Source organism: Galbibacter kalidii, from assembly GCF_026241135.1.
Lineage (GTDB): Bacteria > Bacteroidota > Bacteroidia > Flavobacteriales > Flavobacteriaceae > Galbibacter.
Map to the genome: position 1 here is coordinate 57,672 of NZ_JAPFGA010000017.1, position 55,847 is coordinate 113,518.

The following is a 55,847-nucleotide window of genomic DNA, read 5'->3' on the forward strand; positions in this document are numbered from 1 at the left end:
GGGTTTCTGAAGTGATGCTAATAGGAGAGCCCGCCATATCATTTTCTTCCAGATAAAGGATGAGTTTCCGGATATCCATACAGTAATTATTGATGGAATTATAAGAAAGCCCTCTTTCTATTTTTAAATAGTTTTTATAATCTTCTACAGCGGTTTTCCACTTCATGGGTTAAAGATATTTAATATTTGTGGATCAAATAAATGTAAGATTTTAAGACTTTCATCTAGTTGATTATCATAAACTTGAAAATGAAATATTCATTTTATTGAGGATAATATTTGTTTTTTAAATTATTTTGTGTGTACATTTATCACAATTACTGATTTAAAAAAGACCCAAAAAATGAAAAAACTATTACTTGTAGCTGTGGCTACTATTGGATTTGTGTTTGTCTCTCAAGCACAGGAAGTAAAGTTTGGAGTTAAAGCAGGTATAAACATTGCTAATTTAACCGGTGCTGATGAAGATATTGATGCAAGAACTTCACTTCACATAGGAGGTGTTGTAGAATTCCCATTTTCAGAAAAGTTTGCGCTTCAACCTGAATTGTTATTCTCTTCCCAAGGAGCTAAAGTTAGTGAAAGTGAAGAAGGCAATAGTTATGAAAGAAAACTCAAACTCAACTATCTAAATATTCCTGTCATGGCAAAACTGTATTTGACAAAAGGATTCAGTTTGGAAGCGGGACCACAGGCAGGTTTTTTATTGTCTGCCAAGGATAAATGGGAAGCAACATTCGGAACATCAGAATCTTATGAAGATGATATTAAAGATCAGTTGAAAGAAATAGATTTAAGTTTTAACTTTGGATTAGGATATAAATTAGAAAATGGATTGTTCTTTAGTGGTAGATATAATTTAGGATTTTCTGATATATCGGATTTTGAAGAAGAAGGAGATGATGATAAAGTTAAGAACGGTGTTTTCCAATTATCTGTTGGATTTATGTTCTAAAAAAAATTAAGCAGTTATAATTTTAACGGAAGCTTCGGCTTCCGTTTTTTTATGCCTTAAATTATTATCTTTACCCTTATGAAGCGAATAATTATCATCAACGGACCCAACCTCAATCTACTAGGAAAGCGCGAACCGGAAATATACGGTTCGGAAACCTTTGAGGATTACCTTTCCATACTCAAAAAAAAATATAGCGACCATCAAATAGATTACTATCAAAGTAATGTAGAAGGGGAGATTATCAATAAACTGCACGAAGTTGGTTTTAGTTATGATGGTATCATCCTCAACGCCGGGGCTTATACGCATACTTCAGTAGCTATTGGTGACGCCCTAAAAGGAATTGAGACACCCGTTGTAGAATTACACATCTCCAACACCTTTTCGAGGGAAGATTTCAGGCATGTGTCCTATATCTCGCCCAATGCCAAAGGGGTTATCCTCGGTTTCGGCATGCAAGGGTATGAGTTGGCCATTTCCAGTTTTTAATAGTAATGCTAAAGTAATTTTATTCTTTATCAATTATTTTTTTCTGTATTTTAGGGGAATAATTAAAACTCAAATTAATCATGAAAAAATTATTGCTTGTAGTTATAGCTACGCTCGGAATCGCGTTTACGACGAATGCCCAAAGTTTCAGCTTAGGGGCACATTTAGGAATACCTGTTGGTGATGCTTCAGATTTTTCTAATTTTAATGCAGGGGTAGATGCAACCTATTTTGTAATGGATTTTCCTGCAGTCGATCTGGGGATTAGCTCCGGATATACTCATTTTTTCACTGAAGATTATGAAGAAGGCGGTATTGAAGTATCTGTAGATGATATTTCTTTTATTCCTATCGCGGCAAGTGCACGTGCATCACTAGGTAGTTTACTTATAGGCGCCGATTTGGGATATGGAATTGGTGTTAATGACGGTAATGATGGCGGATTGTACTATCAGGGGAGGTTTGGTTTTGGTTTGCCATTGGTAGATATTTATGCATACTATAAGGGATTTAGTATTGATGATGCTGATGTAGATATTAATTCTTTAGGAGTAGGGGCGGCGATTAAGCTGTAATCCATCCATATATAATATAAAGAGGCTGTCTAAAAAGCTGTGATCCAGATGTCATGCTGAGCCTGTCGAAGCATAATATATTGAAGTTCAATATGTCTTCGACCCCCGAAGCGTCGGGGCAGACTGACAGATCAAATTCACTAAGAGCTTTTTAGACAACCTCTTGTTTTTTTAATTAAACAAATCCATAAGCTCCTGTGTGAGTCGGATGGGGCGTTTACTTTCTTTACTTAGCAGACACCATTCGGTTGTGGAACTTAAGATCAGCTTTTGGTTTTTTAGATTGTACACTTCAACTTTCCGGATCGATTTTACGCCTTCCGACTTGTCAATATAGGTTTTCAATAACAATTCGTCGTCCAAAAACGCCTGTCCTTTGTATTCAATATAATGGGTGAGGATCATCCAGATATAATTGTCCAGCATTTCAGTGGAAGCCCTTGTTTGCCAATGCTCTTTCGCAATATCCTGGATCCATTGCACATAACGCACATTGTTGACATGCTGTAAATCATCCAGATCGTCTTCTACTACTTTTATCGTTTTTTCAAATACGTTCAACAGCCTATTTTTCTATGATTTTGACTTCGAAGAGCTTGCTCCAGTTCTTTCCGGTTACAAAAAAGGTTTTCCGTCCCGGGTGATAGGCAATTCCGTTAAGGACATCAAGATCGTCGTGTTGTTTTACCTTTTCCTTTAATCCGCCGAAATTAATGGCCCCTATAATCGCCCCGGTTTTGGCATCGATGATCATAGCACTGTCTTTGAGATATACGTTGGCATAAATCAATCCGTCTACATATTCCAGTTCATTGGCTTTATTATATACTGAAGTATTGGTCACCGTTTCTATAAAATCTTCTTCCATCAGGGTTTCTGGGTTTAGGATCCAGATTTTATCACTTCCATCACTTTTATAGATTTTTTCGTTATCATGGGTGAGTCCCCAACCCTCTTTGCTTTTGTTGTATTTAAACGATCCCGTTTTTTCAAAAGTGTTCAGGTCGTACACAAAACCGATGCCTTTTTGCCATGTAAGCATGTAAATTTTATCATCTATGATGGTAATACCTTCCCCAAAATACATATTGTCCAGATCAATTTTCTTTAAAACTTCTCCGGTTTTATAATCTACTTTACGTAATGATGACAATCCTTTCCTTCCGGGATTCCCAGTACTTTCATAAAGCGTATCATTATAAAACTCCAATCCCTGTGTATAGGCTTTTATATCGTGTGGAAACTCATTAATGATTTCGTAGGTATATACTTTAGGTGCTTTGTTAGCCAAAACGGTAATGTCTTCACTGATATTAATGGTTTCCCCTTCAGAATAAACCGTAGCTTCCAGCTTTTGAATGCCTAATTTTTCTACATTAAGGGCATAAGAACCATTGTTAAGATCGATCTTTCTTCCGTTTAGGGTATATAAAACGGAGTCGATCGTTTTGTCTTTTTTGTTTTTGAGTTCGATTTGGATGGTGTTTCCCTGGTGAATTTTATTAGAATCCCCCTTTATTTTAAGGGAAAACAAATTTTTTGAAGATGAATTTGTAGCATTACATCCCCCTAGGGAAATCGCTAAAAAACTGATGATAAAAAACTTATAGAAATACATGCTTCTTTTTGAATTTTATGGCAAGGTATTTAATTAAATTAAGATTGTAAAATTATTGCTCATACTTTAAAAAGTTTGTAAATTTGCACCCGGCAAGTCCTACACGACCAGCTCCTACAGAATCCCCCAGGGCGGGAACGCAGCAAGGGTATGTGGTTGTAGCGGTGCGATGTAGGTAGCTTGCCTTTTTTTATGCCTTTATTTTTGGATTCTACATACCTTCTTATTTCGTACTTCTAACTTCGTACTTCTTTATTTACCTTTGCAAGATGCTCAACGCTTTTAAAGAACATATCGAACAGCAATTTCCTTTCCTGAAGCCATCAAAATTGATGATTGCCGTGAGTGGAGGGATCGACAGTATGGTGCTTACACATCTGTGCCATCAACTGGGGATGGATGTGGTTGTTCTGCATTGTGATTTTCAGCTTCGGGGTCAAGCGAGCGATGAAGACGAACAGTTTATCAAGCAAAAGGCAGGGGAGATGAAGATTCCTTTTTACAGTACGGTTTTTGATACGGAAAATTATGCTGAGACCCATAAACTGTCCACGCAACTGGCCGCACGGGAATTGCGCTATCGCTGGTTCAGGGAGCAGAAAGAAGCTTTGAACTATGATTATTTATTAACGGCCCATCATGCAGACGACAATCTGGAAACTTTTTTGATCAACCTTAGCCGTGGTACCGGACTTGACGGACTTACGGGAATTCCAGAGATCAATGATTATGTGGTGCGTCCGTTATTGCCTTTTTCGCGAGAGGGGATTCTTCAGTATGCATTAAACAATAAAATTGAGTGGCGGGAAGACAGCAGCAATGCCGAAACCAAATACCTGCGGAATAAACTGCGTCATGAAGTCATTCCGAAGTTGAAAGAGATCAATCCCACCTTACTTCAAAATTTTGAAAGCACCATCAATCATCTTAAAGGTTCATCACAACTCATTGAAAGGCGTGTTGAGAAATTGCGGAACAAACTATTTGAAAAGGAAGGGGAGACCTTTAAAATTTCAGTAAAAAAAATACAAAAATTGAAGCCGAAACAGGCTTATCTCTACGAACTTTTTAAGCCCTATGGCTTTAGAAAGGATATAGAGGATATTGAAAACCTGTTGGAGGCTCAAAGCGGAAAACAATTATTTTCAGATACCCATCGCTTGCTTAAAGACCGGGAATTTATTCTGGTAGAACCTCTTGATGGCAAGCCTTTTAATGTAAGTTATTTTATTGAAGAAGGACAAAACCTTGTAAAAGAGCCATTCAAATTGTCGATAGGCTTTGTAGGGAAAATATCAGAGGCGGATAATAGTACAATTTACCTTGATAAAGAAACGTTAAAGTTTCCCTTAAAACTGAGGAAATGGGAAAATGGTGATTATTTTTATCCCTTTGGAATGAAGGGGAGAAAGAAAGTCAGTAAGTACTTTAAGGATCAAAAATTCTCTCTCATAGCCAAAGAAAAACAATGGTTGCTTTGTAATGGTGATGATAAAATTATCTGGATCGTGGGCCATCGGACAGACGACCGCTTTAAAGTGACCGAAACGACGAAACAAATCTTAAAAATAGAATACTTTGATACGTAATGTACTCGTAGCTTGCTTACTCTTTTTAACCGCTTTTGTCCATGCACAAGATCAGGTTACCTGGAGCACTTCCGTAGAAAAATTATCGGAAACGGAATACAACCTTGTTATCAATGCGGAAATTATCGAACATTGGCATTTGTATGCACAGGAGCAATCGATCGAAGAAGGGGTCATGGCTCCTAATCCTACTGAATTTACTTTTAAAAACCCTGGAGTAGATTATGAACTGATTGGTAGTGTGGAGGAAAGTGAGCCGATAACAGAATTTGATGAGGTTTTTGAAACTGATTTATCTTATTTCAACAATGAAGCTGTTTTTACGCAAAAGATCAAAGTTTTAAATCCGGACATCAAATCGGTTATTGCTTCGGTGGAATATCAGGCGTGTGATGACGAGCGTTGTATATTTAATGCAGTAGAATTGGGCTTTTCCATAGATGGTGGTCCTGTTGTTTTTGAAGATAAAGAGGTGGGCGAAAAGAGTTTGGATTTAGCAGCAAGTTTGGAATTACCACTTCAAAGCGTAGATTATATCTCATCTTCCGGTTCAAAATCGGAAGAGGGAAGTGGACTTACGGGACTGTTTGTCCTTGGTTTTCTGGGCGGACTCATAGCCTTGTTAACGCCTTGTGTTTTCCCAATGATTCCGTTGACGGTTTCATTTTTCACCAAACAATCGGGTGATAAAAAGAAGGGAATTACCAACGCCATACTGTACGGGGCGTTTATTGTCGGGATTTACCTTGTGTTGAGTATTCCGTTCCATTTTCTGGATTCCATCGCACCAGAGATATTCAATAACATCTCTACCAATGTGTGGTTGAACATTCTTTTCTTTGTCATATTTGTCTTTTTTGCCTTTTCTTTTTTCGGATATTACGAATTGACCTTGCCATCCTCATGGGGAAATAAAATGGACAAAGCTTCCAGTACCGGAGGGTTTATCGGGATCTTTTTTATGGCATTGACACTGGCTATCGTTTCTTTTTCCTGTACCGGACCTATTTTGGGATCGCTTTTGGCAGGTTCCTTGACCAGTGATGGAGGTGCAACCCAGCTGACCGTAGGAATGGGCGGCTTTGGTTTGGCTTTGGCCTTACCATTTGCCTTGTTTGCCTTGTTCCCGAATTGGCTGAATTCCTTACCGAAATCAGGGGGCTGGATGAACACCACCAAAGTCATTTTAGGATTTTTGGAATTGGCACTGGCGTTTAAATTCCTTTCCAATGCCGATCTGGTAGAGCATTGGGGGCTGCTGAAAAGGGAAATATTTATAGGAATCTGGATTGTGATCTTTGTGCTTTTAGCACTGTATGTCTTCGGAATTATCCGTTTTCCACACGATGGACCGAAAAAGAAATTAGGTTTCACCCGAATCGCTTTTGGGGTTTTGGTGGCAGCCTTTGTGATCTATCTCATTCCCGGACTTAAAAAAACATCAGAATCAAATTTAAAACTCCTTAGTGGTTTTCCGCCACCGGTATTTTACAGCATCTATCCGCAGGAAAGTGATTGTCCGCTTGGGCTCAATTGCTTTAAGGATTTTGAAGAAGGGCTTTCATACGCCAAAGCGAATAACAAACCCATTTTATTGGATTTCACCGGTTGGGCTTGTGTCAACTGCCGAAAAATGGAAGAAAACGTATGGAGCGAGCCCAGAATCTACAATCTGCTGAACGATGAATATGTGTTGATCTCTTTGTATGTGGACGATAGGAAACAGCTGCCGGAGGATCAGCAATTCAACTATAAAAATGGTAACGGTAAGGTAAAAGAAATAAGGACGATAGGGGATAAATGGGCGACTTTCCAGGCGATCAATTTTAAAACAGCGTCGCAGCCCTACTATATTTTGATGTCCCCCGATTTTAACATCTTGAATACGCCTCAGCAATACACAGATGATGCTACTTATTACGACTGGCTGAAAAAAGGTCTGGAGAACTTCAAAAAAGAAGATGAGGTGTTTAGTGTTGACAGCGAGTTTTCAGATGACAATGCGATTAATTAGATGTTAAAAACATCAGTAAGTAATTGTTTTATCCCAGATAATAATAAATTTGGGAAACTAAATAGCTAACTTAACTTAAGAGATATGAAAAAATTTCTTTTACTCTTCCTGTTGATTTCCTTCAGTTGTATCACAGCACAATCTGAATATGATGTCAAGGAACATTACAACAAACAGGAAGTGATGATCACCATGCGTGATGGCGTAAAACTTCATACCACGATTTTTAGTCCGAAGGATACCTCTAAAGAGTACCCGATTTTGATGAAACGAACTCCCTACAGTTGCAGACCTTACGGAGAAGACCAATTCAGTTCAAAGATCGGATCCAATGAAACCCTAATGAAGGAAGGGAATATTATTGTTTATCAGGATGTCCGTGGGCGTTGGAATAGTGAAGGGGTATACGATAATATGCGTGCCTATATTCCCAATAAAAAGAGAAAAGAGATCGATGAAGCTTCTGATACCTATGATACCATAGATTGGTTGGTGAAAAATGTGGATAACAATAACGGAAACGTGGGGGTTTGGGGGATTTCCTATCCCGGATTTTATTCTACCTATGCTTTGCTAAGTGATCACCCGGCACTAAAAGCAGTGTCTCCCCAAGCCTGTATTGGCGATTTCTTTTTTGATGATTTTCATCATAACGGGGCTTATCTGCTGAGCTATTGGAGGGCTACTTCGGCCTTTGGCTATATGAAAGACCAACCGACTAAAGAAAGCTGGTATTCTTTTCCTGAACTGGGAACACAAGACCAATATCAGTTCTTTTTGGATGCAGGGCCTTTGAGCAATCTCGATAAATATTACAAAAAAGACAATATCTTTTGGCAACAACTAAAGGATCATCCTAATTATGATGAATTTTGGAAGTCACGAGGAATCATTCAGCATTTAGAAGATATCAAACCTGCTACCATGATCGTGGGCGGTTGGTTTGATGCGGAAGACCTTTATGGCCCTTTGGAAACCTATAAAAACATCGAAAAAAGAAGTGATAATTACAATACTATTGTGATGGGACCATGGAGTCATGGTGATTGGGCGCGTACCAAAGAACGCCAGGCAATAGGAAATGTATATTTTGGGGATAATATTTCTAAATTCTTTCAAGGGGAGATAGAAACCAAATTCTTTAATCACTTTTTAAAAGAAGGCGGTAAAGCAGAGGAATCAGGTCTGCCGGAAGCTTATGTATACGATACCGGAAAAAACGAATGGAATCAATACGAAACCTGGCCACCGGAGAATACTGAAGAAAAAAGCTACGGCTTGGGACAACACCAAAGTATGGGCGAAGTGATGACCATGCAGTTTTCGTATGAAGAATTCGTGAGCGACCCTAAAAAACCGGTGCCGTACAGCGAAGACATCAAAATGGTGTTTACCCCAAGAAAATATATGACAGACGACCAGCGTTTTGCCGCCAGAAGACCGGACGTATTGGTGTTTGAAACCGATGTTTTGGAAGAGGATATGACCGTTGTAGGCGATATACTAGCAAAACTACAGGTTTCTACCACGGGAACGGCAGCTGATTGGGTAGTTAAAGTCATTGATGTTTTCCCACCCGATGCCAAAGATTTTGAAGAAACACAAGATTACCTAAAAATGAGCAATTACCACATGATGGTACGCAGCGAGGTGATGCGCGGACGTTATAGGAACAGCTTTGAAAAACCGGAGCCTTTTGTTCCCGATGAAGTGACTCCTGTAAATATTAAATTACAGGATGTGTATCACACCTTCAAAAAAGGACATAAAATGCAGGTTCAGATACAAAGTACGTGGTTCCCGTTGATTGATATCAATCCGCAGACCTATGTGGATAACATTTTTAAAGCAGAAGAAAAAGACTTTCAAAAGCAAACACACCGGATTTATAATTCATCCAGAATTGAGTTTAAGGTGTTGGAGTAATAAAGATTAAAGGTAAATCATTCCCAGAAAGGAGAATGTTCCAAAAGTATTTATGTAATGAGCCTGTCTGCCGTCAGGCAGGCTTGTCGAAGTGTATGTCGATATATTGAATAAGTCTTCGACAGGCTCAGTGTAACAATCTATTCTGAAATGATTTTTTATAATGATAAATAATTGCAACTCAAATTACATTTATCAACATAATACACTCAATTTGTTATTAAAATATCAAGCCTGTTTTACAGAATATGTTATATTCGCAATTCTGAATCAACTAAAACTATAGTATTAATATGGCAATTCTTTCCTTTGTAGGATTTACACTCCTCGTTGCGATAATCTCATATATAGCAACACGAAAAACAAACGAACATACTTCAGACGGATATTTTTTAGGTGGAAGAAGTCTTACTGCGGGGGTCATAGCAGGTTCCCTTTTGTTGACCAACCTTTCTACTGAACAGATAGTCGGACTTAACGGTTCGTCGTTTGCTAATGGTTTATCGGTAATGGCTTGGGAAACCCTGGCGGCCATCACCATGGTGGTAACGGCTGCTTTTTTGTTGCCTCGATACCTGAAAGGAGGGATTACCACAGTGCCACAATTCCTCGATGAGCGTTTTGATAAAACCACCAAAACAATTACTTCTGCCTTGTTTTTAACAGGATATGCAGTCGTACTTTTGCCTATCGTACTGTATTCCGGTTCGTTGGCGATCACTACCATGTTTGATATCCCGCAACTTTTAGGAGTTTCACACACCACTTCACTGTGGATATGTGTTTGGGGTATCGGTATCATTGGTTCTATCTACGCCATTTTTGGTGGATTGAAAGCCGTAGCGGTATCAGATACCGTAAATGCGGTAGGACTCCTTATCGGAGGCTTATTGATTCCTATATTCGGATTGATGTATGTGGGTGATGGTAGCGTGACAGAGGGTTTGTCAACATTGATGGAATCCAATCCGGAGAAGTTTAATTCTCTTGGAGATAAGACTTCAGAAGTGCCTTTTTCCACCCTTTTTACGGGTATGATGCTTGTAAACCTGTTTTATTGGGGAACCAACCAAGCGATTATCCAAAGGGCTTTGGGGGCCAAAAACCTAAAGGAAGGACAAAAAGGATTGCTCTTGGCTGCCTTTTTTAAAATTTTAGGGCCTGTTATTGTGGTACTTCCGGGGATTATAGCTTTTCATATTTTTGGAAATACCATAGAAAAAGATCAGGCTTATCCTAAATTGGTGGATTTAGTACTTCCAAGTGTGTGGATGGGCTTTTTTGCTGCAGTTTTGTTTGGAGCTATCCTGAGTTCGTTCAATAGTGCACTGAACAGCTCCGTGACCCTTTTCGGTCTGGATATTTACAAACAATATATCAACAAGGACGCTTCTGAACTCACTGTAGTTAAGTATGGAAAACGTTTTGGAATTGTTCTGGCCGTTTGTGCGATGCTTATCGCACCTTTGATTGCCAATGCAGGGGGGTTGTTTGCATACTTGCAGGAGGTTAACGGTATTTACAATATCCCGATCCTAACCATCATTGTGGTGGGTTACCTCACCAAGCGTGTACCCGCTATTGCAGCTAAAATCGGAATTATATCCGGAAGTTTACTGTATATTATCAGTCAGTTTATCGTTAAACCGATAATGGCCGATAGAGCTGTAGAAGCAGCAAAAGCTTCGGGAATTACCGATGCTGATAAACTCGCCGAAATTGCAACACTTTCCTATCCGCATTTTTTACATGTCATGGGGATACTGTTTGTAGTCAATGTATTGATTATGTTGATTATAGGGAGGTTATTTCCAAGAGAATCAGACTTCGAACTTAAATACACAAAACAAGTTAACATTGAACCTTATAAATTCCTGGCTCCGGTAGGTCTGGCTATTTGTGCTATCGTTGTCTTTATTTATGTGTATTTTGCTTAAATACACAATAACAAACAAGATAAAAATCGATTTACTAGGGGTGTCTAAAAGCCCTTGGTGAATTTGATTTGTCAGTCTGAGCCTGTCGAAGACGTATGGGTTTCAATAAATTTTACTTCGACTGTGCTTCGATAGGCTCAGTATAACATATAGTTATATTTCTTTTAGACCTTTTTTATATCGCAATACGTAGTTTAATTTCTTCATATCCATACTATTTTTGCTATATTTAGCCTGTAAATAAGAGAATACATGTTAAAAAAAGTTTTCGGGAGTGCTATTTTCGGGATAGAAGCCACTACCATTACCGTTGAAGTCAATATAGATAAAGGAGTAGGATATCACTTGGTCGGATTGCCCGACAATGCCATTAAGGAAAGTAATTTTCGGATTGCTTCGGCCTTACAGAACAACGGGTACAAGATTCCCGGAAAAAAGATCACGATCAACATGGCACCCGCCGATATGCGAAAAGAAGGTTCTGCCTACGACCTGACCTTGGCAATAGGGATTTTGACTGCTTCGGGGCAGATAAAAGATGAAGGTTTGGAGGATTACCTGATCATGGGGGAACTCTCGTTGGACGGAACACTACAACCTATCAAAGGAACTTTACCGATAGCGATCAACGCCAAAGAAGAAGGGTTTAAAGGTTTTATCTTGCCTTATGAAAATGCCAAGGAAGCTGCCATTGTTGAAGGCATCGAAGTGTATGGGGTGAAGAATATTAAGGAAGTGATTGATTTTTTTGACGGAAAAGCGCCCTTGGAACGCATGGAGGTCGATATCCAAAAGGAATTCTATAAAACCCTCAATTTCCCCGAATTTGATTTCGCCGATGTAAAAGGACAGGAAAGCATAAAACGGAGTATGGAGATCGCTGCCGCTGGCGGACATAACATTATCCTTATCGGACCTCCCGGAGCGGGAAAAACCATGTTGGCGAAGCGTTTACCCTCCATTTTGCCACCCATGACGATGAACGAAGCCTTGGAAACGACAAAGATTCATTCCGTTGCAGGAAGGGTTACGAGCAACGGAATCATGAACTAACGACCGTTCCGAAGTCCGCATCATACCATTTCTGATGTCGCTCTTGTGGGTGGCGGAGCCTATCCGCAACCGGGAGAAATATCCATGTCACACAATGGCGTATTGTTTTTGGACGAATTACCGGAATTTAAACGCAGTGTTTTAGAAGTAATGAGACAGCCCCTGGAAGACAGGGAAGTGACTATTTCCAGAGCAAGGTTTACAGTAACCTATCCATCCAGTTTTATGCTGGTAGCTAGTATGAATCCGAGTCCGGGTGGTTATTTCAATGACCCTGACGCTCCGGTGACTTCCTCTCCGGCAGAGATGCAACGCTATCTGAGTAAAGTTTCAGGGCCTTTATTGGACAGGATCGATATTCATATTGAAGTGACCCCTGTTCCTTTTGAAAAGCTATCGGATGAAAGGAAAGGGGAGAGTAGCGTGGTCATCCGTGAGCGGGTGAGCAAAGCCCGTGAAATCCAAACACAGCGTTTTGAAGGCTTGCCGAATATCCATTACAACGCACAGATGAACACCAAACAAATACGGGAATATTGTAAACTCGACGAGGCTTCTAAATCATTGCTCAAAAATGCGATGGAGCGTTTACAGCTTTCCGCTAGGGCTTATGACCGTATCCTGAAAGTAGCCCGCACCATAGCCGATCTGGAAAACGAAACCGATATCACAGGCACACATATCAGTGAAGCGATCCAATACCGAAGTCTGGATAGGGATGGCTGGTTGGGGTAAATTTTTTAATTATTATTTAGTTGATCGCTAAACTTATGGTATCTTTATTCTGCGAATTTTCATACTAATGGAGATTAAATATGCATATTTTGTTAGGGGCAAAGAAAACACAACAGATTGATATCAATTGCGATTTAGGGGAAGGCACCTCCAATGAAAGTGAGCTGATGCCGTATATTCAATCGTGTAACATTGCTTGTGGAGGTCATGCCGGTGATGAAAGCACGATGAAGGAAGTAGTCAAACTGGCTGTAAAACATCAGGTGAAAATAGGAGCGCATCCTTCATATCCCGATCGGGAAAACTTCGGAAGGAAATCCATATCCATTTCAGCAGAAAAATTAATAAGCAGTATTCAAGAGCAAATACAACTTATGGATGGGGTGTTAGGCGGATTTTCAGCTAAGCTTCATCACATTAAACCCCACGGTGCTTTGTACAACGACATAGCAAAAGACGAAAAAAGGGCTGCTGTTTTCCTTCAAGCGATCAGAAATTATAAAGAAAAAGTGGCGCTTTATGTACCGTACAATTCCGTTATTGCCAAAAAGGCAAAAGGAGAAGGCTTTTCCATTATTTATGAAGCTTTTGCTGATCGAAGCTACAATCCTGACCTTTCTTTGGTTGCCCGAAGTAAACCTAATGCTGTTTTAACCGATGTGGATGCCATCCTGAAACAGGTTTTGAGTGTGGCAAAAGAAGGTCGCGTTACTGCGGTTGATGGAAGCACTGTTCCTATAAAAGCGGATACATTTTGTGTGCATTCCGATACAGAAAATGCAACGGATATCGTTAAATACCTTTACAATCAACTTCATATCACGACTCTTGGATAAATTTAAACTGGAATATCGTCCCTATGGAGATAAGGCTTTGTTGATCGAATGGCCAAGAACGGTGAACGAGGAAGTGCTGAACGACATCCTTAAATTCAAAAATCTAATTGGGAAGCACCTAAAAGGTTTTGAACTGATTCCATCCTACAATTCACTGGCGTTGATTGCCCGAAAACCCATTGACCATAAAAAATTAAAGGCTGAACTGAAAACCCTGTACAAGGACAATCGTGTGGTGAACCTTGTGCAACGGAAGTTGTGGCATATCCCAGTCTGTTATGACAATTCGTTTGGGATTGATATGGAGGCTTTTTCATTGGCAAAGAAAATGAGTGTCGAACGGATTATCGAGTTGCATACAGAACCACTTTACACCATTTATTGCATTGGTTTTTTACCCGGATTTATGTATTTGGGCGGACTGAACGAAGCCTTGTACCAACCACGACGTACTGAACCACGCCTGAAGATTCCACAGGGATCAGTGGGTATCGGAGGAAAGCAAACAGGGGTTTATCCGCAAGAATCCCCCGGAGGATGGAATATTATCGGAAATTCTCCTGTAAAAGTGTTCAATCCCGAGAACGAAGACCCTTGCGGGGTGAGTGTAGGCGATAAAATAAAGTTTTATCCCATAGACAAGGCAACACACGAACTCATCACCATTCAGGTGGATGCTAAGATATTTCATCTTGAAACATACGAATTGGATGATACAAGTAAATAAACCCGGTTTATATTCTACCATACAAGATGCCGGCAGATTTGGATACAGGGACAAAGGTGTTCCCATTAGCGGTGCTATGGATCAATTTTCAGCGGCCTATGCCAATGCACTGTTGAGGAATGAAAAAAGTGCAGCAGTCATGGAAATTACCATGATGGGACCGGAGCTTGTTTTTGATGGGCCTGTACGGATTGCTATCAGTGGTGCTGACATGTCACCACAGATCAATGGGAAAGCGATTCAGAATAACGAAGTGTATGAACTTAAAAAAGAGGATGTACTGAGTTTTGGTAAGCTGAAAGGTAGAATTCGTGCTTATTTGGCGGTGGAAGGCGGATTCAACACAGAGCAGGTCATGGGCAGCAGGTCTTGGTATGTGCCTATAACGGAACACTCACATCTCACTACCGGATATTCCTTGGAGATTGGTAAAAAACCTAGAGCTAATCGTAAAACTAAAACAAAAAATTTGCCTTCGGAATTTAATTTTGATCAAAAAGAACTGGAAGTTTATAAGGCTCCGGAATTCAATCTACTTACAGGAAAACAAAAACAGCAAGTGCTCAATGGAATTTTTAATGTAGCCAAGGAGAATAACCGCATGGCCTATCAGTTAAAACAACAAATTTTGCCACATAAATATTCCATATTGACCTCTGCAACCCTACCGGGAACAGTACAATTCACACCCTCGGGTAAGCTCATTATTTTGATGAAAGATGCCCAAACCACAGGAGGTTACCCACGGATCTTACAACTGACAGATAAAGCGATTGCGTTACTGGCACAAAAACGAACCGGGGAGGAGGTAAGGTTTTCTTTAATAACGTAAGGTTGGATATAGTAAAGGAATCGACCTATGATAAATCTCTTGAAAATCAAGGCAGCAGTAGGGATTGGGATGAAAAATTGTTTGAGCTTGCGAGTTTTTTTTCATCCGTGGCTGGGGATGCCGTAGCATTTTCTTAGGGATTTACCACCAGTCTTGATTTTTTGGTTCGTTTTTGTTTCAAGACAAAAATGAACAGAGCATAAATCAGGGGTTTAATTTATGAAATAATAAAAATGTTTAAATCAAATCACCCTCTAATAACAAATGCGAAGAAATGTATTTTATACCCCGCTAGGAGCGCAATATTTATAAAAAGGTGATGTTTAATAAAGCCCGGCTGGCTAAATATTAATCGAATTTATTTCATCGATATATTTTCCTGATGCACCTCTTCAGAAAGAATCAATAAAATATCATCGGTGCTGATGTATTTGGAAACCAATTTGGCTTGCTTTTTAAAATTGTCATGATTTAAAAGCAATCGCCATAATGCATGAATAAAATCAGAAAAATTGGTGCCTTTATGATATTGAATCATGTTGCTGTCATAGGCTTGTGAAACCAATTCTTTTATGATGTTCCTCGATTTATTGATCTTACACTCAATGGGTTTCATGGCGTTGTTAACGGTTTGTGTTATGGTTGGAATAAGAGCCAAGGCGGTCTCCAATTGATATTTTTTTTGCGGGATACGTTGATCCAATGCTGTGCGGGAAGCCAACAATTTCACGCGATAACCGGCAATGTCGGTAAATTCGGAAATCTGGTTTCTCCTAAAAATATCTTCTATGTCTTTTAAAAAATTATACAATTCATCGGATGCACTAATGTCTTCGTTTTCGATAAGTAGTTTTATCTTTCCTACTGAATCACTGGTCTTGGAGTTTATCCGATTGTAAACATCTAAATAGGAAATCATATCTATGTTTTTCATCAAGCTTTTTGTTTATAGCTAAAATGAAGTAAATAAATTGAATATAAAAGGGGAAAAATCCCCAGAATTATGTTGAAGTCCGAAGTCTGAAGTCAGGAGTTTCTATCTTCCGACTTCCGTCTTCGGACTCCCGACTTCCTTTCCTATTCAAAAACCAAATTTTCCGAGAAGAAAGGCAACACCTTAGTCCTGATACGTTCGGCTATACGGTTGAGGTGGTCTCCTTCATAACTTTCGTATTGGTGGGGTATTTGGTAAGCCTCCAGCAATTCGTGAAGCTTTTTGGTAGATTGACTGATGCCTTCATCCTGCAATCCGGCATCCATGCCAATCCCTTTGAGTTTTTTTAGGTTGAGGATGTACTGGTCAACAATATTCAGTATGCGGTTGGCCGCTATTTTATTGGCAATATCATCTCGTATTTCACCATCTGCAAAAGGCAAGTCCAAGTAAAGCGGTGGATTCTTAGGATTGGGGGCAAATGCAGCCGAAGTAGCCAGGGCGGCTATTTCAAAAAAAGAAGCTTCATCCAACTTGTCCAGGGTATTGAAGGATGCTATCTTATCCATCAATTCTTCGTTAGCAATCACCCCGCCATCCATACAGCACGGACTCAACATATAAATAGACGAAAACACATCCGGATATTTCATGCCAAGGCGAATGGTTCCGTAGCCACCCATAGAATGTCCCGACAATCCGCGGCTTTCTATATTGGGCAGTGTACGGTAATTATTATCTATATAAGCTACTAATTCTTTGGTGACAAAGGTTTCCCAATCGCCTATGGTAGCTGAGCTGGCATACATACTTCCCCTAAATTTGTTATAGGCATTAGGCATTACCACTATGATCTCTTTGGAAAGCCCTTCGGAAATGGCTTGTTCTATTACCTGCTGCAAGTTGATCCAATGGTCTTCCCACCCAAACCATTGGGAATCGGTATCAGTAAAACCGTGGAGCATATAAAGCACCGGATAATGGCGGTTTGGGTTGGATTGATATGAAGGTGGCATATAGACCGTTACATCCCTGTCAGCTTCATCACCAATAAGGTTGCCTTCCAGGGCTGTACTATGTACTTTAATGCGTTCTTTGGTTCCTTTTTGGGCTTGGGTAAATCCTGTTCCCAACAAAATTATGGTAATAAGAAGTAAAACTTTTTGCATTGTAATGATGTTTTTGGTTAGCTTACTGAAGTGATTTAACACTAAAGATACAATTACTTTTGTAATGGTTCATATTTGGAAATAAACAAATCCCAAGCACCAAATTCCAAAAGCTACATTCTACCTGCTCTGCAAATGTCTCCTGACTTTGCGGCAAGCTTCCGTCACCCGTCATCGGTCACCCGTGATACTTCAAATACGCTTTTTCCAAACGCTCATCATAGTGGTTCTTTTTATACGACGAACCGTTGTAGGCGCGGGCAAAGCGTTTCCAATCTTTTTTCTGTAAGGAATCGATAAGCTTGTTGACTTTCAGGTATCTTCCAAAGGCAATGAGGTGTTCGCGTTCGTGCTCTTGCATGCGGTTTACAAAATCATCGATAGATTCATACCCCAGCGATTCGTAATGATACCCCATGATCTGAAAAACGCCCCAAGAAGCAGAAGCATGTGCGGCTTCGTGAAAAGCAGCGGTGTTTTTAATGCTTGTTGCATCATTTAGACGTGTGTATTCACCTTCTCCTCCCACATAGTGTTTTCTGGTCCATTTTTTATAGAGTACATGAGCGGTTTCTTTAGATTGGTATTTCTTCGGATCGACATTTCTTTTTTTCAACTGCCGCCAAAAGATATGGCCTTCAAAAAGTATTTTAGCCTTTCCGGAAATCAAAAAACCACTTCCGTGGCTTTCCACTTCATTAACGGCTTTGACCACCGCCAGTTCGAGATCGAAGGTTTTGGCAAAATCGAGAAGGTCTTTTTCGGCAAGGAGTTTATCAGTATGGTCGAGCAATTCTTTTTTAAGGGCGAGCAATTTACTCCACGTCTTTATCCCTACAATACCGTCTATAACTAGGTTGTTTGTCCTTTGGAAATCACGCACGGCGGCATCGGTATCTTTTCCGAAGTACTTTGAGATTATAACATTGTACCCTAGTTTATTTAAGATCTGTTCCAATAAATAAACGGTCTGTCCATAGGATCTGTATTTTAAGGTTTTCATGGTTGATGGTTAAGGATTTGATTAAAATGATAGAACTTCTAAACTAAATATAGCAGTTTCTTGTGCATTTTATTGCTGTAATGGATTGTTTTTCATCGAATTAACATGTGATTACTTCGAAAACTTGAGGGGAAAATCCCCTTTTATTCTGCAAGGGTTGATTTCTAATCATCTAATAATAAATGCATTACATCGAATAAGCAGTTAAATGTCTGATTCTGAGTGTTAAAATAGTAAAATTTTGTCTTATCTTGGAATCTCTTAATCAAATCAACTAAAAAAATGAAAAGACTTTATTCCAACCTATTAAAAATTAGCGGGTTATTATTATTTGTATTATTGTTAAACTCTTGTAATAATGAGCCTAATACAATCAGGTTTGACCCGGTGGACATCTCTAAAAAGAAGCTGAATCCTGAAAAAGCTTCTAAGTTGAGCAAACATTTTGTAAAAGATATTGAAGAGCTTTTTGCCAAGGCTGATTCTCTTGAGTATTACAAACAGATGATCGCGAAAATGCGTGAAGGAAACAACATGACAAAGCAAGAACCCCAAAAATTCACCAGAAAATCGCCTAAGTTTAACCTTTCGATTTCCAGTTGGTATTCTACTGATGAATTGTTGAGTTATATTAAAAGATCAAAAGATTCTGTAAAAGCAATGGGCGGGGAAGTAGATGGTTTCCGTATCTATATCGGGGTGTTCCCGGAAAATGATGAGAGAAAACCTAATACTTTGGCAACTTTTATCACGCCAACCGGTTTTATACCGGATTCCACACAGAAAGCAGAAGGAAGTATCCTGCCTAATTTTGTAAAACCATATTATGCTGTATCCCCGGATATTACTGAGGTTGATGCAATGGAGTATGGTACAACTGGGGAACCTCCAAAAGCAACATATCCTCAACAGTAATGATAAGGTAAAAGATGGCCGATTTTGATTTTTATTTTAAACGATCGATATTTTTGTTTGAATTAACGGCATTTATTATCGGCCTTATTTGTTACGGTACATATAAAACTACCCCAAATAAGATTATTATTTATTTTTTGGTAATAACGCTGTTAAATGAAATTATTGGGTTAATTCCTATTATAGTATGGAAATTTCCTGAAAGTTCAATTGCCGGTTTTTTAGAAGCACATCTGCCAGACATTTTGGTTAGAAATAATATCTGGATTGCTAGTATACATTCGATTCTGTCTTTTTATATATTTCTAATTTATTTCAGGGAATTGTCTAAAAGAGAAAATTCAAGACTTAGAATGTTCAATTGGCTGTTGGTTATCTATACGGTTTCTGTAGTTTATGACCTTATTCATTATAAAACATTATACATAAAATTAGGAGATACTCATAGGATTGTAGGAGCCTTATGTTCTTTGATAGCAGCATTGTTATATATGAAGATAATGTTGAAAAGCGACCGAATTATTATGTTTTATAAACAATTATCGTTTTGGATCATGGTTGGTATTATCTTTTTTAATTTGGTGACCATGCCTATTTTTATTTTTGCAGATCAACTCGGTTTTAGCGGTCCGGTTTATAATTATGTACTCGTATTTTCATGCTATATTATGTATGGCTGTTTTATCGTAGGGTTTATTGTTCATGCAAGGCAGTGGCATCCCCCTCCGGTTCAGTGAAACGTTACAATTTCCTTCCCTTAAGGGAGACTGGGAGGGGATAAGCTCTAAATTCCAATACACAAACCAAAAACCTATACATTCCTGATTAGAGTTGACCGGTTTTCAAAACTGTACTTTTAATCTCGTATTTTCACCATCAATTCCCAATAAAAAATTTATGCTCATTACGTAGAAAATGTTATATTCGCGAGGAAAGAAGAATTCAGGGGCTCAGGATTCAAGAAATAACTAATAACCGACAACTAGATATAAAAATGCCAAAACCTGCAAAATGCATTTCGCCAAAGAAGGCGAAGAAACTACAAGAAAAGTATATTAAAACCATTGAAAAAGCGCTAAAAAAGGAATTTGGCAAAGAACAATGCCGTGATTTTTGGTGGCCTTTGGAAGAGATTGAAGAGTATATCGCTTATGTAAAAAGCGAGACTAAAGACAAAGACTATAAAAACTTGGGACTTCGTTTTTTCCTCGGGAAATATGAAGACGATGAAAATGATGGTAGCGCCACTATGTTTATAGCTCCTACCGGAACTAAGGAAACAGCGATTTCGGCTATGAAGGTAGGTACTGAAACCATTGAGGAAGTTGACCCTTTAAACATGAATCAAGGAGGATGGCCTCCTAAAGACTATTGATTTGTTTGTAGATTTTTACAGAGATTTAATCTTTTATCTGCAAATATTAGCAGCTATTGTTGCTTCAATAACATATGGAAAATACCGGCATACACCCTGCCGGTATTTTTTGTTCTTATTGTGGCTTACCGTATTTGTTGAAACCCTTGGTTTACTACGGTTTTATAACTATTATCATCCGGAACATCCCATAATGGTGTTTTTTAAGAATATATTGGGCGAGAGTAGGGTGGATTCCAATTTTTGGCTCTACAATATATTTAATCCGATTTCCTACTTGATTTATTTTATATTTTTTTATAATTTCCTAAGACAGTTGTATAAAAAGTGGGTTGTAACTATAATCCTGTTATTTGTATTAATCGTATTCTTTTTTGTCTTGGATGATTCCACTTCCTTTAATAAAAGAATGTTTTCAGAAATATATATAGCTGGAGCATTATTTTATTTGACATGTTACTGTTTATATTTTTATGAACTCCTACAGAGCAATGTGGTGTTAAAGCTTCATAAATCATTGCCTTTTTGGATTGCTACCGGAGCTTTGGTCTTTAATCTAATGACCATTCCCATATTTGTATTTTCTGAACAACTTAATTATTCGCATCAATATTACAGAGGGATATTAAATATTTCCAATATTGTACTCTACGGTTGTTTTATCATCGGGTTTATCATCAATGCGAGAAATCAGAAAATAACCCAACCTTGAATTTTCTTTGTAAGTTTAACCTCAGAGTTAGTTCCCCTAAATACTATTGAACGTAATGGAATATTTAAGGTTTAGTATTCACTTTTTAATAATCTTAACCGTTGTAATTGCGATTATAACGTATAAAAAATACCGATTAACACCGAATCGGTATTTTTTATATTATTTGTTGATTACATTGCTTACAGAAATATTAGGATTCATACCTTATATTTATCTCTATCACCCGGAATCTATATATGCAGGCTTTTTAAAGGCCATATTCCCTAAAAAGCTTTTAAATGTTAACTACTGGATATACAATTTGTTCAGGATATATACATTTGGCTTTTATATTTTTTATTATTTTAAACTGGTCAAAGAGAAGTTCAGTAAGCATTCTTTATATGGCTTAGGGATTTTATATGGACTTTTTGTGTTCATTGATTTTTATTTTAACCATGAAAATTTTGTCACACAAAATTTTATGATAGTAAGAATTTCAGGTTCAATTATATTGTTATTGTCCATCATCATTTATTGTAGGGAGATTTTTAGAACTAATCAGATATTATATTTACATAAGAGACTGTCTTATTGGATTTCCGGCGGTTCTTTGTTTTATTTTTTGGTAACGATTCCTATTTTTCTGTTTGCTAAGCAATTAGATATATCTAGAGGAATTTATTTATTTATATTGTTGGTTTCAAACTTTGTACACTACGGTTGTTTTATCACCGGGTTTATCATCAATGCGAGAAATCAGAAAATAACCCAACCTTGAATTTTCTTTGTAAGTTTAACCATAGAGTTAGTTCCCCTAAATACTATATGATTTGTTTGTAGACTTTTACAGAGATTTAATTTTTTATCTGGAAATATTGGCAGCCATTGTGGCCACCATAACCTTTAAAAAATATAAACATACGCCCTGTCGTTATTTTTTATTTTTATTGTGGTTGACCGTGTTTGTGGAAACCTTGGGTTTGTTGCGGTTTTATAACTATTACTATCCGGAACACCCTGTAATGATGTTTTTCAGGAATATATTGGGAGAGAGCAGGGTAGCATCCAATTTTTGGATCTATAATATATTTATTCCGGTATCCTATTTGACTTATTTTGTCTTTTTTTATGCTTTCCTAAAACAGATATATAAAAAATGGGTTTTAGCTATATTGATATTATATGTGTTAGTGGTTGCTTTTTCAGTTTTATACCGTATAAATTCTTTTAATGAGGGGTATTTGTCAGAAATCGATATTGCAGGGGCATTATTTTATTTGGTATGTTACTGTTTGTATTTTTATGAACTTTTGCATAGTAATGAGGTGTTAAAACTCTACAAGTCATTACCTTTTTGGATTCTTACAGGAGCTTTGATCTTTAATTTGACAACCATACCTATATTTGTGTTTTCAGAGCAGCTTAATTATTCAAATCATTACAGGGTAGTATTAAATATTTCCAATATCGTTCTCTATGGTTGTTTTATAACCGGGTTTATCATCAATGCGAGAAACCTGAAAAACCTTAAAATCACTAACCTTTAATATAAAACAATCATCCCCATTTAGTCTTGGAGCATCCTCATTCAGTTTTGGAGTTCCAACTCCCAACTCCTGACTTCCGACTTAAAAAAAGCAATCGATGTAAAAAAAATTAATGTATTTGTTAGGAATTTAATAACGAAAACGATTGAATCTTTCATTATTGTATTTTTAGGGCAAAGAATATAAGAAAATTGAAAATTCTTTGGTAGTTTTACCGTCCAAATAAAAAAATTAATGTCTGCTAAGATTAAAAAGATAGGAGTTATGACGTCCGGTGGTGATGCACCGGGAATGAATGCCGCTATTAGATCGGTGGTGAGAACATGTGCATATCACAATATAGAATGTGTAGGTATCTATAGAGGATACCAAGGGCTTATTGAAGGGGAAATGAAGGAGTTGAATGCCCGTAGTGTGAGAAACATCATCAATAGGGGAGGGACTATCCTTAAATCAGCACGATCAAAAGAATTCAGAACGAAAGAAGGTAGACAAAAAGCCCATGAGAATTTAGTAAAGAACGATATCGAGGCTTTGGTCCTCATTGGTGGTGACGGAACATTTACCGGGGGGATGATCTTTAACGAAGAGTTTGGTTATCCCGTTATCGGAATTCCTGGAACCATCGACAACGATATCTACGGAACCATGTCTACCCTGGGGTATGATACGGCCTTAAACACGGTTGTAGAGGCTATTGACAGGATCCGCGATACGGCCAGTTCCCATGATCGCTTGTTCTTTGTTGAGGTAATGGGACGGGATGCCGGACATATTGCCTTGAACGTAGGGGTAGGTGCCGGAGCCGAAGAAATATTGATTCCTGAAGAAAATTTAGGTCTCGAAAGACTTTTAGAATCTCTGGAACACAGTAGGACAACAGGAAAAACTTCCAGTATCGTTGTGGTTGCTGAAGGGGATAAATCAGGAAAGAACGTGTTTGAACTGGCTGAATATGTAGAGGAAAACCTTCCGAATTACGATATTCGTGTTTCCGTTCTCGGTCACATGCAGCGCGGGGGATCACCTTCTTGCTACGACAGGGTACTCGCCAGTAGAATGGGAGTGAAAGCCGTTGAAACCCTACTCGAAGGGAAGTCCAATTATATGGTGGGAGTCATCAAAGATGAAATCATCCTTACACCATTGGATCTTGCAGTAAAAGGAAAATCAGAGATCGATAAGGAACTTATTCGGGTTTCAGAGATCATGTCAACATAAAAATTAAAAACAGATAATTAATAAATTAAAACTTAGAATAACATGTCAACAGTAAAGATTGGAATAAACGGTTTTGGACGTATTGGACGATTGGTGTTTAGAGCTACGGTAAAAAGGCCAAATGTAGAAGTAGTTGCGATCAACGACTTATTGGATGTAGAACATTTAGCTTATTTATTGGAGTACGATTCTGTACACGGTAAATTTGACGGAACGGTTGAGGTAAAGGACGGAAATTTGGTAGTAGACGGAAAAACCGTAAGAATTACTGCTGAAAGAGACCCTAAAAATTTGAAATGGGACGCAGTAGGAGCTGATGTCGTTGCAGAATGTACTGGGATCTTCACCACTTTGGATACAGCACAGTTTCATATTGATGCAGGTGCTAAAAAAGTAGTGATCTCTGCACCTTCTAAAGACGCTCCGATGTTCGTAATGGGAGTAAACCACAATGAAGTAAAAGCTTCAGATAAGATCGTATCAAACGCTTCTTGTACAACTAACTGTTTGGCACCACTTGCAAAAGTATTGGATGACAACTTCGGAATCGAAGAAGGTTTAATGACAACGGTACACGCTACTACAGCAACACAATTGACTGTTGATGGTCCTTCAAAAAAGGATTACAGAGGTGGACGTAGTGCTATGCTGAACATTATCCCGGCTTCAACAGGGGCTGCAAAAGCAGTAACCAAAGTAATTCCTGCATTGGTAGGAAAACTAACAGGAATGGCTTTTAGAGTACCAACAGCTGATGTTTCTGTGGTAGATCTTACTGTGAGATTGGAAAAAGAAACTTCTTACGAAGAAATCAAAAAAGTAATGCAATCTGCATCTGAGAACGAACTAAAAGGAATATTGGGTTATACCGATGAAGCAGTGGTTTCTCAAGATTTTGTAGGAGAAACTTGTACCAGTGTTTTTGATGCCGGAGCAGGAATCGAATTGAACTCTAAGTTCTTCAAAGTGGTTTCATGGTATGACAATGAAACCGGATACTCAAACAAATTGGTAGACTTGGCACAGCACATTGCCGCATTGTAATTTTTTTGAATACGGAACCGGATTCCTGTGTTTGAGCAGGAACTCTTAACTTAAATTAAAACTAAATGATTTTAATTGTAGATAGCGGTGCAACAAAATCAGATTGGATCGCATTGGATGAAGATGGGGATAAGCTGTTTATTACCAAAACCTTAGGACTTAGTCCGGAAGTGTTGAGTAGGGAGATTATAGATGAACGCCTTACAAACAACTTTGAGTTGTATAAACACCGTAAGGAGGTTACTCAGCTATATTTCTATGGTGCAGGTGCGGGAACAGAACGGATGAGGAAATTCTTGAAGGATATTTTCACCGATTATTTCACCAATGCAAAAATAACGGTCAAAGAAGATACATATGCAGCTATCTATGCAACTGTAAGCCCCGATGAACAGGCAATTGTCTGTATCTTGGGAACAGGTTCCAATTGTAGTTATTGGGATGGAAAGGAACTTTTTCAGAAGGTAACTTCCTTAGGGTATATTTTAATGGACGATTGTAGTGGAAATTATTTCGGAAGACAATTGATAAGAGATTATTATTACCATAAGATCCCGGAAAAACTGGCTGTGAAATTCGCTAGCGAGTATGACCTGGAAGAAGACAGTGTAAAAAATCATTTGTACAAACAACCAAACCCGAACACTTATCTGGCGACCTTTGCCCGTTTTGTTATTCAGAACAAGGACGAGGAATACAGTCAGAAACTGATAAGAAAAGGGATGCAGTTGTTTATCGATAACTCCATAACCCAATACGAACAAGCCAAAGAGGTGCCGATTCATTTTATAGGTAGTATTGCTTACTATTTACAGGATGAATTGAAGGAGATATTGGCAGAAAACGGACTTAGTTTGGGGAAAGTGTTAAGAAGACCTATTGATGGTCTGGTCGATTATCACAAATCGATTTTGTTTGAGTAGAGAGCGTTTTGAAATAGAATAAATAAAAAAGGAGCTTTGATTTAAAGCTCCTTTTTTGTGTTTTATGCTTTTAGGTCGAGTGCCTTCTAAAAAGTAATGTAAATTGGATATTGTCAGGTTGAGCGCAGTCGAAACCTATTAATTTCTGTTGGTTATATAGTTCTCGACTGCGCTCGAACTGACATAAAACAATCTTTTAGCTCCTCCCTTTTTTTGTATTCTATCTACCCAACCGCGATCATCGATATTTCCACATTTACATTTTTGGGCAGGCAGGCAACTTCCACAGTTTCCCTGGCCGGAGCGGTAACTTCATCAAAATAAGAACCGTAAATACTGTTTATCTTGGCAAAATCGTTCATATCGTTTAAGAAAATCGAACTCTTTACCACATTTTCAAAGCTCATACCTGCGGCTTCCAGCACAGCACTTAGATTTTTCATCACCTGTTTGGCTTCTTCTTCAACACCACCGGTCAACAATGTTCCTGTTTCTGGGTCGATAGCTATTTGTCCGGAGATGTACAAACTACCATTGGCCAAAACAGCTTGATTATAGGGCCCTAACGGAGCCGGAGCCTTATCGGTGTTTATAATTTTCTTCATCAATTAAAAGTTTTAGAATTTAAAAAAGGAAAGTTAATCAATTACCAATAATTTTGATACTCTTCACTGGAATTTTGTTTAGGGGTTTAAAAAAGTTTTGCTTTCAACCAACAACCAACAACCAACAACCAACAACCAACAACCAACAACCAACAACCAACAACCACCTAAAGCTGTCTATCCGGTTCGCTTCGTTTCTCCCATTTCAGGTCGCTCAACATAGACGATTTGATTCCGATAAAGAAAAACCAGGAAGCCCGATTACTGAAAGGCACCCAGTTAAAATTGAGTCGGAAACTCTTTAAATCCCTCGAAAAGCGCAACTGGGTATAAGTAAACCCTTTTTGTTTGAAATCATATCCTGAAGATACACCTACCTTCCATTGTGGGGTGAGGTCTACATTTCCCGAGAACATCAGGGAGTTGTTGCTGATCTCGCTTTCCCTGTTTCTGTTGGAATAGGTCAGGGAATAGGCCAGCCGGAGATCCCAAGGGAGTTTTGCAGCATAGGCAGTGGTGGGTTCGTCGGTTTCTTCTTCATCTTCATCGGCAAAGGTGCGTTCGTCACTAAAATCCTGTGCCCGTCCGAAGAGGTCATCATCCCGTCCACCACTTCGGGTATTGTCTGTCTTTTCTTTGTCCTTCTTATCACTACTAAAGAACTTACTATTGATGGAATAGCTGACATTCATATTGGCACTGGTCATCCGGAACAAACTACCGCCGTTTTCATAGTTGAAAAGATCGATACGGGTACCGGTATTGTCGATGGCATAAGGATCTAAAGTTGCCCCAAAGTTAACACTCATCTTGTTTTGAAAGAGCTGTGTTCCACCGCTCATTCGCACCGGACTCCACGGAAGTGAGTCAGCAACAATGTTATAGGCCGTACTGAAATTCAGGTTGTTCAACAACATAACCTTTTTGGGTTCGGTGGCTGTGGTGTCTTTATCACGCACTTTGGCTTCTACCACATTGCTTAATGAAAGCCCGATATTGTTGGAGTTGTTCAGGCTTGGTGTGCCATAAATACCACCTTCAAAAGGGGTGTACATCTGTTGAACACCATTTTCGTCCACATACTCGTCATAATACTGATCAAAAGCAGGAGTATAACCATAACTCACGGACGGTCTTACGGTGTGCCGTATGGCTTGTATTTTTTTGTCTTCACCAAAGTTGAAAGTACCGTATAGGGTAGTTCCCACACTGGCATTTAGGTTGTAAGTGCCATAACGTTGAAATCCGCTTAAGGTGTCAATGGTGGCCTCATCCAAAACAGGGTCATAATCGTTGCGTTTAATTGTTTTCAGTTGCCATACTTCATTGTAATTGGTCCCTACCGAGGTACTAAAAAACTTAAAGAGTTTGAAGTTGGTCGTTAGCGGGATCGTATGCTGAAAACCTATTTTGGCATCTTCAAACATCTCTTTTTTGAACAAAAGAGTATCTCTGGTACGAATTCTGTTTTCTGCCCTGAAATTATACTGAAAATTGATGTTCTGGAAAATTCCTTTTTTACTTCCATCGCGTTTGGCGAATGGATAAATACGTTCCATACTTCCCTGAAAAGTAGGTAAGGTAAGGTTTACCGATTGATCCCTGGTGTTTTGTTGGATAGAAACGGTAGAGTTTAAGTTTACCATCGGATACCCCGGAAAGGTTTTATTGTAAGAAATAGACGATTGTAATGTGTTGTTAAGAAAATTGGGGGTGTTTAGCTGGTTTAATGAACTTTGATAGAATTTACTACTACCAAAGTTAACCGAAGCCGAGAGTCTTGAATTCGGACTCGCCTTGGCGTCTTGACTGTGGTTCCATTGAATGTTGTATATCGTACTCTGACTGTAATCCGGGAATCCACGCTGACTGGTAACATTGTTCTCATAACGGAATCTTAATGCCCCCCTAAACTTATATCTTTTAGCATAATTGGTCTCCGTCCTAAAGCCATAACTACCGTTGGTATAATAGTCTCCGAGCAATGCGAGATCAAAATAGTCGCTGATGGCAAAATAGTATCCTCCGTTTTGTAACGAATATCCACGTCGGTTGGTTTGCCCGGGTGTGGGCATGATGATACCCGAATTCCTTCGATCCCTCGACATGGGGAAATAAGCAAACGGAACTGCAATAGGTGTAGGGACATCGGCAATGTACATATTACTGAAACCGGCGATGATTTTTTTGTTGGGGACGAACTTCCCTTTTCGAATTCTGATGAAATAATCCGGATTGTCCACATCTTCAGAAGTGGTCAACTTCCCTTCTTTAAGGAAATAAACCGAGTCGTTTTCCTTTTTAACGGTTTCAGCAAAAACATTCATGGTCTCACCTATGGATTGTTCAGATCTGGAATTGAAGATCAGTGCTTTTTTGGTATCAAAATTAAATCGGATTGAATCTGGTTCTATAATATTGTTGCCTTGCTTGAAATATGGAGTTTGGGTATATTCTCCGGTAGAATCTTTGATACGTCCGGCATAGACCTCGTTGGTCGTGTAGTCAATGACAATAATCCCAGCTTTTAATTCGTATTGCTGATAATAAATCTCGGCTTCGTTATAGAGGTAAATCTTGTTTTCCTTGCGGCTCATCCGCATATAATCCTTAGCCTTATAATCTATGATTCCTTGAAGATAACTTGGTTTTTTTACGGTATCTTTGGTGATGGTGTCGGTGACTGTGGTATCGGTAACCGTAGTCAGAACATCCTTAGCGTATATTTGGAGCGTGTCTTGACCTTCAGCCTTGATATTTAAAGGTTGAACCTTAGGCCGCTCCTGTGCATACAAAATACTGCTGATAAACAGAGAAGACAGTGCTAAAAGTATGTGACGTTTCTTTGCTCGCAAAGCTTTAAATCCTATTTTTGTATAAAGAATGGCTCGGTTTTTGACGTGCCAAACATACGTATATTTTTTGGTCTGTTTGGCATAGATTAAAAAATTTTAACCAAATAAATAACTGCCATAAACCGTTATTATTTTATGAATAGATTTTTTGGAACATTATTTCTGGTATTCCCCCTAATACTTACTCAACCTATATTTTCTCATAGCAAAAAGCAAGCCAATGATGACAAATTTACTGTTGTTTTGGATGCAGGGCATGGTGGACATGACCCAGGAAACCGGGGGAGTGGGTATATGGAAAAGGATATTGCCCTCAAGATCGTGCTTGAGGTTGGAGAAATATTGGAGAAAAATCCGAATATTAAGGTAGTCTACACCCGTAAGGACGATCGTTTTGTAGATTTGTATGTAAGGGGGGAAATTGCTAACGAGGCCAAAGCTGATCTTTTTGTTTCCGTGCATTGCAATTCCCATAATTCCAGTGCGCATGGAACAGAGACCTTTGTATTGGGGCTTCATGCAAACGAACGGAATTTTGAGGTGGCAAAGAAAGAAAATTCGGTGATATACTTAGAGGAAGATCACGAAGTGAACTATGCGGGTTATGATATCAATTCCCCGGAATCGTTTATCGGTTTGACCATCATGCAAGAAGAATTTTTGGATCAGAGTATTGTATTAGCAAAAGCCATTCAAGATGATTTTACATATAATCTTAAGCGAAAAAACCGGGGTGTAAAACAAGCAGGGTTTATTGTGCTTCACCAAACCTATATGCCCAGTGTTTTGGTAGAAACAGGGTTTCTGACCTACAAACCGGAAGGCGCTTATCTCAATTCCAATAAAGGAAAAGCCGATGTGGCCACATCTATAGCAAACGCCATTTTGAAATACAAAAAATCGGTTGATGAAAATGTTGGGGACGATTTTTCTTTTGAAGTGAATGATCAACCCGGGATCGAAATAGAGAATGACACAGCAGCAACCGAAGAAAAAAATCATCAGGTGGAACCCGGAGTGAGTTTTAGGGTGCAAGTAGCTGCCGGAAGCACTGCTTTAGAGGCAAAATCATATAATTTTAAAGGACTCTCGCCCATCAGTAGGGAAAAAGAGGGAAATATTTACAGGTATTATTATGGTTCGACTTCCGATTATAATGAAGTGCAAAAATTGCAGCAGTATGCGATAAACAAGGGGTATAAAACAAGTTTTATAGTGGCTTTCAAAAACGGGGAAAAAGTAAAACTGGCTTCTGTTCTTAATTCCACGGCTAATTAGAACTGATATAAAGAAATTATTTCTAATTTTGTTGCTTATCATTGAACTGGTTTAAATTAGTTCATTAAAAAAAAAGCTTTTGAAATTAACCAAGGAACTTAAAACAGGCATCATCGTAGTAGGGGGTATTGTTTTGTTTATTTTAGGCTTTACTTTTTTAAAGACCAATACTCTTTTTAGCTCCAGCCGTACTTATCATGCGGTGTATAAAGATGTAAACGGATTGTCTTCCGGAAATTCTGTAAGCATCAATGGTTTACAGGTGGGAAATATAAAAAACATCAAGTTTTTGGATGCAAAAGGAAATCTACTGATTACCTTTTCCGTAGATAACGAATTTCAATTCTCAAAAAACAGTATTGCAGAGATCTACGACACCGGAATCATAGGTGGAAAGAGCTTACGTGTAGTACCCGTTTACGATGGTTCTCCCATGTCACAATCGGGAGATACCCTGAAAGGAACTATACAGCGGGGACTTACGGAGTTGGTTACTGAAAAGCTGGAGCCATTGCAAAAAAGCCTGGATGCAGTTTTGAATAATGCCGATTCTGTTATGGTAGGAGTAGATGATATTTTGAATGAAGACAGCAGGAAAAACATCAAGTCCAGTTTGGCAAACCTTGATGTTACGCTTCGTAACTTCAGTCAGGCTTCTGCAAAGTTGAATACCTTGCTTTCAGATAATAAAGAAAAACTGGACAGGTCGTTGACCAATATCGACAATCTTTCAGGGAATTTGTCCAAGGTAAGCGATTCCCTAGCGGAAGCAAACATAGGTCAAGCCATGGCCAATCTTGAAGGGAGCATGGACAAATTGAACAACATCATGACAAAAATTGAGTCGAGTGAAGGTTCCGTAGGGAAACTTTTAAACGACGAAGAATTATACAACAACCTGGAAGGTGCATCCAAGGAAATGGAATTGCTCTTGGAAGACCTAAGGTTGAACCCGAAGCGTTATGTGCATTTTTCATTGTTTGGAAAGAAACAGAAAGCATATAAAGAGCCGGAGGAAGAAACAAAGAGTGAGTAGATGAAGCTAATACCTCAAATAGTATTTGCCATTGTACTGTTGGCCGGGATCGGATATTTCTCATGGAATGTTCGCAAACTGATCAGAAACATCAAATTGGGTAGAAAGATCGACCGAACCGATCGAAAGACAGAACGATGGAAAAATATGGCACGTATTGCCTTAGGGCAACAAAAAATGGTGGTAAGACCCTTGCCGGGGCTTATGCATATCATTGTTTATCTTGGGTTTATCATTATCAATATAGAGGTTCTTGAAATTATTATTGATGGTCTCTTCGGAACACATCGTATTTTTGCTCCACTAGGTGCTACATACGATGTTCTTATCGGCTCATTTGAAATTTTGGCATTGCTCGTCATAGTGGCTGTTACCGTGTTTTGGATACGTAGGAATGTGATAAAACTAAAGCGTTTCATCTATCCTGAAATGAAAGGATGGCCCAAGAACGATGGTAATATCATTCTTTATTTTGAAGCCGTTCTTATGTTTTTATTCCTGACCATGAACGGTGCCGATCTATCCTTGCAACAATTAGGAGCCGAACACTACACTCAAGCCGGGGCTTTTCCCATAAGTAGCTTGTGGTTGCCGGTTTTTGAAAATTTAGGGGAATCGACTTTGATATTGATAGAAAGAAGTGCTTGGTGGTTGCATATCATTGGGATATTGGTCTTTTTGAATTACCTCTATTTCTCAAAGCACTTGCATATTCTGCTGGCATTTCCAAACACTTGGTATGCCGATTTGAATCCGAAAGGGCAGTTTGACAATTTAGAATCGGTAACCAATGAAGTTAAACTGATGATGGATCCGAATGCAGATCCATTTGCACCTGTCCCGACTGAAGCGTCGGGAGTGCCTGCAGAAGGCGACATGGATAACGTTCCTGAAAAATTCGGAGCTTCAGACGTTATGGATTTGAATATGGTTCAGCTTTTAAATGCATATACCTGTACCGAATGCGGACGTTGTACCAGTGAATGTCCGGCAAGTCAAACCGGAAAGAAGTTGTCACCTCGTAAAATAATGATGGATACCCGCGACCGTTTGGAGGAAGTGGGAAAAAATATAGACGCGAACAAAGGTGAGTTTGTAGACGACGGAAAACAATTGCTTGACGATTATATCACAAGGGAAGAATTATGGGCATGTACCTCGTGCAATGCATGTGTTGAGGCGTGCCCTGTAAATATAAATCCGCTTTCAATTATTATGGATATACGACGTTATCTTGTAATGGAACAGTCGGCTGCACCGACTGAGTTAAATACAATGATGACTAATATAGAAAACAACGGTGCTCCATGGCCGTATAATCAAATGGATAGACTAAATTGGATCAGTGAATCATAAAAATAAAACCAAAAAAAAAGAAGCTTTAAAAATGAACGAAAAAGAAGTTGAAAAGTTATTGCATGAGAAGTTGGAAGATGGAGAACACATAAGTCCGATCTTACCAAAAGGGATTAAAAATTATTTAATCGACATCGATGGTACGATCTGTGACGATATCCCCAATGAAGAGCCGGAGCGTATGGCTACTGCAAATGTATATCCTGATGCGTTGAAGACTTTGAACAAGTGGTATGAAGAAGGTCATATAATTTACTTTTTTACATCGCGTACAGAAGATCACAGAAAAACAACAGAGGATTGGTTGAACCGACACGGGTTTAAATATCACGGAATGATCATGGGAAAACCAAGAGGAGGAAATTATCATTGGGTTGACAATCACTTGGTAAAAGCAACCCGATACAACGGTAAGTTTACCGATTTGATTGAAAAAGAAGTGACTATTCAGGTTTTCGACGACGGAAAACACGACTAGAAAAACACGATTTACGGTTTATGGTTTTGGATTTATAATAAGACTGTAAACCGTAAATTTAAAACCGTATAGCATATGAGCGAAAGCATTAAAGTATCCACCATGGCAGAAATGATGGCAGAAGGAAAAACTCCCGAAGTACTCTTTTGGGTAGGTTGTTCGGGGAGTTTTGACGACAGAGCCAAAAAGATCACAAAAGCCTTTGTTAAATTGCTTAACAAGGCTGGGGTCGATTTTGCTGTATTGGGTACGGAAGAAAGTTGCACAGGAGATCCGGCCAAGCGTTCCGGAAATGAAATGCTCTTCCAAATGCAAGCTATGACAAATATTAAGGTGCTAAATGGTTATGAAATAAAAAAGATAGTGACGGCTTGTCCGCATTGTTTTAATACGCTAAAAAATGAATACCCGTCTTTAGGCGGAAGCTATGAAGTGGTTCACCACACGCAATTTTTACGTTCCCTTTTAAGTGATGGGCGACTTACTGTTGAAGGTGGGAAATATAAAGGAAAACGCATTACATTTCACGACCCTTGCTATTTGGGGAGGGCCAATAACGTTTATGAAGCCCCACGCGAATTGATCCAAAAATTGGATGCCGAGCTGGTGGAAATGAAAAGCTGTAAGAAAAGAGGTTTGTGCTGTGGAGCAGGAGGGGCACAAATGTTCAAAGAACCTGAAAAAGGTGATAAGGACATTAATATTGAACGTACTGAACAGGCTTTAGATACAAAGCCCGAGATTATTGCAGCCGGATGTCCTTTCTGTAATACCATGTTAACCGACGGAATCAAGGGCAAGGAAAAAGAATCTGAAATAGCTGTCATGGATGTAGCCGAACTCATTGCTAATGCCGAAGATTTGTAATTTATGATCTGAATACTTAGCTTTAAACCGAATTATCTATCCTCCCATAAATAAACAACCTCTACCTAAATAATGAATTCTTGTGAAAGGGTTCAATGAATAATTATATACTGTGCAGAAATGTGCAAGAAATTAAATTTGGAAGAAAATGTTTGTAGCATTCAATGAATTATCAGAATCCGCAAGAACATGGATATATCAGGCGAACAGAAGTTTTACTGAAGAAGAAATAGCGGAGATCAAAGAAAAAATAATACAATTCATAGGCGAGTGGACTGCTCATGGAGCAGACCTGAAAGCGTCTTTTGAAATACGATATAAACGTTTTATCATTATCGCGTTGGATCAGGAATTCAATACGGCCAGTGGATGTTCCATAGATGCTTCTGTGCATTTTATCCAGCAATTGGAAAAGGACTACAAGGTCGATTTACTTGATAAAATGAATGTTTCCTATAGGCAGGGAGACTTTATAGCCTACAAACCTTTGGCCGATTTTAAAAAGATGGCCAAACAAAATGCAGTGTCCCAAAACACCATTGTTTTCAACAATCTTGTAACAAACAAGGAAGAATATCAAAACTATTGGGAAGTGCCGGCCAGGGATAGTTGGCATGCACGCTTTATGAAATGACCATAAGCTTTTTTAACCACACCATACCGAAGATGATTAAAAAAAATTATGGGCATTACTGAATGTGAAAAATTTTTTAGTTTCTTCATCCGCCGTTGGCGGACTAAAAAATTTTAAACAGATGAAATGATCATAAATATCTTTTCGGGAGAAACCACTAATGGTACTATAATGTCATATTCTTTTTTGTAAGAAAAAGTTTTGTTTTAAGTAAAAAAATATTTTAATGATAGTAAGAAAAAATGTTCTTGTTGTTGTTTTTCTTTTGGGACTTGTAAAATCATTCAGTCAGCAGGTTGATCCACTGCTTACCAACGATTATCAGCAGCAAAAAGAATGGGTAGATAGTATCTATGACGCATTAACGCTTAAAGAAAAAATAGGTCAATTGTTTATGATCAGAGCCTTTTCCGGAGAAGGGAAAGCTCATATCAATGAGGTGAAAAAGTTAGTTTCCGAACATCAGGTGGGCGGGGTAATTTTTTCTCTTGGAGACCCAGAGCGTCATGCAAAACTAAGCAACGAGTTACAGGAACTGTCTAAAGTAAAGATGATGATGGCCATGGATGCCGAATGGGGCTTGTCTATGCGTTTGGATTCTACCTTTGCATTTCCATACAACATGGCGTTAGGAGCTATGAGAGATAACGAGCTTATTGAAAGGGTAGGAAAACATATTGGCGAACATTGTAAGCGTTTGGGGATGCATATCAATTTTGCTCCCGATGTGGATATCAATACCAATCCGAATAACCCTATCATCGGAAATCGGTCTTTTGGGGAAAACAAAGACAAGGTTGCTGAAAAAGCGATGGCATTTATGAAAGGAATGCAATCTGCAGGGGTTTTGGCCAATGCAAAGCATTTTCCGGGACATGGCGACACCGAACAGGATTCTCACAAAACTCTTCCCACGGTCAGTTTTTCAAAAGAACGTATCGACAGTATCGAACTGGATCCGTATAAAAAATTGATTCCTCAAGGGCTGGCCAGTGTTATGGTGGCACATTTGAATGTGCCGAGTTTGGAAAGCAGAACCTCTTATCCTTCCTCTTTATCAGATAGGATTGTGACAGGACTTCTCAAAGAAAAATTAGGTTTCAAGGGATTGATCTTTACTGATGCCTTAGAGATGAAGGGAGTTTCCAACTATTCGGATTCTAAGTATGTGGATTTAGCCGCCTTTTTAGCCGGAAGTGATGTTTTATTGATTTCAGCAGATGTCTCTGCCGGGATAGAAAAACTGGAAGAGGCGTATAACGAAGGAGTTATTACAGAAGAACGTCTGTCACATTCTGTTAAAAAAATATTGAAAGCTAAATATAAGGTTGGACTTCAAAATTACAAACCGATAGTATTGGATTCGTTGTATGAAGATCTGAACAGACCGGAAGATACTATTTTGTATGAAGAGGTCATGGAAAATGCAATTACGGTTGCTCAAAACAACGATCAACTGATTCCGATTCGTAACCTTGAAGAAAAGAAGATTGCCTATGTGGGCTTTGGAGATGGAAATGGATCTACATTCATCGAGACTTTACAAAAATATACTAAGGTCGATCATATTCAAGCTAATAGTTTAGACGGACTGGTAAAGCGACTGGAACCCTACAACCTGGTCATTATGGGGCATCACCGTTCAACAGAAACCCCGTGGAAAGCAGCAGACTTCACCGATCAAGAAAAGGTTTGGATTTATGAGATTGCCCGATTGAAAAAGGTGATTTTAGACGCTTTTGTCAAGCCTTATGCCTTGTTGGATTTGCAAACGGTTGAAAATATTGAATCTATTGTAGTTAGTTATCAAAATGATCCCATTGCGCAGGAAAAATCAGCCGAACTATTGTTTGGTGCAATCCAGGGAAAAGGGAGCTTACCGGTTATGGCCAACAAAATGTTACCTGAAAATCGGGGTTTTCTCACTAATTCCTTGTCGCGATTGGGTTATAGTATTCCTGAACGTGTGGGAATGGATTCCGAAGCACTGAAAAAAGTAGATTCTGTGATGAAGCAAGCAATTGGTTCCGGAGTGACTCCTGGCGGACAAATACTCATTGCCAGAAAAGGGAAAGTGGTGTATAACAAGAATTTTGGAAAACATATCTACGGCCCCTCAAAAAAGGTAGAAAGCACCGATTTATACGACTTGGCATCATTGACCAAGATCACAGCTACCTTGCCGGTCATTATGCAATTGACGGAAAAAGGAGAGATCAACTTTAATACGACCTTAGGAGACTTATTGCCAGAACTCAGAGACAGCAATAAAAACGACCTGAAGCTTGTGGCGGTACTCTCTCATTATGCGCGATTGAAGCCTTGGATACCTTTTTATATAAGTACCTTGGGTGAAAACTCAAAGCGGCCATTGGATAAATACTACAGAAAAGAACCCAAGAGAGGTTTTAAAACCAAGGTGGCCGATCATTTATATATAAGAAATGATTACAAAGATTCCATATTTGGTCGGATCAAAGAGAGTGGGTTACTGTCTAGGCGTAGATATAGATATAGTGACTTGCCTTTTTACATGCTCAAGGATTATGTCGAAGATTATTATAAGAAACCTTTGGATCAGGTTACCCAAGAGCGTTTTTATAAATCCTTGGGGATGAATTACACTACCTACAATCCCTTGGATAAATTCAAGAAAGGAGAGATTGTTCCTTCTGAAGTTGACAATTATTTCAGGCATCAAACTATTCAAGGTTATGTACACGACATGGGAGCTGCTATGTTGGGAGGAGTTAGTGGTCATGCCGGATTGTTTAGTAATGCCAATGATTTGGCGAAGATCATGCAAATGTATTTGCAAAAAGGATATTATGGCGGCAAGCGTTATTTTACATCACAGACCTTGGATAAGTTCAATACCTGCTATTATTGCAACGAGGATAATAGAAGGGGAATCGGTTTTGACAAACCCCAACTGGGTACGGTAGGTCCCACATGTGGTTGTGTGTCCATGACGAGTTTTGGGCATAGCGGTTTTACAGGCACTTACGCCTGGATCGACCCTGAAGTAGACCTAGTTTATATTTTTCTGTCCAATAGAACCTATCCAACGATGGACAATAGAAAGCTTATTACTGAAGAAACGCGGACAGTTATTCAACAGTTTATTTATGATGCCATAGAATAAATAATTTTGCCTTTTTGTAAACAACCGTAAAAAACCACGACAGAATCTTTAGTAACTTTGATTGAGTAAACATAAAAAGATATGCGAATAGGGATAGTATGTTACCCTACTTTTGGAGGAAGTGGTGTGGTAGCAACCGAACTGGGAATGGCCTTGGCCAACAAAGGTCATGAAATTCATTTTATTACCTACAGACAACCGGTTCGGTTAGCACTGTTGAGCGGTAAGATTCATTTTCACGAAGTAAATGTCCCTGAATACCCTTTGTTTCATTATCAGCCTTATGAATTGGCATTATCGAGCAAATTGGTCGATATGGTAAAGCTTCATGAGATTGAGGTTCTGCATGTACATTATGCCATTCCGCATGCATATGCAGGGTATATGGCAAAAAAAATGCTGAAGACACAAGGGATTAGTATCCCGATGGTGACTACTTTACACGGTACTGATATTACCTTGGTGGGAAATCATCCGTTCTATAAACCGGCGGTGACTTTCAGTATTAATAAGTCTGATGTGGTAACTTCCGTTTCAGAAAGTTTGAAAGAGGATACACTTCGCTTGTTTGATATTAAAAAGAAGATACATGTGATTCCCAATTTCATAGATGCCTCAAAATACGACCGCACTTATACCGATTGTCAACGTGGTATGATGGCAAATGAAAACGAACGTATTATAACACACGTGAGTAATTTCAGAAAAGTAAAACGTATTCCGGATGTTATTAAAATTTTTAACGGCATACAAAAGGAAATGCCTGCCAAGCTGATTATGGTTGGGGAAGGACCAGAGCGGGAAGCTGCCGAAAACTTATGTGACAGTTTGGGAATTGGCGAAAAGGTTGTTTTTCTAGGGAATAGCAATGAAGTGGATAAGATTCTTAGTTTTTCAGATTTATTCTTATTGCCTTCAACGATAGAAAGTTTTGGATTGGCGGCCCTGGAAGCCATGATCAATGGTGTTCCGGTAATATCGAGTAATTCCGGGGGAATTCCTGAAGTAAACAAAAATGGATATAGCGGATTTTTAAGTGATGTGGGGAATGTAGAAGAAATGACCGAAAACGCCATTAAAATCTTAAAGGACAAAACCATCCTCGATCAGTATAAAAAACAAGCAAAAGAACAAGCAATAAAATTCGACATCAACAACATTGTCCCTATCTACGAAGAAATCTATGAAAAGGCTTATGCTAAGGCGTATTGATGAAGTACGAAGTTTGAAATACGAAATACGAAGGTTGGAAGTATAATTAATCAATTGTCCCCTTGAGGGGACCTTAAGGGTGTAAAATTCCGAACTCTTGGTTTTGTCATGACCTATCTTAATTTCCCCATGCGCTGGTTGGCTCCATCGCTAAAAACATCCACCGGATGTTTTTTTAACGCTCGGCCCTCCTTGAGGACAAACAGAGTAGCAAAATATATTTTACTGTGAAGTTTGCTAGCGTAGCTCATTAGGGGTGTTTTCACGATATGTTATGTCAACCCTATTCAGAGTTGTACTCTCCCCCTTAGGGGGAGCTGGAGGGGGACATTGGAATTTGGTACTGGAACTTGGTGCTTGTTTTTTGGGATTTCTTCCCGACTCACATCATATTATCATGTATATTTGTGGCAGTAAAATACAATGATAAAATACCTATGGGCAATACGATTACAGACACCAATTTTGATTTTCCCGGACAAAAAAGTGTGTATAAAGGGAAAGTACGTGAAGTTTATAATATCAACAATGACATACTGGTTATGATAGCCACAGACAGGCTTTCAGCTTTTGATGTCATTATGCCCAAAGGAATTCCGTTTAAAGGACAAATTCTAAATGAGATCGCGACCAAAATGATGGAAGCAACTCAAGATATAGTTCCCAATTGGTTGGTAGCAACCCCCGATCCCAACGTGGCTGTAGGACATTTATGCGAACCTTTCAAAGTGGAAATGGTGATCAGGGGATATATGTCCGGTCATGCAGCTCGCGAATACAAAGCAGGAAAGCGCTTGTTGTGTGGTGTGCCTATGCCGGAAGGGATGAAAGAGAATGACAAATTTCCTGAACCTATCATCACGCCATCGACCAAGGCAGACCAAGGCGATCACGATGAAGATATTTCCCGTGAGGATATTTTAAAAAAGAATATAGTTACTGAAGAAGATTATCTGGTTCTTGAAAAATATACTAGGGCTCTTTTTCAACGCGGAACAGAGATTGCTGAAGCACGCGGACTTATTCTGGTAGATACTAAATATGAATTCGGAAAGACCAAAGACGGTAAGATCGTTTTGATCGATGAGATCCATACGCCGGATTCTTCGCGATATTTTTATGCTGAAGGCTATGAAGAACGTCAACAAAAAAGAGAACCCCAAAAACAACTTTCAAAGGAATTTGTACGCCAATGGCTCATTAGTAATGGTTTTCAAGGAAAAGAAGGGCAACAAATCCCCGAAATGACTGATGATTATATCAATACCGTTTCAAAAAGATACATCGAGTTGTATGAAAACATTACCGGAGAAAAATTTGTCAAGGCTGATGTTTCAAACATTCAACAACGCATTGAAAATAATGTACTGACTTTCTTAAAGGGGTAAAGCTATCTGAACTCATTTAAACTTTTTTGATTGAAGCGAAAAATAGGGATTTTTGCCCCAGATGAAGGCTTTTTTGCGCTGCATAGCCTTAGCTATGGAGCAAAAAAAAGACAAAATATGGGGTAAAAAGGTCATTTTGTAGCCAATTAGAGAAAGTTTAAATGAGTTCTATCTCTGTTGTCCATTTCACCTATCCTTATAGGTAATTTAACCCTCCTGAAACGTTACCGGACGTATCTACCGAGGCTAAGAACCTATCTTGAGCATTATTAAACGTATCTGTTGGGGTTCGGGACGTCTCCCGATACGTTGCTGGACGTATCTGATGGGGTAAATAACGTATCCCGATAGCTATTAGACGTATAAATATGATTAAATAACGTACCTGGATACGTTACGGGACGTATCCGACATGGTTATGAACCTATCCAGATACGTTATCGGACGTATCCATAGCTAGTGTGAACCTGCCTTTGTCGGTCTCCGGCTCCGCCAGTTGGCGGATCTAGCGATGGCTCGCAGACAGGCGTCACGCTCGTACTATCAAGATATTATAAGTTTAATGGTAATAATTTGTTTGAAAAACAATACACTTTTAACCTAATGTGATTTATTTTGCACCTTTATTAAATCATTAACCGTTTTATTATGAAAATCTTATTTTTTGATTATTTTTATCGTCAATCAAATAATAGTGATTTAGCTGAAAAACATATATAAAACATGACAGAGAAACAAAAACACGCTACTGCCTATTGGAAAGAGAACCTGAGATATTTGTTGATATGCCTTTCCATTTGGTTTTTGGTTTCCTACGGAGCCGGTATTTTATTCAAAGATGTATTGGACAATATTAAATTTATAGGATTCCCCTTAGGATTTTGGTTTGCACACCAGGGAGCCATATACGTATTCATTATCCTGGTTTTTGTATATGTTAGGTTGATGAACAAATTGGATAAAAAATATGGCTTTAACGAATAGCCCTGATAATAATTACCACAGAAAATAAAGCCCACTTAGTGGAACTAACCAACCAAAATTTAATTAAAACATGGATGTTCAAATCTGGACCTACATACTTGTAGGTATTTCTTTTTCTATATACATTGGAATTGCTATCTGGTCGAAAGCCAGTTCTACAAAAGATTTTTATGTTGCCGGCGGAGGGGTTTCCCCCTTGGCAAACGGAATGGCTACCGCAGCCGACTGGATGAGTGCTGCTTCTTTCATCTCCATGGCAGGCCTCATTTCCTTTATGGGCTATGACGGAGCCGTTTATTTAATGGGATGGACCGGTGGCTACGTACTGCTGGCATTACTCCTTGCACCTTATTTAAGAAAATTCGGGAAATTTACCGTACCCGATTTTATCGGTGACCGTTATTATTCCAGAACGGCCAGGCTCGTTGCGGTTATTTGTGCGCTAATCGTGTCCTTTACATACGTAGCCGGACAAATGAGAGGTGTAGGAGTCGTATTCTCACGATTTTTGGAAGTCGATGTGAATACAGGAGTGATTATTGGGATGATTATCGTGCTTTTCTATGCAGTTTTGGGAGGAATGAAAGGGATCACCTATACACAAGTAGCCCAATATTGCGTACTCATCTTTGCTTTTACCGTACCTGCAATTTTTATTTCGATACAAATGACAGGAAATCCTATTCCGCAGTTAGGCTTCGGAAGTACTGTAAACGATGGTTCGGGAATGTATCTGTTGGATAAGCTTGACGGACTCCAGAGTGAACTGGGTTTTGATAAATATACCGACGGAAGCAAATCGATGATAGATGTCTTTGCTATGACACTTGCTCTTATGGTGGGTACGGCAGGTTTACCTCACGTGATCGTAAGGTTTTTTACTGTAAAGCGTGTAAGGGATGCCCGTAAATCCGCCGGATTGGCTTTGTTGTTTATCGGGATTCTTTATACCATGGCTCCGGCAGTGTCGGTATTTGCAAAAACCAATTTGATAGAAACCGTAAGCAACCAACCTTATGAAGATATGCCTCAATGGTTTTCAAACTGGGAACAAACCGGATTGTTGAAGCATGAGGATAAAAATGGCGACGGACTTATTCAATATGTAGCCAATAAAGAAGAAAATGAATTGACCATAGACAATGATATTATGGTATTGGCAAACCCCGAAATTGCCCAATTGCCAAACTGGGTGATTGCCTTGGTGGCAGCGGGAGGATTGGCGGCAGCACTTTCTACGGCTGCAGGTTTGTTACTTGTGATCTCTTCGTCAGTATCACACGATTTAATCAAAAAGATGATAAAACCTGATATTTCTGATAAAGGGGAGTTATGGATTGCCCGTTTGTCGGCTACGGTTGCTGTGGTAGTAGCAGGGTACTTTGGAATCAACCCGCCCGGGTTTGTAGCGGCGGTGGTGGCTTTGGCCTTCGGATTGGCCGCAGCCTCATTCTTTCCTGCGATCATGTTAGGGATATTTTATAAGAAAATGAATAAAGAAGGTGCCATAACAGGGATGATAGTAGGTTTACTGCTGATGTTATTTTATATGTTGAAATTTAAGTTTGGTATCTTTGATGGAGGTAAAGAAGCCGTAGCCGGATTGGAATCCAAATGGTGGTTTGGGATTTCTCCTGAAGGCTTTGGTTCTGTAGCTATGGTGGTTAACTTTATCGTGTCACTGGTCGTTAATAAATTCACAAAGGAACCGCCTGAAGATGTACAGGAAATTGTTGAACACATCCGTATTCCTAGTGGAGCAGGTGAAGCGAGTGGTCATTAGGGTTTATGAAATAAAAAACAGCACAAATAAAAACTAGTAAATTACAATGAGTAATTATCACATTAAACATTTAGAAGAATACTATCAGGTTTATAGAAAATCAATAAGGAATCCCGAGGTGTTTTGGGAAGAAATAGCAGAAGAGCATTTCTTGTGGAGAAAGCGTTGGGATAAGGTGCTTAGTTGGGATTTTTCAAAACCAGAAGTGAAGTGGTTTGAAGGGGCTCAACTTAATATCACCGAAAACTGTATCGACCGTCACCTTGCTACTCGTGGTGATAAAACAGCCATTATTTTTGAACCGAACGATCCGAAAGAGGCGTCACAACACATTACCTACGGACAGTTATATGAAAAAGTAAATCAGTTTGCCAATGTGTTGAAATCCAAAGGTGTTCGAAAAGGGGATCGGGTGTGTATTTATTTACCCATGATTCCTGAATTGGCTATTTCCGTTTTGGCCTGCGCGCGAATCGGAGCCATTCATTCCGTTGTGTTTGCCGGATTCTCGTCTACAGCTTTAGCGACCCGAATCAACGATTGTGATTGTAAGATGGTCATTACTTCCGATGGATCCTATCGCGGTAGTAAAACCATCGATTTAAAAGGAATTGTAGATGAAGCTTTGAACGATTGCCCCGGAGTGGAAAGTGTGTTGGTAGCCAAGCGCATCAATTCTGATATCAACATGAAGGATGGACGGGATTATTGGTTACAACCTTTGTTGGATGCTGCTTCTAAAGAGTTGAAAGCAGAGGTGATGAATGCTGAAGATCCGCTATTTATTCTTTATACGTCAGGATCCACCGGAAAACCAAAAGGAATGGTACACAGTACGGCAGGGTATATGGTGTATACGGCCTATACCTTTAAAAATGTGTTCCAATACCGTGAAGAGGATGTGTATTGGTGTACGGCCGATATTGGTTGGATTACCGGACATAGCTATATTGTCTATGGGCCGTTGGCCAACGGTGCCACTACAGTAATGTTTGAAGGGGTGCCGAGTTACCCAGATTTCAGTCGTTTTTGGCAGATTGTGGAAAAGCATAAAGTAAATCAATTTTATACAGCCCCGACAGCTATTCGTGCCTTGGCAAAAGAAGGGGTAGGGCATATAGAGAAAAGCGACCTTTCGTCTTTAAAAGTACTGGGAACGGTTGGTGAACCTATCAATGAAGAAGCATGGCACTGGTATGACGATAATATCGGAAAGAAAAAATCACCTATTGTAGATACTTGGTGGCAAACTGAAACCGGAGGTATTATGATAAGTCCGATTCCATTTGCAACGCCAACAAAACCAACCTATGCCACCTTGCCATTTCCGGGAATTCAACCGGCTTTAATGGATGAAAATGGGAATGAGATCAATGGAAATTCGGTAGAAGGGCGTTTGTGTGTGAAATTCCCATGGCCGAGTATGGCACGTACCATTTGGGGGAACCACCAACGTTATAAGGATACTTATTTTTCTGCTTTTGAAAACAAATATTTTACCGGAGACGGAGCTTTACGCGATGAAGTAGGCTATTACCGAATTACCGGACGTGTGGACGATGTGATCATCGTTTCCGGACATAATTTGGGAACAGCGCCTATCGAAGATGCTATCAATGAACATCCGGCCGTGGCCGAAAGTGCCATTGTTGGTTTTCCACACGATATCAAAGGAAATGCCTTGTATGGTTATGTGATTTTAAGAGAAACGGGAGAAAGTCGTAAACACGAAAACCTGCGCAAGGAGATCAACCAGATTATCACAGAGCAAGTTGGGCCTATTGCCAAGTTGGATAAAATCCAGTTTGTGCCCGGACTTCCCAAAACCCGAAGCGGAAAGATCATGAGGCGTATTTTAAGGAAAATCGCTTCCAAAGATACCAGTAACCTTGGCGATACTTCCACTTTGTTGAATCCTGAAGTGGTACAGGAAATTATGGATAAAGCTTTATAGAAATATGTGATTACAGATATCCGAATGATTTGGGAATTGACACAAGAATGAAGAATTGAAGAGGGCGCCTAAAAGAGACAAGAATTGTTGAAATTTGTCAGGTTGAGCCTGCCTTTATCGGTAGACAGGCGCAGTCGAAACCTATTATATTTAGTTCTCGATAAGCTTCGCTTGGTATCTTCAATTCAAAATATATTTTGAATCTTGATAATGCTCGAACTGACAGTAAACAATCTTTTTTAGATAACCTCTTTTTATAAAAAGAAAAATCAACTACCTTGGGGCAAGCTTGTCTACCGATAAAGGCAGGCCCGCAAGGTATTCAAACAAATAAATCTCACCCCATTTCGATGCAGAGAATCGGGGAATAAAACCCACTTAGTGGGATTCAAAAGAAAATGACAAGACGATTTCAAGCCATAATATTTATATTGATCTGGACACTAAATTCTTGTACGGGACAGGAGAACAAAAATAAAGACAGTGAGATGGATGAAGAGCATGCTTATACCAACAATTTGATTCATGAGAGCAGCCCTTATTTGCTGCAACACGCCCATAATCCCGTGAATTGGTATCCTTGGGGTGAAGAAGCGCTTCAAAAGGCGAAAGATGAAAACAAGTTACTTATCATTAGTATTGGTTATGCTGCTTGTCACTGGTGTCACGTGATGGAACACGAAAGTTTTGAAGATGAAGAAGTGGCCAAATTGATGAACGAGCATTTTATTTCCATTAAAGTGGATAGGGAAGAACGGCCAGATGTTGATCAGGTGTATATGAATGCGGCAAACTTACTGACCGGTCGTGGCGGTTGGCCCTTGAATGCTTTGGCGCTACCAGATGGGAAACCGTTTTATGCAGGAACTTATTTCCCTAAAAATGACTGGTTGAAAGTGTTGAATTATTTTGTTGATCTGAAAGAGAAAGACTTTGCTTCTATAAAAGAACAAGCCGAAAAAGTAACACAGGGCATTAATTCATTGGATAATGTTCCCTTACGCGATGATGAAATCACTTTTTCAATAGAAGATGTGGATGCGGCCTTTAAAAATATGAAGTCGAGGATTGACTTTAAGAAAGGTGGTAAAGTGGGGGCTCCTAAGTTTCCAATGCCTTCGATATGGGAATATCTCTTGCAATACAGTTATCTAAGCGATAATGAAAAAGCCTTAGAGGCAGTAACCACGACCTTAGATAATATGGCTTTTGGAGGGATTTATGACCATGTTGGAGGTGGATTTGCACGTTATTCTACTGATGCCAAATGGCATGTTCCGCATTTTGAAAAGATGCTTTACGACAATGCCCAGTTAGTTAGTTTATACTCAAAAGCGTATCAACGTACCAAAGATTCACTGTATAAAAAGACGGTGTATGAAACCCTTAAATTTATTGAAAGGGAAATGACTTCACCCAAAGGCGGGTTTTACTCTTCGCTTGATGCCGATAGTGAAGGTGAAGAAGGGAAGTTTTATGTGTGGACAAAAGCTGAAATTGAAGCCGAATTGGGAGATGATGCTCCTTTGTTTATCGATTATTACAATGTGAAGGAGTCTGGGAACTGGGAGCACGGTAAAAATATATTGTTCAGAAAAGAAACGGATAAAGAGTTTGCTTCTAAAAATGACATTTCAGTTGAAGAATTGCAAAAAAACATTTCCGAAGGAAAAAGTAAACTGCTTGAAGCACGCAGTGAACGTGTCCGTCCGGGATTGGACGATAAGATACTCACCTCTTGGAATGCCTTGATGCTTAAAGGTTATGTACATGCCTATCGGGCGTTCGATGATGATAAATTCCTGGATTCAGCTTTAAAAAACGCCAATTTTTTACTGAAGAACGCCATTGCTGAAGATGGGGAACTCACGCGTAACCATAAAGATGGAAAATCATCCATTCAGGCCATGATGGATGATTACGCCTTTGTTATTTCTGCCTTTCTAGACCTGTATCAAGCTACTTTTGATGAGAAATGGCTTGAAAAAGCAGATGTATTGACAACTTACAGTATAGAACACTTTTTTGATGAATCTTCCGGAATGTTCTTTTACACACATGATGATCATTCCAATTTGATTTCCCGTAAAATGGAAATTCCAGATAATGTGATACCGGCTTCTAATTCAGAAATGGCCAAGAATTTGTTATTCCTTGGAAACTACCTGTACAATGTTGATTACTATAAAAAAGCAAAACAAATGCTTAATAATGTGCAGGATGATGTGCGTCAGAGCCCTAATTTTTACTCCAATTGGGGTATGGTGGAAGCACATTTTATCCATCCACCTTATGAAGTTGCCGTTCTTGGAGATGATTACGAAAACGTAAGAAAAGAACTGGACAGGAATTATTTGCCACAAGTCCTTTTACTTGGAGGAAAGAATGAAGGCAATTTGGAGTTGTTGGAAAATAAACTGGTAGAAGACCAAACCACTATTTATGTGTGCCAGGATAAAATCTGTAAACTGCCTGTAACAGAAGTTTCAAAAGCCTTGGAGTTAATGGAGATTAAATAGGACAGAGCGTAAAGGAAGCGTAAAGGAGGTTCGCTAAAAAATTATTGTCAACATCCTATTTGTCCTAAATTTGTTCGCGTGGCAAAACAGACTTTCAATCTGCTGGAAACTTATGGATTTGAAATCTAATCTTTTAGCGAGCTTGGTTTATTTGAATTAGATCACTTAAAAAAGGAAATTACTTTTTTAATCCCTTTAAAAATAAGTAAGGCTACAAGTCCCACGGCCAAACCAATAAGAAACTCTCTGAGGATACCGGGCAAACTTTCCAAAACGTGGTGCAGTTGATCTATATTGTGGATAAAAATACCACCGGAAACCAAAAGCAAGGCAAGGGTACCGATAATGGATATACCTTTTACAATTTTGGGCAAAGCCCTAACCAAGGCATTTCCTATATGGTATAGAGCATTTTTCTTCCCTTCACTGGTTTTTATCAATCGCAAACCAAAATCGTCCATACGTACAATGAGGGCTACTAGTCCGTAAACACCAACAGTGGCTATAATGGCTACAATAGAAACTACTATAATTTGAATCGTAAGGGTTTTGTCCATAACCGTTCCCAAAGCGATGATCACTATTTCTACAGAAAGTATAAAGTCGGTCAGGATAGCAGACTTTATCTTTTTCTTTTCAAGGTCCAGGATTTCTTTTTCCGAGAAGTCCGTTTCTATTCCGGGGATGTCGGGATGAGAGTGATGTGGCACGAAAAATTCATAAATTTTTTCAGCTCCTTCAAAAGCCAAATACACCCCGCCCAACAACAACATGCCAGTAATGGCCGGCGGAAAGAAATAGCTTAACAAAAACGCAATTGGTAGAATAATAATCTTATTCACCAAAGAACCTTTGGAAATAGCCCAAAGCACAGGTAATTCACGAGAAGATACAAAACCAGAAGCTTTTTCGGCATTTACAGCAAGATCGTCGCCAAGAATACCGGCGGTTTTTTTAGTGGAGATCTTGCTCATTACGACCACGTCGTCCATTAGTGCCGAAATGTCATCAAACAAAGCAAAAAAGCCTGAAGCCATGAAGTTGAGTTGTGATTAATGATAAAATAAATGAGTCCCACTGCAAAACTCGTTCATTAGATTTTCTCTGTATTTTGCATCGGGAACTGCGTAAAGATATGTACTTTTATAAATATGAACAACCATAGAAAAAAACTAGAATGATGAACAGAAAAGAGTTTATAAAAAATTCAGCCATCATAGGTGGGGCAAGTATCTTACCCATTAACAGTGTGTTTTCGCAGAACGTTACCGAAAATGGTATTGACAAATTAGTAGATAACGATGGGAATTTTATTCAAAAATCACTACCGTATAACGAATCATTTTTAGAACCGCACATGGACGAAGAAACGCTTCATCTGCATTTTAAGTTCCACCATGGCGGTGCGGTAAAAGGGGCAAATAAAGATTTACAAAATATTAAAAAGCATTTGAAATCAGGAGACTTTGATCAAGCGGATTTATGGACACGAAAACTGTCCTATCACTTCTCCAGCCATGTTTTACATTCTATTTTTTGGACCAACCTCACCAACAAAAAAACGGAGCCCAAAGCAGAGCTTTTGAAGCAGGTGGAAAAAGACTTTGGTTCTTTCGACAGACTCAAAGCCTATATAGCAAAAGTTTCGAAGTCGGTTGAAGGTAGCGGTTGGGGCATTTTGGGCTATCAACCTTTTTCAGACAGTTTGACCATGCTACAGTGTGAAAATCATCAAAAACTGACCCAATGGGGTGTAATTCCGCTACTTGTAATTGATGTTTGGGAACATGCCTACTATTTAAAATACAAGAATAAAAGAGCTGATTTTGTGGATACATTGCTCGAAATCATCAATTGGGATAATGTTGCTGATAGGTTTGTGACAGCAAAACAACTGACGAAATAACTATTTTTTATGAATAAAAAATTAACGAACCCTAAAAAGATCCTTTAATTTCCCTTTTTCCTTTTTGTTCAATTTGGTAAGGATTTTTAAAAATGCAATCGCAGTGATCATGGCATCCCCGGCGGCGGTATGTCTGTCTTTTACTGAAATGTTTAAGTTTTCAGCTACTTGGTCAAGACTGTAATTCTTATCCCTGTCGATCAAGTTGGAGTTGATACGGGTGGCGCGGTATAAGGTCATAGTATCCAATACCCTGTTCTTCAGTTTTGGGAGACGAAGCCTTTTTAGCATTTGATTGATCATGGTGATATCAAAATTTGCATGATGGGCTACCAAAACAGAATTGCCGATGTAATCCAGAAATTGAACGAGCGCTTCTTCTTCAGTAAAGGTTTTGACCTTATCATTTTTTATAATCCCGTGTATTTTTACCGTCTCCGGATTGAATTTCTCTTGTTCGATATAAATTTCAAATACTTCGGAAATATCAATCACATTGCTTTGCAGGCTTACAGCTCCGATACATAAAACCCGATCCTTTTTAAAATCAAAGCCAGTGGCTTCGGTGTCGAGGATAACAAAACGGTTATCACCCACATATTCGGGAGGCTTTACTTGAAACAAAGCCTCGTATTTTTTCCAAAAATCAGGATGATTAGAAGGCTTTCTTTTGAAGAAACGTATCATATAAAACTGTGGACTTTAAAACGTAATTTGATCAATTCCTGTACTTCGCTCACTGTTTTGAAACAGCGTTTCAATTTTATTTTTTCTTCTTTTGAGAGTGTATCCAATTCAATAAACCGACCTGTGTCGTTATGTAAAAGTCCTTGCTTGGTTCTGAACTTCGACAAGGCCTTGGCGGTATACGAACACGAAAGATAGAGTTCTTTGTTCTGGGGCTCAAGTTCTGCCAGTTTTTCAAAACGTTCGGCCGTATTGTTGATGTTTTTGATTTTATGCTGAAGTATGAGAAGACGCCCGGCATCGGTAATAGGCATAATGGCTCTTTTTTTCAGATCAAAAAAGTCTTTGTATTCCCCGTTGGATTCCACCAAAAATTGCCTAAAAAACCCTAAAGGCGACGGATTCCGAAGAGCACTGGAAGCTAAAGCGGTCAAAAACAGCTGATTGTTGTCACTTAATTCAAAAATATGATCTGCAATCTGGTTGGTGAGTTCGATATCGCCATACGAAATATCATAATCGAAAAAGATAGAACACAGCAGGATCTCATCATCCCCGGGTTGTGTCATCCAATTTGTGAACTGTTCCTTCCATTCCGATAAAGACAAACACCATTTTGGGTTTCTGGCCATCATATCGGCATTACAATAGTCATACCCAATATTGTTCAAGCCTTTGTTAGCCTTTTTGGCGAGTTGGATATAATAAGCCCTGGTTTCTTCTTTGATATTGTCGGGCACATCTTCAAAAACAATAGCATTGTCCTGGTCGGTGTGCAGAAGTTGTTCTTTTCTTCCTTGGCTTCCGAGTGACATCCATGCAAATCGGGTAGGGGGAGGACTAGGCATTTTTTTGATGCTGCGCTCCAGCACCCTTTTGATGGTGGCATCGTTCAGTTCAAACATAATCCTCGAAACATGTGTCATAGGAATATCTTGCTGTATAAAACCATTCAACAAATGCATGATTCGCCCCCTAATGGATTTTAAAGTCTTGGTTTTGTTGGCTCTTTGGATAGCTTTTACTAATACCGCAGGGTTATTTCCTTGACTTACAACGATATCGTGTTCAGAAACAATCCCTATGGCTTTACTGTGGGGCGTTCCGTCTTTGGTGATGCAGATATGGCTTATTTTATGCTTCATCATAGCCACTTGTGCTTGAGCGATGGTCAAGCCTTTGGGGTAACAGATCACAGGCGAAGACATAATCTCTTTCACTGGGGCATCAATAGGGAAAAGCCCTATGGCGATGTTGTTTCTGATATCCTTATCGGTCAGAATTCCCAAAGGAATGTCGTTTTCGATCACCAAAATCGAACCCACACTATTCTCCGACATCATTTTTGCTGCTTTAGAAACGGGCTCGTCTTTACTGCAACTGATGATTTTTTTTACATAACGAACGGGTTGCAATTCGTATAATTCAGCTGTGTTTTGTACCATTTCCTCATCAGAATACAATTTTCCGCGATGTTCTCTTGAATACGGGGTTTCTGTATTGGATGCAAAGTTTTCGATCAAGAATTGGCCAACCCTGTAATTTTTTTTGACGATGGGTTTGAACGTATCTATTGGAATGGCATACAAAATCGATTCTTCATCGGTAATGGCACTCATCATATAATTTTCATGGGCAAACAACGGACGAAGTCCAAAGATATCCCCTTCGTCACATTTGTCTAAAGTTGCTACAACTTCATCATCTTTTCGCTGTATGGATACCGCCCCTTTGTGAACCACATAAAATTGTGAATGCCCTGTATCATCCTGTTTGAAGATCGTTTCTCCCTTTTGCGCATAAACCACCTTAACCCCACCGGCAATTTCAAGAAGCTGATCGGGTTTCAACACTTCAAAAGGAGGGAAGCGTTTTAAAAAATCCGCTATTCGTTCTGCTATGGTGTTTTTCGTCTTTTGCATATAGCTAATTTAAACAAAAAGAGGTTGTCTAAAAAGATTGTTTTTTGTCAGTTCGAGCATTATCAAGATTCAAAATATATTTTGAATTGAAGATACCAAGCGAAGCTTATCGAGAACTAAATGACTGTTGAAAATCAGGAGGTTTCGACTGCGCTCAACCTGACATATTCAGTTAAAATTACTTTTTAGACAACCTCGTTTGTGGAGGGTTATTGTTTTATCTTTTTCTGAATGGCTGTAAAAACCAGTTCAATATAATCCGATTGAAAAGGGACATAGTCTTTTAACAGTGAAGGATCATTCATGGCAGACAAATAGGTATCGACATTGACCAATTTGATGGCTGCAAGTTCACTTTCCTGAATTTTTAATTGTTCGATAGGAACTTTTAACTCCACTATATATATATGGTGAAATTCACAATCGATCAAATCTTTGCTATGAACCCTGGACGATCGATAGATTCCTGTTTTTTCCAATTCGTTTTCATTTATTGAAAGCCCGATTTCCTCTTCAATTTCCCTAATTGCTGAAGAAAGGGGATGCTCTCCGGCAGTAATATGCCCGGCCACAGACACATCCCATCTGTTCGGGTAAGTCTTTTTGTTTGCAGCCCTCTTCTGAATAAGGATTTTTCCGTCTTCGGTATAGATCCATATATGAACCGTAGGGTGAAACAGTCCTTTTTTGTGGGCTTCAGACTTTAAAAGCACTTTTCCGGTCGGATTACCTTCACTATCTAATATGTCAACTAATTCATCCAAAAAAATGAGATTTACTTAATCAAAATAACTGAATGATTGGTTTGCTTTTATTTTTAATAATGTTTCATAAATCAGCTGAATCACACTCTCCACATCATCCTTATGAACCGTTTCCACCGTTGTGTGCATATAGCGGAGTGGTAGCGATATCAATGCTGAAGCTACACCGCCGTTACTATACGCAAAGGCATCGGTATCTGTACCTGTAAACCTGGACGCAGCCATCCGTTGGAATGGGATTTTCTTTTCTTCAGCGGTTTCGATAATGAGTTCCCGTAATTTGTTCTGCACTGCCGGAGCGTATGAAATAACAGGACCTTTCCCGATTTCGGTATGACCTTGTGTTTTTTTTTCAATCATCGGGGTTGTGGTGTCATGGCAAACATCGGTGACAATAGCCACGTTGGGTTTAATGGTTTGTGTGATCATTTCGGCACCTCTTAAACCAATCTCCTCCTGAACAGAATTTGTGATGTAAAGTCCGAATGGCAACTCTTGTTTATTCTCGTGCAATAAACGGGCTACTTCGGCAATCATAAATCCACCGGCACGGTTGTCAATGGCCCTACATACAAATTTGTCCTTGTTCATCACAAAGAATTCATCCGGATAGGTGATAACACAGCCCACATGAACCCCCATTTTTTCAACTTCCTCTTTATCTTTGGCACCTATATCGATAAAAATGTTGTCGAGTTTAGGCGTTTTTTCCTTTTCATCTTTTCTGGTATGTATGGCCGGCCAGCCAAAAACACCTTTTACGATACCTTTTTTAGTATGGATGTTTACAACTTTTGACGGTGCGATTTGATGATCGCTTCCTCCGTTCCTTATCACATATATAAGTCCGTTGTCCGTGATATAATTCACATACCAGGAAATTTCATCAGAATGTCCTTCGATAACCACTTTATATTTCGCCTTGGGATTGATAACCCCAACGGCAGTTCCGTAGGTATCGGTAATAAAGGTGTCAACATAAGGTTTCAAATACTCCATCCATAGTTTTTGTCCTTCCGATTCATATCCAGTAGGGGCAGCATTGTTTAAATATTTTTCAAGAAATTGGATAGATTTTTTATTGATGATTTTCTTCTTCGCCATATATTATTGTTTTAAGATCACGAAAATACTAATATTCACATACATTTGATGAAGTGATTTAAACTTTTTTGATTGAAGCGAAAATTAACCATTTTGAGTTGCATAGTAGCGCTCTGGAAGGAAAAAAAGACAAAAAGTAGGCTCAAAAGGGCAATTTTTTAGCCAATTAAGAAAAGTTTAAATCACTTCAATAAGCCCCCCTTAAGTAATTTGCTATTTTTGAGAACAGATTTTAATTTTTTTTTAGTGAGGTATCTGGTACACATATTATTTTTCTTTGGTTTTATCTATACAAATGCGCAAGTGAAAGATAGAGATTCTACCACTATGATTGAAACGGACTCCTTGTCAACTCAATATTATTTCTTTGAAGGGGATTCCATTCCGAGGACCTCTATTGAACTTGATCCGGTTTATGTTTTTCAGCCATTACGGTTTTCTTCCTATAAAGAAAAAGTACGTTATTATATATTGAAGCGGAAAACGATCAAGGTGTATCCTTATGCTAAATTAGCAGCTGAACGGCTTATGGAACTTACCGAACGCTTAGATAAGATAAAATCCAGATCCAAAAGAAGGCGATATACAAAGATCATTCAGCGCTATATCGAAGGTGAATTTTCAGAAGAACTGAAAAAATTAACCCGGACTGAAGGGCAGATCTTAGTAAAATTGGTGCATAGGCAAACCGGGACAACTACTTTTAACCTGGTTAAAGAATTGAGAAGTGGTTGGCGGGCATTTTGGTACAACACTACAGCGAGCATGTTTGACATCACCTTAAAGATTGAATATCAACCGGAAACCGTTCAGGAAGACTATTTGATTGAAGATATACTACAAAGGGCTTTTGCTTCAGGAAGGCTGGAAAGACAAGAGTCAGCCTTGGATTTTGATTATGCTGTATTAACCAACAAATGGAAACATACGCCGTTGACAAATAAATAGTTGCGTGTTTCATTTTTTTTATCTAAATTGGGTATCCTTTTTCTGCCAAATTTATTGAAAGGAAAATTATTTTCAATGAATGTTTTTTTGAGTTTAAATGAAAGCTAAAAATAACTTTTAAAATATTTTTAGTTCAATGTTGTTGATTATCAGTGAGTAGGAAAAATATTTTTAAAAACCCCAAAAAACATTTGGAAAAAGGCGGGGGAAGTTTCTATATTTGCACCCGCTTTCGGAAGGATGGTAGATGTAGGAGAGGGAGCGGAAGTTCATTGTACAGCGGGTTTTCGGGCAGTCGAGGGGGC

At 39.0% G+C, this 55,847-nt stretch carries 47 protein-coding genes, 1 other RNA gene and 1 pseudogene (1 of these 49 only partly in view); 36 read left to right on the forward strand and 13 right to left on the reverse strand.

Translation table 11 applies throughout. From position 1 onward, the window contains the following. A protein-coding gene (xerD, locus tag OOZ15_RS16095; RefSeq protein WP_265957466.1) for a site-specific tyrosine recombinase XerD crosses the window boundary here: on the reverse strand, window positions 1–166 show its 5' portion. The gene continues 737 nt to the left of window position 1, outside the view; only the first 166 of its 903 coding nucleotides appear in the window; it begins with the start codon at window positions 164–166; its stop codon lies off the left edge, out of view. Between the two features lie 177 nt (window positions 167–343). Between xerD and OOZ15_RS16100 the strand changes: the two genes are divergently transcribed. From OOZ15_RS16100 to OOZ15_RS16110, 3 genes are all read left to right on the forward strand, one after another. Beyond that, complete coding sequence (locus OOZ15_RS16100; protein WP_265957467.1) at window positions 344–955, forward strand: porin family protein; 612 nt, start codon at window positions 344–346, stop codon at window positions 953–955. A gap of 78 nt (window positions 956–1,033) precedes the next feature. Then, complete coding sequence (gene aroQ / locus OOZ15_RS16105; RefSeq protein WP_265957468.1) at window positions 1,034–1,447, forward strand: type II 3-dehydroquinate dehydratase; 414 nt, start codon at window positions 1,034–1,036, stop codon at window positions 1,445–1,447. An 80-nt stretch (window positions 1,448–1,527) separates the two neighbouring features. After that, window positions 1,528–2,022: a hypothetical protein gene (locus OOZ15_RS16110; protein WP_265957469.1), complete on the forward strand. Its 495-nt coding sequence runs from the start codon at window positions 1,528–1,530 to the stop codon at window positions 2,020–2,022. Window positions 2,023–2,193: 171 nt separating this feature from the next. Here OOZ15_RS16110 and OOZ15_RS16115 read toward each other — a convergent pair whose 3' ends face one another. Both OOZ15_RS16115 and OOZ15_RS16120 read right to left on the reverse strand, forming a co-directional pair. Then, window positions 2,194–2,583: an acyl-CoA thioesterase gene (locus tag OOZ15_RS16115; RefSeq protein WP_265957470.1), complete on the reverse strand. Its 390-nt coding sequence runs from the start codon at window positions 2,581–2,583 to the stop codon at window positions 2,194–2,196. A gap of 4 nt (window positions 2,584–2,587) precedes the next feature. After that, window positions 2,588–3,640, reverse strand: a complete 1,053-nt coding sequence (locus OOZ15_RS16120) for a glutaminyl-peptide cyclotransferase (RefSeq protein WP_265957471.1) — start codon at window positions 3,638–3,640, stop codon at window positions 2,588–2,590. Between the two features lie 90 nt (window positions 3,641–3,730). Between OOZ15_RS16120 and ffs the strand changes: the two genes are divergently transcribed. The 10 genes and pseudogenes from ffs to OOZ15_RS16170 all read left to right on the forward strand — a co-directional run bounded on the left by ffs (window position 3,731) and on the right by OOZ15_RS16170 (window position 15,426). After that, an RNA gene (ffs, locus tag OOZ15_RS16125) (signal recognition particle sRNA small type) lies at window positions 3,731–3,829 on the forward strand. An 80-nt stretch (window positions 3,830–3,909) separates the two neighbouring features. Continuing rightward, entirely contained in the window at window positions 3,910–5,229 is a 1,320-nt protein-coding gene (gene tilS / locus OOZ15_RS16130) for a tRNA lysidine(34) synthetase TilS (RefSeq protein ID WP_265957472.1), read from the forward strand. Continuing rightward, on the forward strand, window positions 5,222–7,243 hold the full coding sequence (locus tag OOZ15_RS16135) for a protein-disulfide reductase DsbD family protein (protein WP_265957510.1): 2,022 nt from the start codon (window positions 5,222–5,224) through the stop codon (window positions 7,241–7,243). The genes tilS and OOZ15_RS16135 overlap by 8 nt, the downstream gene beginning before the upstream one ends. An 84-nt stretch (window positions 7,244–7,327) precedes the next feature. Next, complete coding sequence (locus OOZ15_RS16140) at window positions 7,328–9,169, forward strand: CocE/NonD family hydrolase (protein WP_265957473.1); 1,842 nt, start codon at window positions 7,328–7,330, stop codon at window positions 9,167–9,169. Between the two features lie 293 nt (window positions 9,170–9,462). Beyond that, entirely contained in the window at window positions 9,463–11,106 is a 1,644-nt protein-coding gene (locus OOZ15_RS16145) for a solute:sodium symporter family transporter (RefSeq protein ID WP_265957474.1), read from the forward strand. A 252-nt stretch (window positions 11,107–11,358) separates the two neighbouring features. Further along, a pseudogene (locus OOZ15_RS16150) lies at window positions 11,359–12,894 on the forward strand (YifB family Mg chelatase-like AAA ATPase). Between the two features lie 80 nt (window positions 12,895–12,974). After that, on the forward strand, window positions 12,975–13,730 hold the full coding sequence (gene pxpA / locus OOZ15_RS16155; protein ID WP_265957475.1) for a 5-oxoprolinase subunit PxpA: 756 nt from the start codon (window positions 12,975–12,977) through the stop codon (window positions 13,728–13,730). Beyond that, on the forward strand, window positions 13,723–14,457 hold the full coding sequence (gene pxpB / locus OOZ15_RS16160; RefSeq protein WP_265957476.1) for a 5-oxoprolinase subunit PxpB: 735 nt from the start codon (window positions 13,723–13,725) through the stop codon (window positions 14,455–14,457). Before pxpA ends, pxpB begins: the two co-directional genes overlap by 8 nt. Beyond that, entirely contained in the window at window positions 14,441–15,289 is an 849-nt protein-coding gene (locus tag OOZ15_RS16165) for a 5-oxoprolinase subunit C family protein (RefSeq protein ID WP_265957477.1), read from the forward strand. Before pxpB ends, OOZ15_RS16165 begins: the two co-directional genes overlap by 17 nt. 2 nt (window positions 15,290–15,291) lie before the next feature. Next, window positions 15,292–15,426 (forward strand): hypothetical protein, encoded by a 135-nt coding sequence (locus tag OOZ15_RS16170; RefSeq protein WP_265957478.1) that lies wholly within the window; start codon window positions 15,292–15,294, stop codon window positions 15,424–15,426. Between the two features lie 221 nt (window positions 15,427–15,647). Here the strand turns inward: OOZ15_RS16170 and OOZ15_RS16175 are convergent, their stop codons facing one another. The 3 genes from OOZ15_RS16175 to OOZ15_RS16185 form a co-directional block, all read right to left on the reverse strand. Further along, window positions 15,648–16,223: a hypothetical protein gene (locus OOZ15_RS16175; protein WP_265957479.1), complete on the reverse strand. Its 576-nt coding sequence runs from the start codon at window positions 16,221–16,223 to the stop codon at window positions 15,648–15,650. Between the two features lie 143 nt (window positions 16,224–16,366). Next, window positions 16,367–17,392, reverse strand: coding sequence for an alpha/beta hydrolase (locus tag OOZ15_RS16180; protein WP_265957480.1), 1,026 nt, complete (start codon window positions 17,390–17,392; stop codon window positions 16,367–16,369). A 178-nt stretch (window positions 17,393–17,570) separates the two neighbouring features. Continuing rightward, window positions 17,571–18,395, reverse strand: coding sequence for an N-acetylmuramidase family protein (locus OOZ15_RS16185; protein ID WP_265957481.1), 825 nt, complete (start codon window positions 18,393–18,395; stop codon window positions 17,571–17,573). A gap of 282 nt (window positions 18,396–18,677) precedes the next feature. Between OOZ15_RS16185 and OOZ15_RS16190 the strand changes: the two genes are divergently transcribed. The 8 genes from OOZ15_RS16190 to OOZ15_RS16225 all read left to right on the forward strand — a co-directional run bounded on the left by OOZ15_RS16190 (window position 18,678) and on the right by OOZ15_RS16225 (window position 26,117). Next, window positions 18,678–19,310 (forward strand): hypothetical protein, encoded by a 633-nt coding sequence (locus tag OOZ15_RS16190; RefSeq protein WP_265957482.1) that lies wholly within the window; start codon window positions 18,678–18,680, stop codon window positions 19,308–19,310. Window positions 19,311–19,324: 14 nt separating this feature from the next. Further along, window positions 19,325–20,047 carry a hypothetical protein gene (locus tag OOZ15_RS16195; protein WP_265957483.1) on the forward strand — a complete coding sequence of 241 codons (723 nt, stop codon included), beginning with the start codon at window positions 19,325–19,327 and terminating at the stop codon, window positions 20,045–20,047. A 257-nt stretch (window positions 20,048–20,304) separates the two neighbouring features. Beyond that, a complete protein-coding gene (locus tag OOZ15_RS16200) occupies window positions 20,305–20,685 on the forward strand; it encodes a hypothetical protein (protein ID WP_265957484.1) in 381 nt (126 codons plus the stop codon). A gap of 517 nt (window positions 20,686–21,202) precedes the next feature. After that, the gene (locus OOZ15_RS16205) at window positions 21,203–21,397 is read left to right on the forward strand and encodes a hypothetical protein (RefSeq protein WP_265957485.1); all 195 of its coding nucleotides are present in this window, start codon (window positions 21,203–21,205) and stop codon (window positions 21,395–21,397) included. Between the two features lie 815 nt (window positions 21,398–22,212). Then, window positions 22,213–22,929, forward strand: coding sequence for a hypothetical protein (locus tag OOZ15_RS16210; RefSeq protein WP_265957486.1), 717 nt, complete (start codon window positions 22,213–22,215; stop codon window positions 22,927–22,929). A gap of 234 nt (window positions 22,930–23,163) precedes the next feature. Then, window positions 23,164–24,150, forward strand: coding sequence for a 6-phosphofructokinase (gene pfkA, locus OOZ15_RS16215; protein WP_265957487.1), 987 nt, complete (start codon window positions 23,164–23,166; stop codon window positions 24,148–24,150). A 42-nt stretch (window positions 24,151–24,192) separates the two neighbouring features. Continuing rightward, a complete protein-coding gene (gene gap / locus OOZ15_RS16220) occupies window positions 24,193–25,194 on the forward strand; it encodes a type I glyceraldehyde-3-phosphate dehydrogenase (protein ID WP_265957488.1) in 1,002 nt (333 codons plus the stop codon). 65 nt (window positions 25,195–25,259) lie between these two features. Next, a complete protein-coding gene (locus OOZ15_RS16225) occupies window positions 25,260–26,117 on the forward strand; it encodes an N-acetylglucosamine kinase (protein WP_265957489.1) in 858 nt (285 codons plus the stop codon). A gap of 224 nt (window positions 26,118–26,341) precedes the next feature. Here OOZ15_RS16225 and OOZ15_RS16230 read toward each other — a convergent pair whose 3' ends face one another. After that, window positions 26,342–26,722 (reverse strand): RidA family protein, encoded by a 381-nt coding sequence (locus OOZ15_RS16230; RefSeq protein WP_265957490.1) that lies wholly within the window; start codon window positions 26,720–26,722, stop codon window positions 26,342–26,344. A 167-nt stretch (window positions 26,723–26,889) separates the two neighbouring features. Beyond that, the gene (locus OOZ15_RS16235; RefSeq protein WP_265957491.1) at window positions 26,890–29,577 is read right to left on the reverse strand and encodes a putative LPS assembly protein LptD; all 2,688 of its coding nucleotides are present in this window, start codon (window positions 29,575–29,577) and stop codon (window positions 26,890–26,892) included. A gap of 135 nt (window positions 29,578–29,712) precedes the next feature. Here OOZ15_RS16235 and OOZ15_RS16240 point away from each other — a divergent pair, with 135 nt between their 5' ends. The 13 genes from OOZ15_RS16240 to OOZ15_RS16300 all read left to right on the forward strand — a co-directional run bounded on the left by OOZ15_RS16240 (window position 29,713) and on the right by OOZ15_RS16300 (window position 48,211). Next, window positions 29,713–30,855, forward strand: a complete 1,143-nt coding sequence (locus tag OOZ15_RS16240) for an N-acetylmuramoyl-L-alanine amidase family protein (RefSeq protein WP_265957492.1) — start codon at window positions 29,713–29,715, stop codon at window positions 30,853–30,855. 79 nt (window positions 30,856–30,934) lie between these two features. Further along, entirely contained in the window at window positions 30,935–31,891 is a 957-nt protein-coding gene (locus OOZ15_RS16245; RefSeq protein WP_265957493.1) for an MlaD family protein, read from the forward strand. Continuing rightward, on the forward strand, window positions 31,892–33,247 hold the full coding sequence (locus OOZ15_RS16250; RefSeq protein ID WP_265957494.1) for a 4Fe-4S dicluster domain-containing protein: 1,356 nt from the start codon (window positions 31,892–31,894) through the stop codon (window positions 33,245–33,247). It abuts the gene before it with no gap. A 31-nt stretch (window positions 33,248–33,278) separates the two neighbouring features. Continuing rightward, complete coding sequence (locus tag OOZ15_RS16255) at window positions 33,279–33,725, forward strand: LNS2 domain-containing protein (RefSeq protein WP_265957495.1); 447 nt, start codon at window positions 33,279–33,281, stop codon at window positions 33,723–33,725. Between the two features lie 75 nt (window positions 33,726–33,800). Next, window positions 33,801–34,592 (forward strand): (Fe-S)-binding protein, encoded by a 792-nt coding sequence (locus OOZ15_RS16260; RefSeq protein ID WP_265957496.1) that lies wholly within the window; start codon window positions 33,801–33,803, stop codon window positions 34,590–34,592. 148 nt (window positions 34,593–34,740) lie between these two features. Further along, window positions 34,741–35,226, forward strand: coding sequence for an ABC transporter ATPase (locus OOZ15_RS16265; protein WP_265957497.1), 486 nt, complete (start codon window positions 34,741–34,743; stop codon window positions 35,224–35,226). Window positions 35,227–35,452: 226 nt separating this feature from the next. Then, window positions 35,453–38,371 (forward strand): serine hydrolase domain-containing protein, encoded by a 2,919-nt coding sequence (locus OOZ15_RS16270; RefSeq protein ID WP_265957498.1) that lies wholly within the window; start codon window positions 35,453–35,455, stop codon window positions 38,369–38,371. An 81-nt stretch (window positions 38,372–38,452) separates the two neighbouring features. Next, the gene (bshA, locus tag OOZ15_RS16275) at window positions 38,453–39,583 is read left to right on the forward strand and encodes an N-acetyl-alpha-D-glucosaminyl L-malate synthase BshA (RefSeq protein WP_265957499.1); all 1,131 of its coding nucleotides are present in this window, start codon (window positions 38,453–38,455) and stop codon (window positions 39,581–39,583) included. Between the two features lie 437 nt (window positions 39,584–40,020). After that, window positions 40,021–40,971, forward strand: a complete 951-nt coding sequence (locus tag OOZ15_RS16280) for a phosphoribosylaminoimidazolesuccinocarboxamide synthase (protein ID WP_265957511.1) — start codon at window positions 40,021–40,023, stop codon at window positions 40,969–40,971. A gap of 723 nt (window positions 40,972–41,694) precedes the next feature. After that, window positions 41,695–41,955, forward strand: coding sequence for a DUF4212 domain-containing protein (locus tag OOZ15_RS16285; protein ID WP_265957500.1), 261 nt, complete (start codon window positions 41,695–41,697; stop codon window positions 41,953–41,955). Between the two features lie 70 nt (window positions 41,956–42,025). After that, a complete protein-coding gene (locus OOZ15_RS16290; RefSeq protein WP_265957501.1) occupies window positions 42,026–43,738 on the forward strand; it encodes a sodium:solute symporter family protein in 1,713 nt (570 codons plus the stop codon). Between the two features lie 46 nt (window positions 43,739–43,784). After that, window positions 43,785–45,692 carry an acetate--CoA ligase gene (gene acs, locus OOZ15_RS16295; protein ID WP_265957502.1) on the forward strand — a complete coding sequence of 636 codons (1,908 nt, stop codon included), beginning with the start codon at window positions 43,785–43,787 and terminating at the stop codon, window positions 45,690–45,692. A gap of 398 nt (window positions 45,693–46,090) precedes the next feature. Beyond that, window positions 46,091–48,211, forward strand: a complete 2,121-nt coding sequence (locus OOZ15_RS16300; RefSeq protein WP_265957503.1) for a thioredoxin domain-containing protein — start codon at window positions 46,091–46,093, stop codon at window positions 48,209–48,211. A gap of 161 nt (window positions 48,212–48,372) precedes the next feature. Here the strand turns inward: OOZ15_RS16300 and OOZ15_RS16305 are convergent, their stop codons facing one another. Next, entirely contained in the window at window positions 48,373–49,248 is an 876-nt protein-coding gene (locus OOZ15_RS16305; RefSeq protein ID WP_265957504.1) for a DUF808 domain-containing protein, read from the reverse strand. Between the two features lie 140 nt (window positions 49,249–49,388). Between OOZ15_RS16305 and OOZ15_RS16310 the strand changes: the two genes are divergently transcribed. Next, entirely contained in the window at window positions 49,389–50,117 is a 729-nt protein-coding gene (locus OOZ15_RS16310) for a superoxide dismutase (RefSeq protein ID WP_265957505.1), read from the forward strand. Between the two features lie 21 nt (window positions 50,118–50,138). Here the strand turns inward: OOZ15_RS16310 and OOZ15_RS16315 are convergent, their stop codons facing one another. The 4 genes from OOZ15_RS16315 to OOZ15_RS16330 form a co-directional block, all read right to left on the reverse strand. Continuing rightward, window positions 50,139–50,804: a 3'-5' exonuclease gene (locus tag OOZ15_RS16315; protein ID WP_265957506.1), complete on the reverse strand. Its 666-nt coding sequence runs from the start codon at window positions 50,802–50,804 to the stop codon at window positions 50,139–50,141. Further along, window positions 50,801–52,726: a DUF294 nucleotidyltransferase-like domain-containing protein gene (locus OOZ15_RS16320; protein WP_265957507.1), complete on the reverse strand. Its 1,926-nt coding sequence runs from the start codon at window positions 52,724–52,726 to the stop codon at window positions 50,801–50,803. The genes OOZ15_RS16315 and OOZ15_RS16320 overlap by 4 nt, the downstream gene beginning before the upstream one ends. 209 nt (window positions 52,727–52,935) lie before the next feature. After that, window positions 52,936–53,490, reverse strand: coding sequence for an NUDIX hydrolase (locus OOZ15_RS16325; protein WP_265957508.1), 555 nt, complete (start codon window positions 53,488–53,490; stop codon window positions 52,936–52,938). A gap of 15 nt (window positions 53,491–53,505) precedes the next feature. Beyond that, window positions 53,506–54,594 carry a M42 family metallopeptidase gene (locus OOZ15_RS16330; RefSeq protein ID WP_265957509.1) on the reverse strand — a complete coding sequence of 363 codons (1,089 nt, stop codon included), beginning with the start codon at window positions 54,592–54,594 and terminating at the stop codon, window positions 53,506–53,508. Between the two features lie 327 nt (window positions 54,595–54,921). Here OOZ15_RS16330 and OOZ15_RS16335 point away from each other — a divergent pair, with 327 nt between their 5' ends. Then, window positions 54,922–55,542 carry a DUF4294 domain-containing protein gene (locus OOZ15_RS16335; protein WP_265957512.1) on the forward strand — a complete coding sequence of 207 codons (621 nt, stop codon included), beginning with the start codon at window positions 54,922–54,924 and terminating at the stop codon, window positions 55,540–55,542. Window positions 55,543–55,847 lie beyond the last annotated feature (305 nt).

Excerpts from the sequence above, each read along its gene's own strand:
- OOZ15_RS16100 (WP_265957467.1), top strand. The coding sequence starts at position 344 with ATGAAAAAACTATTACTTGTAGCTGTGGCTACTATTGGATTTGTGTTT.
- aroQ (WP_265957468.1), top strand. The coding sequence starts at position 1,034 with ATGAAGCGAATAATTATCATCAACGGACCCAACCTCAATCTACTAGGA.
- OOZ15_RS16110 (WP_265957469.1), top strand. The coding sequence starts at position 1,528 with ATGAAAAAATTATTGCTTGTAGTTATAGCTACGCTCGGAATCGCGTTT.
- OOZ15_RS16120 (WP_265957471.1), bottom strand. The coding sequence starts at position 3,640 with ATGTATTTCTATAAGTTTTTTATCATCAGTTTTTTAGCGATTTCCCTA.
- tilS (WP_265957472.1), top strand. The coding sequence starts at position 3,910 with ATGCTCAACGCTTTTAAAGAACATATCGAACAGCAATTTCCTTTCCTG.
- OOZ15_RS16140 (WP_265957473.1), top strand. The coding sequence starts at position 7,328 with ATGAAAAAATTTCTTTTACTCTTCCTGTTGATTTCCTTCAGTTGTATC.
- OOZ15_RS16145 (WP_265957474.1), top strand. The coding sequence starts at position 9,463 with ATGGCAATTCTTTCCTTTGTAGGATTTACACTCCTCGTTGCGATAATC.
- pxpA (WP_265957475.1), top strand. The coding sequence starts at position 12,975 with ATGCATATTTTGTTAGGGGCAAAGAAAACACAACAGATTGATATCAAT.
- OOZ15_RS16165 (WP_265957477.1), top strand. The coding sequence starts at position 14,441 with ATGATACAAGTAAATAAACCCGGTTTATATTCTACCATACAAGATGCC.
- OOZ15_RS16175 (WP_265957479.1), bottom strand. The coding sequence starts at position 16,223 with ATGAAAAACATAGATATGATTTCCTATTTAGATGTTTACAATCGGATA.
- OOZ15_RS16180 (WP_265957480.1), bottom strand. The coding sequence starts at position 17,392 with ATGCAAAAAGTTTTACTTCTTATTACCATAATTTTGTTGGGAACAGGA.
- OOZ15_RS16185 (WP_265957481.1), bottom strand. The coding sequence starts at position 18,395 with ATGAAAACCTTAAAATACAGATCCTATGGACAGACCGTTTATTTATTG.
- OOZ15_RS16190 (WP_265957482.1), top strand. The coding sequence starts at position 18,678 with ATGAAAAGACTTTATTCCAACCTATTAAAAATTAGCGGGTTATTATTA.
- OOZ15_RS16195 (WP_265957483.1), top strand. The coding sequence starts at position 19,325 with ATGGCCGATTTTGATTTTTATTTTAAACGATCGATATTTTTGTTTGAA.
- OOZ15_RS16200 (WP_265957484.1), top strand. The coding sequence starts at position 20,305 with ATGCCAAAACCTGCAAAATGCATTTCGCCAAAGAAGGCGAAGAAACTA.
- pfkA (WP_265957487.1), top strand. The coding sequence starts at position 23,164 with ATGTCTGCTAAGATTAAAAAGATAGGAGTTATGACGTCCGGTGGTGAT.
- gap (WP_265957488.1), top strand. The coding sequence starts at position 24,193 with ATGTCAACAGTAAAGATTGGAATAAACGGTTTTGGACGTATTGGACGA.
- OOZ15_RS16225 (WP_265957489.1), top strand. The coding sequence starts at position 25,260 with ATGATTTTAATTGTAGATAGCGGTGCAACAAAATCAGATTGGATCGCA.
- OOZ15_RS16230 (WP_265957490.1), bottom strand. The coding sequence starts at position 26,722 with ATGAAGAAAATTATAAACACCGATAAGGCTCCGGCTCCGTTAGGGCCC.
- OOZ15_RS16240 (WP_265957492.1), top strand. The coding sequence starts at position 29,713 with ATGAATAGATTTTTTGGAACATTATTTCTGGTATTCCCCCTAATACTT.
- OOZ15_RS16250 (WP_265957494.1), top strand. The coding sequence starts at position 31,892 with ATGAAGCTAATACCTCAAATAGTATTTGCCATTGTACTGTTGGCCGGG.
- OOZ15_RS16255 (WP_265957495.1), top strand. The coding sequence starts at position 33,279 with ATGAACGAAAAAGAAGTTGAAAAGTTATTGCATGAGAAGTTGGAAGAT.
- OOZ15_RS16260 (WP_265957496.1), top strand. The coding sequence starts at position 33,801 with ATGAGCGAAAGCATTAAAGTATCCACCATGGCAGAAATGATGGCAGAA.
- OOZ15_RS16265 (WP_265957497.1), top strand. The coding sequence starts at position 34,741 with ATGTTTGTAGCATTCAATGAATTATCAGAATCCGCAAGAACATGGATA.
- OOZ15_RS16270 (WP_265957498.1), top strand. The coding sequence starts at position 35,453 with ATGATAGTAAGAAAAAATGTTCTTGTTGTTGTTTTTCTTTTGGGACTT.
- bshA (WP_265957499.1), top strand. The coding sequence starts at position 38,453 with ATGCGAATAGGGATAGTATGTTACCCTACTTTTGGAGGAAGTGGTGTG.
- OOZ15_RS16280 (WP_265957511.1), top strand. The coding sequence starts at position 40,021 with ATGGGCAATACGATTACAGACACCAATTTTGATTTTCCCGGACAAAAA.
- OOZ15_RS16285 (WP_265957500.1), top strand. The coding sequence starts at position 41,695 with ATGACAGAGAAACAAAAACACGCTACTGCCTATTGGAAAGAGAACCTG.
- OOZ15_RS16290 (WP_265957501.1), top strand. The coding sequence starts at position 42,026 with ATGGATGTTCAAATCTGGACCTACATACTTGTAGGTATTTCTTTTTCT.
- acs (WP_265957502.1), top strand. The coding sequence starts at position 43,785 with ATGAGTAATTATCACATTAAACATTTAGAAGAATACTATCAGGTTTAT.
- OOZ15_RS16300 (WP_265957503.1), top strand. The coding sequence starts at position 46,091 with ATGACAAGACGATTTCAAGCCATAATATTTATATTGATCTGGACACTA.
- OOZ15_RS16305 (WP_265957504.1), bottom strand. The coding sequence starts at position 49,248 with ATGGCTTCAGGCTTTTTTGCTTTGTTTGATGACATTTCGGCACTAATG.
- OOZ15_RS16310 (WP_265957505.1), top strand. The coding sequence starts at position 49,389 with ATGATGAACAGAAAAGAGTTTATAAAAAATTCAGCCATCATAGGTGGG.
- OOZ15_RS16315 (WP_265957506.1), bottom strand. The coding sequence starts at position 50,804 with ATGATACGTTTCTTCAAAAGAAAGCCTTCTAATCATCCTGATTTTTGG.
- OOZ15_RS16320 (WP_265957507.1), bottom strand. The coding sequence starts at position 52,726 with ATGCAAAAGACGAAAAACACCATAGCAGAACGAATAGCGGATTTTTTA.
- OOZ15_RS16330 (WP_265957509.1), bottom strand. The coding sequence starts at position 54,594 with ATGGCGAAGAAGAAAATCATCAATAAAAAATCTATCCAATTTCTTGAA.
- OOZ15_RS16335 (WP_265957512.1), top strand. The coding sequence starts at position 54,922 with ATGATTGAAACGGACTCCTTGTCAACTCAATATTATTTCTTTGAAGGG.